This is a genomic window from Janibacter melonis, assembly GCF_003721155.3.
Lineage (GTDB): Bacteria > Actinomycetota > Actinomycetes > Actinomycetales > Dermatophilaceae > Marihabitans > Marihabitans melonis.
Map to the genome: position 1 here is coordinate 2478879 of NZ_CP044548.2, position 56177 is coordinate 2535055.

The following is a 56177-nucleotide window of genomic DNA, read 5'->3' on the forward strand; positions in this document are numbered from 1 at the left end:
TACGAGCGCCACCCCGACGACCCGAGCACCGGGGTCTCCCCCGCGGCCGGCACGGGTGCCGCCGTCGGCGGTGCTGGCGCAGCCGCGTACCAGGCGCCGCCGCCCCAGCCCGGCCCCCAGCACCACCCGCAGAGCGCGGCCCCCGCGCCGCTGCCCCGGGCGCCGCAGCGCTCGGGCGGCGGCCGCACCGCGGGTCTCGTCCTGCTCCTCGTCGGCGCCCTCGTCGCCGGTGCGCTCCTGGCCGTCGCCGGGCTGCGTCTGCTCGGTGACGACGAGCCGAGCAGCACCGCGAGCTCGCCCGCGCCGACCTCCTCGTCCGCGGACGGCGGCCAGCCCTCGTCGTCCAGCTCCAGCAGCAGCTCGAGCAGCAGCTCGAGCAGCTCCTCCTCGCCGACCCGCGCGGGCGTGCTGCCCGAGGGCGCGACCGCGTGCGGCACCGCGAAGCAGGGCCTTCGGGCCGGCACCGCGACCGAGGTGACGTCGTGCCCCTTCGCCGAGGCGGTCCGCGACGCCTACCTCGCCGACACGCCCGGCAGCGACGGCTCGGCCACCCTGCTCGTCAAGAGCCCGGTGACCGACCAGACGTACACGATGCGCTGCTCCGGCGCGACGGTGACGACGTGCACCGGGGGCAACGACGCCTCGGTCGTCCTCTACTAGGCCGCTGGTGAGCCGCGGCGCCCGCCGGGCGCTCGTCCCGGTCGTCGCCGCGCTCGCCCTCGCGGGGTGCACGGCGAGCCCCGTCGACCCCGGGCCGACGACGACCTCCGCCTCACCGAGCCCGACCGCGACGCGGTCCGCGTCGCCCGCCCCCGAGCGGGCGACGCTCGACGCGGCCACCCGGCGTGACCTGCGGGCAGTCATCTCCCGCCACCCCGACGAGCAGGTGAGCCTGGCCGTCGCCCCGGTCGGGGGCTCGGGCGCCCCCGCTGTCATGGGTCGCGACGAGGCCCTGCCCGCCTGGTCGACGATCAAGGTGCCGCTCGCGCTCGCCGCGACCCGCGCGGCCCCGGACGACGGCTCGGTCGAGGCGGACGTCGAGCTCGCCCTCACCGCCTCGGACAACGACGCCGCGCTGCGGCTGTGGCAGGGGCTGGGCTCGCCGAGCCGGGCGCAGCGGGCGGTCGAGGACGTCCTCGCCGACGGCGGCGACCGTCGTACGACGGTCCAGCGCCGCTCGACCGTGGCGGGCTTCTCCCCCTTCGGGCAGACGCGGTGGCGCGCCTCGGACCAGGCGCGCTTCGTCGCCGGCGCGGTCTGCCTGCGCGACGCGGAGACCGTCACCGACCCCATGGGTCGGGTCCTCGACTGGCAGGCGTGGGGCGTCGGCCGGCTCGACGGCTCCCTCGTCAAGGGCGGGTGGGGGCCGACCGACGACGGCTACGTCGCCCGTCAGCTCGGGGTGATGAGGGGTGCGAAGGGGGAGCACGTCGCCGTGACCATGACGATCCGGACGAGCAGCTACGAGCGCGGCAGCGCGCTGGGGGACGAGCTGGCGGAGGTCCTCGAGGAGCACGCGGGGGACCTCCCGGGCGGGCGCTGCGAGAAGGCCTCTCACAGCCGCTGAGGGGGTAGGAGCCATACCGGGAGTCCTCGACGGGGAGTTCTGGCGCTCAGATCGGCCGCCACGGGCGCGCACGTGCGTGCGTTGTCGCGCTCGGGCGGTAGACTGAGGGCACATCATGGACACACGTCGGACGGCGCGCTCACGGCGCGCCGTCGGCATGACGACGAGGAGACCTGTGGCCGAGCAGGACGACACCCCAGGCACCGACGAGATCTTCACCCCCGCGGAGGCAGAGCAGGCCCGCGCCGAGCACGAGGCGGCGGCCGAGGCCGCCCTCGTCGCCGCCGGCGACGACCCCGCCGCGTACGACGCGAGCGCGATCACGGTGCTCGAGGGTCTCGAGGCCGTCCGCAAGCGTCCAGGCATGTACATCGGCAGCACCGGCGAGCGCGGCCTGCACCACCTCGTGTGGGAGATCGTCGACAACTCCGTCGACGAGGCCCTGGCCGGCTACGCCACCTCGATCACCGTCACGCTCATGGCCGACGGCGCCGTCCGGGTCAAGGACGACGGCCGCGGCATCCCCACCGACATGCACGCGGGCGAAGGCGTGAGCGCGGTCGAGCTCGTGCTCACCCAGCTGCACGCCGGCGGCAAGTTCGGCGGCGGCGGGTACAAGGTCTCCGGCGGTCTGCACGGCGTCGGCTCCTCGGTCGTCAACGCGCTGTCGACGCGCCTCGACGTCTGCGTGCGCCAGAAGGGCTACGCCCACCGGATGTCCTTCGACTACGGCGTCGCCACCGCTCCGCTCGAGCGGATGGAGGAGACGCAGGAGACCGGCACGACGATCACCTTCTGGGCCGACGCCGCGATCTTCGACTCCGTCGAGTACGACTACGAGACGATCCGGGCGCGCTTCCAGCAGACCGCCTTCCTCAACAAGGGCCTGACGGTCACCCTCATCGACGAGCGCGTCGAGCGGGACCAGGACGCCGACGAGGACCTCGACGCCGTCGACGCCGACATCACCGAGGTCGAGCACGACGACGACGCCGGTGACGGCGGCCAGGCGACGACGAAGACGGCGCGCACCGTCACCTACCGCTACGAGAACGGTCTCGTCGACTACGTGACCCACCTCGTCGGCAGCAAGAAGGCCGAGCCGGTCATCGACACGATCATCGACATCGAGACCGAGGACACCGAGCGCTCGCTCTCCCTCGAGATCGCGATGCAGTGGACGACCGCCTACAGCGAGTCGGTCCACACCTACGCGAACAACATCAACACCCACGAGGGCGGCACCCACGAGGAGGGCTTCCGTGCGGCGCTGACGAAGATGATCAACGACTTCGCGCGCAAGCAGGGCCTGCTCAAGGACAAGGACGACAACCTCACCGGCGACGACATCCGCGAGGGGCTCACGGCCGTCATCTCGGTCAAGCTCGGCGAGCCGCAGTTCGAGGGCCAGACGAAGACCAAGCTCGGCAACTCCGAGGTCAAGGGCTTCGTCCAGCGCGCGATGACCGACGAGTTCGGCCACTGGCTCGAGGCCAACCCGACCAAGGGCAAGGACATCGTGCGCAAGTCGGTCCAGGCGGCGACCGCCCGGATCGCGGCGCGCAAGGCGCGCGACGCCACCCGCCGCAAGGGCCTGCTCGAGTCCGGCGGCCTGCCCGGCAAGCTCTCGGACTGCCAGAGCAAGGACCCGACGATCTCCGAGGTCTTCATCGTCGAGGGCGACTCGGCCGGCGGCTCGGCGAAGGCGGGTCGCAACCCCGAGAACCAGGCGATCCTGCCCATCCGCGGCAAGATCCTCAACGTCGAGAAGGCCCGCATCGACCGGGTCATGGCCAACACCGAGGTCCAGGCGCTCATCTCCGCCTTCGGCACCGGCATCGGCGAGGACTTCGACATCGCCAAGGCGAGATACCACAAGATCGTCCTCATGGCCGACGCCGACGTCGACGGCATGCACATCCGCACGCTGCTGCTCACGCTGCTCTTCCGCTTCATGAAGCCGCTCATCGAGGCCGGGTACGTCTACCTCGCCCAGCCGCCGCTGTACCGGCTCAAGTGGAGCAACCACGAGCACGAGTTCTCCTTCTCCGACCGTGAGCGCGACGCGATGATCGCCCACGGCCAGAGCCAGGGCTGGCGCCTGCCGAAGGAGAACGGCGTCCAGCGCTACAAGGGTCTGGGCGAGATGAACTACCAGGAGCTGTGGGAGACCACGATGGACCCCGACTCGCGGGTGCTGCTCCAGGTGACCCTCGACGACGCCGCCGCGGCCGACGAGATGTTCTCCGTGCTCATGGGCGAGGACGTCGAGTCCCGCCGCTCCTTCATCCAGAAGAACGCACGTGACGTGCGCTTCCTCGACATCTGACCGGGGCCCGAGCACCCCCCTTCGCCCGAACTTGCGAGCTAGAGGACGACATGACTGACACCCCCGACGGCACCGGCACCGAGGTCACCACCGACCGGATCGACCCGATCGACCTCAACGCGGAGATGCAGCGCAGCTACATCGAGTACGCGATGAGCGTCATCGTCAGCCGTGCGCTGCCCGACGTGCGCGACGGCCTCAAGCCGGTGCACCGCCGCATCGTCTACGCCATGTACGACGGCGGCTACCGCCCCGACCGCGGCTACAACAAGTGCTCGCGCGTCGTCGGCGACGTCATGGGTCAGTACCACCCGCACGGCGACAGCGCGATCTACGACGCCATGGTGCGCCTCGTGCAGGCGTGGTCGCTGCGCTACCCGCTCATCGACGGCCAGGGCAACTTCGGCTCGGCCGGCAACGACGGCGCGGCCGCGCCCCGGTACACCGAGTGCAAGATGGCGCCGATCGCCCTCGAGCTCGTGCGCGACATCGACCAGGACACCGTCGACTTCGTGCCGAACTACGACGGCAAGACGCTGCAGCCCGACGTCCTGCCCTCGCGCTTCCCCAACCTGCTCGTCAACGGCTCGGCCGGCATCGCCGTCGGCATGGCCACGCAGATCCCGCCGCACAACCTGCGCGAGGTCGCCGACGCCGCCCAGTGGATGCTGCAGAACCCCGAGGCCAGCCGCGAGGAGGCCCTCGAGGCGGTGATGAAGCGGATCACCGGTCCGGACTTCCCCACCGGCGCGCTCATCATGGGCACCCGCGGCATCGACGAGGCGTACCGCACCGGTCGCGGCTCGATCATCATGCGCGCGGTCGTCGAGGTCGAGGAGCTGCAGGGGCGCACCTGCCTCGTCGTCTCCGAGCTGCCCTACCAGGTCAACCCCGACACCCTGGCGCTGAAGATCGCCGACCTCGTCAAGGAGGGCCGGGTCCAGGGCATCGCCGACATCCAGGACCACACCTCCGGTCGCTCCGGCCAGCGGCTCGTCATCGTGCTCAAGCGTGACGCGGTCGCGAAGGTCGTGCTCAACAACCTCTACAAGCACACCCAGCTGCAGACGAACTTCGGCGCGAACATGCTCGCCCTCGTCGACGGGGTGCCGCGCACGCTGCCGATCTCGGCCTTCATCCGGCACTGGGTGGAGCACCAGATCGAGGTCATCGTCCGGCGCACGAAGTACCGCCTGGCCAAGGCCGAGGCCGCGATCCACATCCTGCGCGGCCTGCTCAAGGCGCTCGACGCGCTCGACGAGGTCATCGCCCTCATCCGCGCGTCGCGCACCGTCGAGGCGGCCCGTGACGGGCTGATCAACCTGCTCGAGATCGACGAGGAGCAGGCCCGCGCCATCCTCGAGATGCAGCTGCGCCGGCTCGCCGCGCTGGAGCGGCAGAAGATCATCGACGAGCACGACGAGCTCGAGGCCCAGATCCTCGACTACCAGGACATCCTCGCCACGCCCGAGCGGCAGCGCAGCATCGTCTCCGAGGAGCTGCAGGCGATCGTCGACAAGTACGGCGACGACCGGCGCACGCGGATCCTGCCCTACGACGGCGACGTCGCGATGGAGGACCTCATCCCCGAGGAGGACGTCGTCGTGACGATCACCCGCGGCGGCTACGCCAAGCGGGTCAAGGTCAGCGAGTACCGCAGCCAGAAGCGCGGCGGCAAGGGCGTGCGCGGCGCGACGCTGCGCGGCGAGGACGTCGTCGAGCACTTCGGCACGACGACCTCGCACCACTGGCTGCTCTTCTTCACCAACTTCGGTCGGGTCTACCGGGCGAAGGCCTACGAGCTGCCCGAGGCGTCGCGCGACGGCAAGGGCCAGCACGTGGCGAACCTCCTCGCCTTCCAGCCCGAGGAGCAGATCGCGGCCGTCCTGGCGATCAAGGACTACCAGGCGGCGCCCTACCTCGTCCTGGCCACGCGCAACGGCCTGACGAAGAAGACGCGTCTCACCGAGTACGACTCCCCCCGCTCCGGCGGTCTCATCGCGATCAACCTGCGCGACGGCGACGAGCTCGTCACCGCGGGTCTCGCCTCCGCCGCCGACGACCTGCTCCTCGTCTCGCGCAACGCGATGTCGGTGCGCTTCCACGCCACGGACGAGCAGCTGCGCCCGATGGGGCGCGGCACGAGCGGTGTCACGGGCATGAAGTTCCGCGACGGCGACTCGCTGCTGTCGATGCAGGTCATCGAGGAGGGCACCGACCCCGACGTCTTCGTCGTCTTCGAGAACGGCGTCGCCAAGCGCACGCCGGCCTCGGAGTGGACGGCGAAGGGCCGCGGCACCCTCGGTGTCATGGCCGCCAAGTCGGGCAAGGGCGGCCAGCTCGTCGGGGCGCTCACGGTGAGCGAGGACGACGAGGTCATGGTCGTCATGGAGCGCGGCAACATCGTGCGCTCGGCGGTCACCGAGGTCTCCCGCACCGGCCGCAACACCATGGGAGTCTCCTTCGCCACCCCCCGCAAGGGCGACGCGATCGTGGCGGTCGCGCGCAACGTCGACCGGGGTGTCGCAGCAGAGGTGGAGGACGACGCGGTAGCGTCGGATCCTGGACCTGCGTCCGAGGACGGCTCTGAGCCGGTCACGGATGCCACGACTGACAGCGGGGACCAGGCCCCCGGAGGTGACCAGTGAGCGACACGACGGTGATGCAGGCCTCTCGCGGCAGCGAGGGCGCGAAGGGGGCGGGCGCCCCCCGTCCCGCGGCGTCCCGACCCGCTCGAGGCGGTCGTCGGGTCAAGCTCATGGTCTCGCGGGTGGACCCGTGGTCGGCGATGAAGGTCGGCTTCCTCCTCTCCGTGGCCCTGGGCATCGCGATGGTCGTCATGAGCGCCGTGCTGTGGAGCCTGATGTCGGCGATGGGGGTCTTCGACTCGATCAACTCCCTGGCCAGCCAGATCATCGGTGACGGCTCGGGCCAGACCTTCGACATCATGGACTTCCTCGGCTTCGGCCGGGTCGTCTCGCTGTCGGTCGTCGTCGCGGTCGTCGACGTCGTCCTGCTGACCGCCCTGGCCACCCTGGGCGCCTTCCTCTACAACATCGTCGCCAGCCTCGTCGGCGGCCTCCACCTCACCCTCACCGACGACTGAGGGCTGCGACGACCCCAGGGACCCCCGCGTTTTGGCTGCGACGCCAGCCGTGGGGTAACCTCGGGCGTCGCGTCAGCCACGGTGGTTGAGGTGCGAAGGCCCCCAGGGCCTGAGCCTCGAAACCACGCATGCGGTCGCACACGGGCCTATAGCTCAGACGGTTAGAGCGCTTCCCTGATAAGGAAGAGGTCAGAGGTTCAAGTCCTCTTAGGCCCACCCGAATCCCCCCTTCGATGCCCGACCACGGAGCAGCCGATGAAGAAGATCCTCGCCCTCGCTGCCGTCGCCGCAGGAGCCGCGTACGCCCGCCGCAAGATCGAGGCGCAGCGCTCGGAGAAGGACCTCTACGCCGCAGCTGCCGCCGGCGGCCAGCGCGGAGGCACCGCGTCCGCCCCGCCGCGCGACGTGTGGGCCGCGGCCACCGACTCCCGCGCCTGACGGGGTCGCACAACTTCACATCCAGGGGCCATGGCGCAATTGGTAGCGCACCTGCTTTGCAAGCAGGGGGTTAGGGGTTCGAGTCCCCTTGGCTCCACCGCAGGTCATGGCCCTTTCCGCTTCCCAGGAGAGTCCGCCTACAGCGTCCGCAACCCAGAATGTTGCGGCAGTGGCGTCCTCACGACCCTTCTTTGAGCTGGCTCCCGAGCGGCCTGAGCGGCTTCCGAGTCGACGCCGAATACACCTGCGAGTAGGTCTCCGCCGCGCCATTGTCGGCTGATCGGTCCTGGCGGCAAGGGCCCGAGCCGACGCCGACTGAGTAGGTCACTCCTCGGGCCAATCAACCCGATAGTCGAATCCTATCGGGTCCAGATCGGCGTCCTCGGGGTACCAGTACTGGATAGTGTTCTGGCCCACATCCGGGTTGATCTCGCCCTCGTCGTCAAAGATCATGCCGGACCAGACTCCGAGTATGCACTGACCAGGGTGTTCACGCGCCCACGCGACTTCTGCCCGGGTGACGATGACGGATGCACCGCGCGTTGTGGTCCCCTTGGCCTCGAGATACACGACCTCATGCCTCCGTCTAGCGATGGCGTCATAAGGGGCGATGAGGTGGGTGTCTTCGACGTGCCACCCATCTCGAGCGAACATCCACATGAGCCAGCCCTGGGCCGCCATCTCGACCTTGTGCCTCCGCTCGGCATCTAGCATCCGACCCTGAGCACGTGCTCGCGAAGTCCAGCGCCCCGGTTCGATCCAGCTCTCGGCAGCCTCCTCCCATAGGTCCTCTTCGTCGTGAGTCGCCGGTGCGCCACCGTCGAGAATCACCAACGCTTCTGCAAGCGCGCGGAGACCCAGCGCGGTGACGTTGCCTCCGCCCATAGATTCACTTTCACGTGAGTCGTAGCGGGCGTACCAAGGCAGGCCGGCGAGGCGGATAATTTCTTCGGTCGTGTCCGTGCGACTGCGGTAGGCGACGCCCGCTCGCTCTGCGGCCGCCCGAAAGACACGTGCGGGAACCGTACCGCGCTGGATGCCTGTCACGTCGATCAGGGCCAGCCCGAGCATGTTGGTAAGAACGTCCGTAGCGGCTTGCTTTTCAGACGGCACCAGGGCCCTCCTTGCCTCGCGACATAGCTGACCAGCTCAGACTGGACACGTGGCTGTCACTGAAGGTCCCGAGGTCAACGGTGGGCATGGGTCATTTCCTATCATCGATCCTGTCCCGACGGGTTCGTGTTCGGCGAAATCTTGCGACGAGACGGCTCTGCTCGCGAGTCATGAAACTCGTCACGCCCGGAACGCCCACGGGGGCCCAACTGGGCGACTAGGGTTCATGTGCATCGTCATTCGGAAGCAGGGGGTTCCCGTGAGTTCCAACACCCACACGTCGCATGTCTCCCAAGAGTCCCTGCTTCGTCAGGCAGTGCTGAACACCAGTCAGTCGATAGAGTTGCTCCGAGAAGCGGTGTCGAACAGCATTGACGCCGAAGCACGGAATATCGACATCAAGCTCACTAACGCTGGTGGCGAAGTGTGGAACATCGTGATTCAAGACGACGGCAACGGTATGGAAGACCAACACATGATGGCGTTCTTCAACGCCGGGGACTCGGTCAAGGACTTCCCCCAGACCTCGATCGGCGAGAAGGGTCTGGGTTCCAAGACGTCTTTCGTCGCCAAGGAGATTGTCGTAGAGTCGCGGCGCCATACGAATCCGACGGTACTGAAGGTCGGAACAATGACCGACCCGCTAATGCAGCTCGCCGCCGGCAACATGCCTACTTACGCTATCGATACCGACCCGTCGAATTACAGCTCATGCCTGACTTCCAAAGGGACGCGAATCACGCTGACGGGTGTTCACCTAACGAGCTTCAACGGCAAGAAGACCAACGATCCGCAGGAGGTCTCGGATCGAGTCATGCACTACCTACGAAGCATGTGCGCTACGGGAACCGTGAAGAATCGTCATGCCCACAAAGCGCACATCATCACCTCCGTGGCCAACGTTGGGGTCATTCCGATGATCTCCCTGGAGGTGGTGGGCGCGAGCGGAACAGTCACGCGAGGGCCGCTGCCGGGTTCATATCCTATGCCGAATATTGACCTGAGCCCTACTGGTGGGCCTGTTAGCGAAGGAATTTCCCAGAACTCGAAGAGGTTTTGCGACGTTTATGACTTCACGCGAAGTAAGACGATCAGCGTGCAAGGAAAATTGCTGACCGTTCATTACGACGGTACGGTCATAATTGCCGGAGAGAACGTCCGGGCGGATATGCTGCGGCACGAACTGAAGCAAGGGTGGACACAGAAGTCCCAGATGGGTGTCCACCTCTGTAAGGATTTTATCCCTCTCAGGAACGACACATCCTTGTCACGGGAGCTGCTGAATGGTGAATACTACTTCGAGTATAAAGTATTTCTGAACTGCCAGTCTTTCCAGCTAAACGCGGACCGCAATGTTATTACGAATGAAGAGTCCGACGAGATCGCGTGGATTTGGGACGACTTCTCGACAGCAGTGTGGCCGAATATCCAAGCCAAAGCCAACGTGTACAGGGCCATGAAGGATGGCGAAGAAGGTGCGATTGAGGCGGTCAGGAAGACGAAGCAGGCTGCGGCCCTCAAAGCTGGCTACTCGACGAGTCTCGATGTCGTGGTAGCAAAGTCGGGAGCATCTCTCGCCTACGTGAAGCAACCGAAGAAGGAGGCTGACGTCTCGCATCTTCTCGCCATGATGGTGCAGTCGGGCGATTGGAAGACTGAGCTGTCACCCATCGATCGTTTCGGGCAGTACATCGATGCCTCCACGGATGTCCTCGTGGAGGACACGACGGGCAAGGTTTTGCTAGTCGAGGTTGAGACGCTTCTCGCGAACCTTTTCAAGCATCAGCACCCGATGAACTCCTACGACCTGGTCGTGGTGTGGTCTCTGGGCACGATGACCTTGGGTACCAGTCAAAATGCACCTTGGGGGACGAATGGCTCGCAGGTTCCTGTTGCGCTCATTCAGAACGCGTCCGGCGGTTGGGAGCTTAAGTGGGGCACCAATACTCGACCCGTAATAGTGCTCGAAAATATCCTGTAGGTAGGACTGGTGAAGACGCAACGTCGGGGGACTCAGCTTGGAGCAACAGGCGGGCAGACTGGGCCGGGCGTAAGGGTGGGCGCGGATGGGGGACTCGCATGGTTGGGTGGAGCAGGTTGACGCTGCCCGAGCCAGAAACCGAAGCTGACTTTGCAACATTACGAAACCTGGGTCGCACAACTATCGGGAAGTCGTTCTCGCTGCAGTTCGGATCGCACAGTGACATCGGCGCTCCCACTAGAACCATCTGGCAGATCATCAGTGAGGACGCGGACTGTGCTTCCATGGGGAGCGGAGACGAGGAAGAGGTGACCTTGCGACAGAGCCCCGCCGGACGAGTGCAAGTTAAAGCCCGGGTCGTTCGCGAGCGCGGGCGAGTGGCCGAGTTGCGCTTCGAGCGCGTCATGGGAAGAGCCAATCGAGACGCCCACCTGGAGAACCTCCTGACGCTCGACGAGGATGCGGCAGGCCGTCTGATCGAACTGTGCTACGCGCTCAAGGGCATCGATCCCTCCGGCAGCGAGACGCTGAAGCTCGATGATGACCTCCTCGCGGCCGTCATGGCGGACCCCAAGGCGCTGTCTGCTGCCTACGACCGCGATCCTGAGGGCTTCGTGGAGATGATCAAGGCGGATGTCACGGCTACCGACGTGGTCGCCATTGCCGCGCGAAAGGAAGCCCTCAAACGCTTCGAAATTCTCCTCGATGACCCTGACGAGTTCGAGCGTGCGCGGGACGGCGGCGGCCGGGAGGCCGTCTGGCAACGCTTCTTTGAGGGGAATCCCTGGATTCTCGGCGTGGGGTTGTCCGGCCATCTTTTCACGTCCTGGGATGGGCAGAAGCTCGAAAGGGCAGTGGCCGGGTCGACTGTTGCCGACTTCGGCAAGCGTGTCGACGCCATGCTCACAACTAGCGGGGCCGTCCGATCATTGGTGCTGGCTGAGATCAAGTTGCCAGGCGATCCCCTACTCGAACGAGACAGCTACCGCGCCGGTTGCTGGGTGCCATCACGAGAGGTGTCGGGAGGTGTCGCTCAGGCGCATATCACCGCAGAGCGAGCGCGCGATGACCTGGGCACATGGTTGACCGCACGCGACGACGATGGCTTCGACACCGGTGAGGCGGTGTACGCAGGGGTCCCGCGGTCGTACGTGGTAGTCGGGCGCCTGTCGTCTCTGATGCGCGGCGACCAACTACACCGCGACAAGGTGCGGTCGTTCGAGTTGTACAGACGCCACCTCTCCTATCCCGAGGTGCTGACGTATGACGAGGTGCTCGCGCGGGCGCGGTGGACCCTGCATCTCCTCGAGGCAGAAGCTGAGTAAAGACCAGCCGGCTAGACGCAACTGATGAATAAGCCTCCAGGATAATAATGCGCTGGCTCCGCCGGCGTTTCGTCTGCGGGCGGCGATGGTCGGCCGTCGGGCGGTGACGAGTCTTGCCAGCGACCGTGAGGTCGACGCAAGCAAGATGCTGGGCGAGATGGCGAGTGCCGGCGGCTCGTTGGTGGTCCGTGGGCTCGATGACCTGCCCGTCCCGGGCACCTCGCGTCCGCCGGCAGTGGTCGACCTGTGGCTGGTCGACGACGTCGCGGGTGTCGAGGAAGCGACGGGTGTTGACCAGGCTCTGACCCTCGACGTCTCGCCGATGGGCCTGCGACGGCTGAGTCGCCAGAGGATGTGCGCGGTCGTCGCCACCGTCGACTGGCGGCTGACGCAGCGGTGGCGGTGGGAGAGGGAGGCCGACGCTGTCGTGGAGGTCGGCGTTGACGAGGACGGGCGGGCTGTCCTGGGGGATGGCCACGACCCAGTGCGTCTGCCGCCGGGTTTGTAGCGGTCGAGAGTCCATGCCGGCCGTGACGAAGGGGGACGCCCGACGATCATCGGTGGAGGGATCGGCCGGGTGGGAGGACCATGCTGAGCATGCCTGCCGCCCGTCTGCTCGTCGCGCCCGCACTCATCGCGGCCTCGCTCCTTGTCGTTGCTCCACCCGCAGCGTCGGCCGACGGTGTCGACCCCTCGACCGTGCGCGCCACGCAGCTCGACGAGCCCTTCCACTACGACACCGGCGACCACCTCACCGGGTCGCGCGAGGTGCCGACGACGCGTCGCTACGGGTACGGGCGGCCGGTCTTCCTCGTCGGCGACTCGATGGCCGGCCAGCTGGCCGATGGTCTGCGCCGGTCGACCGCGGGCCAGCACCGCGCCCTGCTCCCCCGCACGAAGTCCGGGGGGATCTTCCGACTACCGGCAGGCGACTCCCCTTCGGGCCGTTGGTCTGCGCGGGTGCGCAACCAGATCCGGGCCGAGGCCCGCGACGGGCGACGGCCGATCGTGGTGCTCGCCGGGCGAGGGCTCGGCACGAGCACCCAGATCCGGTCGACCGTGTGGCGGTTGCGAGCCGACGGCGCGACCGTGCACCTCGTCACGGCGTCGCCGCTGCCCGCAGACGTCGCGACGCTCCCTTCGTGCGTCGTCGCGTCGAGCAGCCCGACGACCCGCTGCCGCTTCCGCCTCACCGACGCGGACGCCGGACGGACCGCGACGCTCATCGCCGCCCGGCAGGCCAGCCCGCGCATCTCCGTCCTCGACCTCAAGCCCCTCGCCGCTCGCGGGTCGGGCCCGACCTACTCGCCGGTCCACACGGGGGCCGACGGGCCGGTCCAGATCTACCGCGGCGTCTCCAACCACCTCACCGCCACCTGGTCGCGTGAGATCCTCGCCGGGCGGCTCGCAGCGCTCACCCGCTGACGAGCCCAGCCCGATCGGTCGCGCCGAGCGCCGCGTGCGAGCATCACCCCGTGGACGAGCCCCAGGACGCAGAAGCCACAGAGCCCCTCGACTGGGCGACCTTCGAGCGGGTCGACCTACGGGTCGGCACCATCACGTCGGCCGAGACGAACGCCCGGGCCCGCAAGCCGGCCTACGTCCTCCAGGTCGACCTCGGCCCGCTGGGCACGAAGACCTCCAGCGCGCAGATCACCGAGCTCTACGAGCCCGAGGACCTCGTCGGTCGGCAGGTGCTGTGCGTGGTCAACTTCCCTCCGAAGCGCATCGCGGGGGTCGTGTCCGAGGTCCTCGTGACCGGGGCCCCCGACGCCGAGGGCCGCATCGTCCTCGCGACGACAGCCAGCACAGTGCCCGACGGCAGCCGGCTCGCCTGACCCGCCAGCGAACCTCAGGCCCCGAGGGTCCCTCGGGCCAGCGAGTCGCCGGAGTGCTCCGGCTTGTCGTCGAAGGCTTCGCGCGAGATGTCCACGACCGTGTAGCCCTCGTCGATGAGGTCCTGCGTCACCGTGTAGTCCTGGGGCGAGTCACCGTCGAGGACACCGACCGACACCATCCGCGACCCGTCGGTGTTGAGCAGCCACACCTCGAGGTAGCCGGGCCCCTTGGGCAACGACTGCGGCTGCACACGCAGCTGCAGGCCGTCGCCGGCGCGCACGAGCTCGGCCTGGCCGCGCGCGTCCTTCGCGTCGTCGACCGTGCTGAGCCGGGCCACCTCGGTGACCTCGGGGCTGGGGTCGCCGATGCCGCGCCCGAGGGCGAGGCCGACGACGAGCGCGGCGACGCCGGCGAGCCACGGCACGGTACGTCGCAGGCTGAAGCCCCCGGCGGACCGCTCTGCCGCAGGTGTCGGGCCGTCGCCCGCCCGGTCGGCCGGGGCCGGCACGGCACGGGCCGGCCGCTCCTCGCCGACCACCGTCAGCACGGGCCTGCCCATTTCCGCGGCGATCGCGTCCCACACCCGCTCGTCGGGGTACTGCCAGGCGATCTCGCCCCGGTCGTCGACCGCGCGGGCGAGGGGTCCCCCTTCGCCCGGCACGCGGCCACGCGCCAGGTCGCTCAGCTCGGCGAGGTCGGCCGAGCACTGCGCGCACCCGGCGACGTGCGCGACGACGTCCGGGTCACCCGGCAGACCGTCGCGCACGTCGAAGGCATGGTCGGCCAGGGCCTCCTCGTCCGGGTGGCCATCGGTCCATCGCATGGTCTCAGTCATCGTCTCGCACCTCCTTGAGCACCTGTCGTAGGTGGATCAGCCCTCGTCTGGCATGACTCTTCACGGTCCCGAGCGGCAGGTCGAGCCGGTCGGCGACGTCGCTGTGGCTCAGCCCTTCCATGATCGTCATCCGCAGGATCGGACCCCGCGGGTCGCCCATCGCCTCGAGCTCGGCGATGATCGCGATCTCCAGGGCATGATCTCGCGCCGGTGCGGGACCGATCCGACCCGTCTCGTCGGCGACGGCGCGCAGCCGCCGCGACTCCTGGCCCCGGGCCTGCAGCACGTCGGCGATCTTGTGCCGGGCGATGCCGACGAGCCAGCCGGGCAGGGCGGTGGGGGACGGGCGCAGGTTCTGCGCACCGCGCCACGCGGCGAGGAAGACCTGCTGCGTCACGTCCTCCGCGTCCTGGCGGTCGCCGAGCGCCCGGAGCGCGATCGTGTAGATCAGGTGCGAGTAGTGCTGGTAGGCCGCCTCGATCGCCGACGGCTGCCCCTCGCTCAGCTGCACGGCCATGGCTTCACGCTCCTCGGGAGCGAGGTCCCGGTGCGAAGGCGTGGTCGGTGGCACATCGCCGATCCTATTCACGCCCCGTGGCGGGGTCGGCGATCGCCACGACGTTGTCCTCGTAGTGCCCGGTCTTCGGGTCGAAGGCTCCCCCGCACGTCACGAGGTGCAGCGCGGGCCGTCCGGAGCGGCGGAAGAGGGCGTCGAGGTCGAGCTCGGTCTTGCGGGCGAGCACGACCTCACGCACGCGGTAGGTGGTCGTCCCGGCCGAGGTCCTCACGGTGACGGCATCCCCCTTCGAGAGGGTGTCGAGACGGGCCAACGGCCCGGGTCCGAGCTCCTTGGTGTCGACGTGCGCGGTGATGACCGTCGCGCCGTCCTGCCCGGGGGCGGACCCGAACTTGTACCAGCCCGCCTGCCTCGGGTCCTCGGGGATGCTCATCGCCCCGGTCGTGTCGACGCCGACCGGGCGGACCGGGAGCGTCGCGTCGAGCTCGGGCACGCTCACCGAGGTGGGTGCGGGAGGGGCGGCCGAAGGGGTGGCGGGCGCCGTGGCAACGGCGGTCCGGGGAGCCTTCGCAGCCTTCGTCGAGCCCGGTGAGGGCGACGTCTCGGAGGACGTCGGTGAGGGAGCAGTGCTCGAGGTGCTGCTCGACCCGCCCGTCGCCGACGGCCCCGACAGGGCCGCGTCCACGGTGCCGGCGTCGTCGGCCGACGGGCGGGTGAGGAAGAGCAGGACGGCACCCACGAGGAGCGCGGTGACGGCGGCGAGACCGATCACCTGCCCTCGTGGGTGCCGCGCCCGGGTCATCAGGATCAGGCCTGGACCCGGGACTTGCGGCGACCCGCGAAGAAGACCAGACCGCCGGCCGCGAGTGCGCCCAGGGTGGCCATCGCGTAGCGACCGGTCTCGTCAGCCGCCGCGACCTGACCGCCCGAACCGCTCGGGACCCCGTTGGGGGAGGAGTGCATGCCCGAGATCGACTGGGTGGCCAGCTTGAGGTTCTTGTCCTTCGCGCTGCCCCACGCGTAGACGATGGTGTTGGTGCCCTCACCGAGGTTGAGGTCCGCCGGGCCGATCGCCACGGTGTCCGTGCCCGCGAGGACGACGTCTGCCGAGACCGTGCCGGCCGCGACGTCAGCGCTCTCCTCGTTGGGGTTGGTGAGGTTCGAGAACACGACCTCCTCGTTGGCGCGGACGTCCACCGCGGGGGCGGCGGCCGTGTGGCGCACGGTGAGGCGCGCCTTGCCGGCGTCGATCGCGCTGGTGTCGTTGACGAAGGGGGTGAGCGCCGGCTGGTCGTCGGCGTCGAGGTGGGCGACGACGGTGATGTTCGCACCGGCGGGGACGTCGACGTCGTTGGCCTCGACGATCGCGTCGCCGTCGGCACCGGCGCCCGCGGCGGTCACCTTGAGGTCGTACTGACCCTCGGGCAGGGCCTGCGGGTCGGTGAGGGTGCCGGGCTTGAAGTCGGTGAGCAGGGCGTCGCCGTTGACGTAGACGTCGACGGTGGCGCCGGGCACGGCGTGGAGGATCGAGACGTGCGCGTCGTCGGCGGCGTGTGCCGGCGCGGCGGCGGAGAGCCCGACGAGGGCCATCGCTGCGGTGACTCCCATGGCGCGAGTGGTGGCAGACATTGGATTACCTCTCCTTCGAGTGAGGACGCCTTGTGCGTCCTGTCATCTCGTACTTCCCGCGGAGAGGCGGGGTCGGATGCAGCTGTCCGAGAACTTTTTTGAAGATTTTTCGATCTCAGGTCGCGGACCATGGTTCAGGTGGGAGGGTGCGGACCATGGAAACCGCAGCCATCACCTCGTGGACGCTCATCGAAGAGATCCCCATCCCGCAGGACGTCCTGTCGCTCCTCGTCGAAGGTGAGCAGGCAGTCGCTGCCTACAAGACCTTCCGTGACTCGGCCATCTTCACGACGAAGCGCCTCATCGTCCGGGACGCCCAAGGGCTGAAGGGGAAGAAGGTCGAGGTCTACTCGCTGCCCTACAGCCGCATCGACATGTGGTCCTCTGAGAACGCCGGGGGCATGTTCGACTTCAACTCCGAGCTGGAGATGTGGACGCGTGCAGGACACATCAAGATCAAGCTGGACAAGAAGATCGACATCCGTCGCCTCGACCAGCTGATCGCCTGGGCGGTGCTCGGCGCGAGCTGATTCACGCGGCTCGGTGGTCTCGAGGCTCGCTGGCGCTCGCACCTCGACCAGCGACGGGGCCTTTGGTGGCTGAGGTGTGAAGGCCCGCCAGGGCCTGAGCCTCGAGACCCGGTGAGTCTGGGTGCGGTGGTCTCGAGGCTCGCTGACGCTCGCACCTCGACCAGCGACCGGGCTGGCGCTCGCACCTCGACCACCCCAAGACACGACGAAGGGGTGGTCACGGCTGTTGCCGTGGCCACCCCTTCGTCATGGGTCGTGCTGGGTCAGCAGCCCCGCTTGTCGTCGGGGTTCTGGCCGTCGTCAGCCCAGTCGCGGGCGCTGCTCCAGGCGTCGCCGCCCTCGCCGTTGGTCTGAGCGGTCTCGTCGGGGGAGCCGACGTGGGCCTGGGTGGGGTCGTCGGAGGCGAGCTCGTCGATCTCCTCGTTGGACAGCGGGCGGGTCTCGCCGAGACCGGTGTCGCCCGAGCCCGTGGAGGCCGAGGTGCTCGTGGAGGGAACGCCCTGGTCGTCGACGCCGTCCGGGTGGCCGGTCATCGCGGCGTGGGTCGTGTCGCCCTCACCGAGGACGGGGCCGTCACCGGCGTCGAGCGAGGGGGCCGCGGAGCCCGCGACCGGCACGTCGTCGGTCGAGACGACCTCGTCCGCGACGACCTCGTCGGCGATCGGCGTCTGGCTCGTCGCCGCGGCGCCGTCGGTCACCGGGGCGGCCGGGGTGACGCTTGAGGCGCGCCCGGTGTCGGGGGCCTTGTACGGATCACCGGCGGGCACGGCCCACGGGTCCTTCTTCGGCTTCTGCTGCTTCTTCGCGACGTAGAAGGCGACACCACCGGCGACGAGCGCCAGCAGCAGGACCTTCCAGCTGCGGCCCGAGCGGCGGGTCTCGCCCTTGATCGCGGCGAGCGCGGCGTGGGTGTCGTGGTCGTCCTTGAGCGCGTGGAAGGCCTCGGGAGCGCGCTTGCCCGCCTCGTCCGCGACCGACTTCGTCGTCGCGGCGCCGGTGGCGGCCAGGCCCGTCGCGGTGGCGACGACCTTCGGCAGGACGTCGTCGACGATCGTGTCGCGCAGGTCGTGGGCGCCGTCACCGGCACGCTTGCCGGCCTTCTTCGCGTCCTTGCGCAGCTGCTTGGTGCTCTTCGAGGCGTCCTTGCGCAGCTGCTTGCCGGTCTTCTTCGCGTCCTTGCGGACGTCCTTGCTCGCGTCGGCGGCCTGGGCGCGCAGGTCGGCGCTCTTCGCGCTCGCTGCTGCGCCGAGCCCTGCCGCCCGGTCCGAGCCGGTCTCGGCGCCCTCGGCGACCTTGTCGATGAGGGTGTGGATCTTGGCCACACCCGACTCGGCGCCCTCGTGGGCGGCGACGCGGCCCTTCTCGACCTTGCTCTCCGTGCGGAACACCGGTCCTCCTCGAATGTCGTGGGTGGTGCTTCGTGCGTGGTGCTTGCGACCCATCCTGCCCCGGATCGCCTGGCGATATGCCGTCGGCGTCCAGGGAATCCGGGGCTCTCACCGCACGCACGGGTCGCTGTGCCAAACTCGCCACATGCAGGCGATCCTCCACACCAACCACGGCGACATCACCATCGAGCTCTTCCCGGACATCGCTCCGAAGACCGTCGACAGCTTCGTCGGCCTCGCGAAGGGGACGAAGGAGTACAAGGACGACGCGGGCCGCACCAACCCGACGCCCTTCTACGACGGCCTGGTCTTCCACCGGATCATCTCCGGCTTCATGATCCAGGGCGGCGACCCCCTCGGCGAGGGCTTCGGCGGCCCGGGCTACACCTTCGACGACGAGCCCCACCCCGAGCACACCTTCGACAAGCCCTACCAGCTCGCCATGGCCAACGCCGGCAAGCGCATGGGCAAGGGCACCAACGGCAGCCAGTTCTTCATCACCGTCGCGCCGACGCAGTTCCTCTACGGCAAGCACACGGTCTTCGGCGAGGTCGCCGACGGCCCGAGCCGCGAGGTCGTCGACAAGATCGCCGCGGTCCGTACGGGCGCCAACGACAAGCCGGCCGAGCCGGTCGTCATGGAGTCCGTCGAGATCGTCGACTGACGGCTCTCCCCCTTCGCGCTGCGCATGTCCGAGCAGCCCATCTCCGGGCCCCCGCCGACCTGCCCCCGTCACCCTGACCGGGTCAGCTACGTCCGCTGCCAGCGGTGCGGCAGGCCGGCGTGCTCGGACTGCCAGCGCCCCGCAGCGGTCGGCGTGCAGTGCGTCGACTGCGTGCGCGAGGCCGCCCGCGCCGACCGACCGACGCTCACGCCGCTCGGCGGCCGGGCCTCGCGCAGCGACACCCCCTACCTCACCCGGGTGATCGTCGCGATCTGCGTGCTCGTCTACCTCGGCGAGCTCGCGACCCCGCAGGTCTACGGCGAAGGGGCCCTCGCGGCCTTCCTCGCCGTCGACCAGCCGTGGCGCCTGCTGACCTCGGCCTTCCTGCACTCGCCCTCGCAGATCTTCCACATCGTCTTCAACATGATGGCGCTGTGGTTCGTCGGGCCATACCTCGAGGGCCTGCTCGGGCGCGCCCGCTTCCTCGGGCTCTACCTCGTCTCCGCGCTCGCGGGCTCGGTGACCTACCTGCTCTTCCAGCCGGTCGGCTCCACCCAGGGCGTCGTCGGCGCCTCCGGCGCGGTCTTCGGCCTCTTCGGTGCGCTCGTCGTGCTGCAGCGCCACCTCGGCCGGGACTCCTCGGCGATGGTCGGCACGATCGCCATCAACGCCGTCCTCGGCTTCGTCATCCCCAACGTCGCCTGGCAGGCCCACCTCGGCGGGCTGATTGCCGGCGCCGCCATCGCGGCCGGCTTCGCGCTCGCCCGTCAGCGCCGCGCACCGGCCATCGCGTGGGGCACCCTCGGCGCCGTCGCGGGCCTGACTCTTGCGCTCTTCGTCGTCAAGTACGTCATCCTCGCGCCCGCCGTCGTCATCCCCATCGCCTGACACCGGTGACCGCGGGCCCCCTTCGCCCGTCTTACACGCGTGTCATTCATCCCCAGGTGTGCACAAGCCTGTGGACAAACCCCGATCTCCACACACAGGCCGGGTGGAGTTGTCCACAGGGCTGTGGGTGGCGGGGACGTCGCGACCTGTCGATGAACGCATCTGGCCCCCTCTAGCGCGAATGCTAGAGAGGGCCAGACGAGACGATCGGGCGGTGCGCCAGTCCCAGCTTTCCCGCCCTGGGCGGGAAAGCTCGACCTCGGGAAAGAAATGTTCTTGCCCGAGGTCGAATGTTCCCGCCCTGGGCGGGAAAGCTGAGGCGGCCGGGGCTACTTCCAGCGGGTCGTCATGACGAAGCCCGCCATCATCAGCGCGAAGCCGGCGCCGAGGTTCCACTGGCCCCACGCGGCGACGGGGTACTCCTGCTGGGTGATGTAGAAGGTGACGACCCAGATGAGCCCGAGGATCATCAGGCCGAGCATCACCGGCACGTACCAGCTGGGGTTGCCGATCTTCTGCGCCTTGACCTTCTCGCGCTTGGCCTTGACGGGCTTGTCGGCCTCCGCCTCCGCCTCCGCACGGCGCCGGGGGTCGCCCGAGCGCTTGCCCGCGCTCGTGCTGGTGCTCGCGACCTTCTCGGTCTGCTCGAGCTCGTCCTCGTTCTTCTTCGACGGCGCCACGTCGTCAGTGCTCCTCGTCACGGGGAGGCGCGCGGACGCGCCGGGTCAGTGCCTTAGCGTAGAGGTCTGAGCACCGGTGACGAAGGGAGGTGCCCGCCATGGGGGAGCACGAAGCCCCGAGCCGTCCGCACGGACCGCGTCGTCTGGTGCGCTGGTACCTCGACCACCGGCCCACCCGGTGGTCGGCAGGAGTGCCCGTCATCGCCCTGTGCGCCGGGCTGCTCTTCTCGGTCTCCGGCACGACCGCGCGCGGCGGAGACCTGCGCTCGGAGGTGACGACGCTGCCCGCGCTCATCCGTGAGCGCACCCACGACAACGCCGTGAAGGCCCGGCGCGCCGAGGAGCTGCGCTCGACCGTCACCGCGCTGACGAAGGAGCGCTCGCCGGGCAACCAGGAGATCGACCGGATCAGCCGCGACACGGCCAACGCCGCGCCGAAGGCCGGCTTCGAGGAGGTCCGCGGGCCGTCGGTCTCGGTGAGCCTCGACGACGCGCCGCTGGACGCCGACCAGATCCCCGAGGGCTTCGACGTCGACGACGTCGTCGTGCACCAGCAGGACGTGCAGGGTGTGGTCAACGCGCTGTGGCGCGGCGGGGCCGAGGCGATGATGATCCAGGACCAGCGGATCATCTCCACGAGCGCCGTGCGCTGCGTCGGCAACACCCTCATCCTCCAGGGCCGGGTGTACTCGCCCCCCTTCGTCATCACCGCGATCGGCGACCGCGACGCCCTGCGGGCCTCGCTCGACGAGGACCCGACGGTGAGCATCTACCGCGAGTACGTCGACCAGATCGGTCTGGGCTACGAGGTGACGTCGAGCGAGGAGACGACGCTGCCCGCCTACGCCGGGCAGAGCCAGCTGGCGCACGCCCGGGCCGCGCGCTGATCGCAGGCATACTGCACGTGTGAGCACCGTCCTCGTCGTCGACAACTACGACAGCTTCGTCTTCACCATCGTCGGCTACCTCCAGCAGCTCGGCGCGCAGACGACCGTCGTGCGCAACGACGCCGTGAGCCCCGCCGACGGCGCCGACTTCGACGGCGTGCTCGTCTCGCCGGGGCCCGGCACCCCCGAGCAGGCCGGTGTCTCGATGGCGATGATCGAGGCCTGCGCCGAGCGCGCCCAGCCGATGCTCGGCGTGTGCCTGGGCCACCAGGCGCTCGGCGTCGTGTGCGGCGCCACCGTCGGTCGCGCGCCCGAGCTGCTCCACGGCAAGACGAGCCAGGTCGAGCACGACGGCACCGGTGTCCTCGCCGGGCTGCCCGCGCCCTTCACCGCCACCCGCTACCACTCGCTGACGATCGAGCCCGAGACGATCCCGGACACCCTCGTCCCCAACGGGCGCACCGCGAGCGGCATCGTCATGGCCGCGCACCACCGCGACCTGCCCCTGCACGGTGTGCAGTTCCACCCCGAGTCCGTCCTCACCCAGGGCGGTCACCGCATCCTCGCCAACTGGCTCGAGCTGCTCGGCGACGAGGGCACGGTCGCCCGCTCCGAGGGGCTCAGCCCCCTCGTGCGCGACGCCGAGGGCGTCGCCCGCATGGTCGCCGCGGGCTAGGGCGCACCGACCGTGAGCGCGGGGGTGACGACGCAGCAGGGCAGCGAGAGCGGGCAGGGCGGGGGAGAGGACGCGCGGCCCCGGGTCGGCCCGGTCGACCGCTTCCAGCGCGAGCACCCGGTCCTCGGCATGCCGATCGCCGTCGTCTACAAGTTCTTCGACGACTTCGGCGGCTACCTCGCCGCGCTCATCACCTACTACGGCTTCCTCTCGCTCTTCCCCCTGCTGCTGCTCCTGTCGACCCTGCTCGGCATCGTCCTCGAGGGTCACCCGCAGTGGCAGCAGCGCATCCTCGACTCGGCGCTGTCGGAGTTCCCCATCGTCGGCGACGAGCTGCGCCAGACCGGCACCCTCGGCGGCGGCACGCTCGGCGTCATCATCGGCTCGGTCGCCGCGATCTACGGCGGGCTCGGCGTGGCCCAGGCGCTCCAGTACGCGATGAACACCGCGTGGATGGTCCCGCGCAACTCGCGGCCCAACCCCTTCGTCTCGCGCGCCCGCGGGCTGATGATCATCCTCACCGCGGGGCTGGCGGTCGTCGCGACGAGCGTGCTCACGCAGGTGGCGAACAGGCTCGTCGTCGGCGCCTGGCAGAGCCTGGCGGTCGACCTCGGGTCGGTCGTGCTCAACGCCGGCGTCTTCACCTTCCTCTTCATCATCTCGACGACCCGCGCCCCCACGCCGCGCCAGGTGCTGCCGGGCGCGGTCATCGCCTCGATCCTCTTCCTGCTTCTGCAGAACGTCGGCGTGCTCTACGTCGGCACGGTCGTCAGCCGCGCGAGCAACGTCAGCTCGGTCTTCGCGATCGTCCTCGGCCTGCTGATCTTCATCTACAGCAACGCCGTGGTCATCCTGCTGTGCGTCGAAATCAACGTCGTGCTCGCCGAGCGGCTGTGGCCGCGCGCGCTCCTCACGATCTTCACCGACGACGTCGAGCTCACCGACGCCGACCGCCGCGCCTACCGCGGGCAGGCCCGGGCGCAGCGGCTCAAGGGCTTCGAGAAGATCTCCGTGAGCTTCGAGCGGCCACGCCCCGACGTCCCGGAGGACGACGAAGGGGGAGCCGAGGCTCCCCCTTCGACCGCGTCCTGACCGGCGGGTACGGCTACGGCGTCTGCGCCGTCGTCGAGCGCGGGTTCGGCGTCGACGGGCTGGCCGGGCCACCCGGCGTCTGGTCTCCCTGGTCGCCCTCCTCGCCGTCGCCCGGGTCCGTCGTCTCTTCCGGCGGGCTCGTCGTGCTCGGGTCGCTCGTCTCCGGAGGAGTCGTCTCGGAGGTCGAGGGCGGCGGCGGGGTGACCGTCGTCGTCTCCGTCTTGTCCTGGGGCCCGGCGATCTCGATCTTCACCGTGCGGCCCTGGGCGACCTTCCCGGCGCCCGGGTCCTGACTGAGGATCTGACCGGCCGGCTCGTCGGAGGGCACGGTGACCTCCTCGGTCAGCAGCCCGAGGGCGAAGATCTCGGGTCGTGCGTCGCTGATCGGCTGACCGACGAAGTCGGGGAGCTGGACGTCGCCGCTGGCCACGACGAGGTCCACGGTGCTGCCGGCCTCGACCTGCTCGGACTGCCCGGGGCTCACCGAGATGACGCGGTTCTTCTTCTGCTCGTTGCTGTCCTCGAAGGTGACGTCGCCGACCTCCAGGCCGGCGTCGCGGATCGCCTTCTCGGCGTCCGCGCGGCTCTGACCGACGACCTGGGGGACGGTGGCCTGCTCCGGGCCCTGCGACACGGTGTAGGCGATCGTCGACCCCTCGTCGACCATCTCGCCCTCGGGCACGCTCTGCTCGAAGACCTCGCCCTCGGGGGCCGCGTTGTTGGCCTCGGACCGATCACCGTCGAGACCGAGGTCGGTGAGCTTCGCCTCCGCCGCGTCCTCGTCGAGCCCGACGAGCTGCGGCGCGGCGACCCGGACGACCTCCGGCGGCTGGTTGGAGTCCCAGACGTACCAGCCGAGGGCGGCGACGGGGATGAGGAGCAGGAGCGCCAGCAGCCAGCCCAGGCCACCGCGCCGGCGACGCTCGGGCTCGAGCGGGGTAGGCGGGTCCTGGATCGGGCGGAAGGTCGAGGTGTCACCGAGGTGCTGCGCCGGGGCGGCCGCGGCGAGGGCGACCGTGGGGTCGGCCTCGAGCGCGCCGGCGCCCGCGACGGCCGCGAGGGCACCCTGCGCGAGCTCGCTCACCGGGCGGCCGGCGCGGACGGCGCGCAGGTCGTCGGCCATGTCCGAGGCGTCCTGGTAGCGCTCGTCGCGGTCCTTGGTGAGCGCGGCGGCGACGACGGCGTCGAGATCGCTCGACACCGTGGGCTCGAGCGAGCTCGGCAGCGGGATCGGCGCGTTGACGTGCTGGTAGGTGAGGCTGATCGGCTCGCCGGTGTACGGCGTCGTCCCGGTCATGAGCTCGAAGAGCAGGCAGCCGACGGAGTAGACGTCACTACGGTTGTCGACGGTCTCGCCCCGGGCCTGCTCGGGCGAGACGTACTGCGCCGTGCCGATGACGGCCGCGGTCTGGGTCATCGTCGCCTGGGTGTCGGCGACCGCGCGGGCGATGCCGAAGTCCATGACCTTGACCGTGCCGTCGGCGGTGAGCATGACGTTGCCGGGCTTGATGTCGCGGTGGACGATGCCCATGCGGTGGCTGTAGGACAGCGCGTCGAGGACGCCCTCGCAGATCCGTGCGGCCTCGGCCGGTGCGAGCGGGCCCTGGTCGTTGAGGACCTCGCGCAGGGTCTGGCCCTCGACGAGCTCCATGACGATGTACGGCACGGACAGGCCGGCGCCGCCGGACTCGGTCGTGCGGTCCTCGCCGGAGTCGTAGACCGCGACGATCGAGCGGTGGTTGAGCCCGGCGACCGACTGGGCCTCGCGGCGGAAGCGGTGGAGGAAGGAGGTGTCCCGCGCGTGGTCGCTGCGCAGGATCTTCACCGCCACGGGTCGTCCGAGACGGGTGTCGTAGCCACGGTGGACCTCGGCCATGCCGCCTCGACCGATGAGCTCGCCGAGCTCGTACCGTCCTCCGAGCAGCCGGGGGGTGCTTGTCGTCACGACGTCCTCTCTTCCTGTGCCGCCATTGTGGCCGACACGACGTCTGACCTGGTCAGGGGTCCAGCGCTCACTCGAGCACCGCCTTCATCACCGCAGCGCTGATCGGCCCGGCGACCGAGCCGCCGTACGCCTCGTTGCCCGCCCGGCCGCCGTCCTCGACGACGACCGCGACCGCGACCTTGGGGTTGTCCGCGGGGGCGAAGCCGGTGAACCACGCGTGCGGGGCCGCGCCCTCGGCATGCTCCGCGGTGCCCGTCTTGCCGGCGACGCTCGTGCCGGGGACCGCGGCCTGGGTGCCGGTGCCGCGCTCGACGACGAGCTTCATCATGTCGGTGAGCTCGGTGGCGGTCTCCGGGTCGATCGCCCGCGAGAGCTGCTCGGGCTTGGTGTCGGAGATGACCGACAGGTCGTCGCCCTGCACCCGCTCGACGACGTAGGGCCGCATGACGACCCCGTCGTTGGCGACCGCGGAGCTCATCATCGCGACCTGCAGGGGCGTGACGCGCACGTCGTACTGGCCGATGGCCGACTGCGCCTCCTGCGGCGGGTTGAGCCCGGTGGGGAAGGTCGAGGGCGTGACGTCCATGGGGATCTCGAGCTTGTCGCCGAAGCCGAACTTGCTCGCCTGGTCGCCGACGGTGTCGCCGCCGAGCTCCATGCCCAGCCAGCCGAAGGCGGTGTTGCACGAGTCCTGCATCGCCACGGCGAGGGTGACGCGGTCGTTCGGTCCGCACGCGCCGGGGTGGCTGTTGGGCAGGCCGACGTCGGTCTGGGGCAGGTCGAGGACCGCGGGCCCGGGGATCGACGAGCTCTCGTCGTAGTCGCCGGACTCGATGGCGGCGGCCGCGGTGACGACCTTGAAGACCGACCCGGGCGGGTAGAGGTTGCCGCCGATGGCGCGGTTGACCAGGGGGCGGGAGGAGTCGGCGTTGAGGCTCTCCCACGCCTTGGCCGCCGTGCCCTGCTCGTGGCTGACCAGCGGGGTCGGGCTGTACGTCGGCGAGGAGTACATCGCGAGGATCGCCCCGGTGCGCGGGTCCATGGCGACGACGGCGCCGCGCTGGTCGCCGAGCGCCTCCTTCGCGGCCCGCTGGGCCTGCGGGTCGATGGTCAGCTCGAGCGAGGCCCCCTTCGAGGCCTTGCCGGAGAGGATGTCGGAGACCCGGCCGTAGAAGAGCGTGTCGTCGGTGCCGCTGAGCAGGGAGTTCGCGGCGCCCTCGAGCCCGCCGCCGGCGCCGTACTCGAAGGAGTAGTAGCCGGTGATGTGCGCGTAGGTCTCGGGCGAGGCGTAGACGCGCTGCCACTGCAGCTCGTCGTCGGAGGGCACCGAGCGGGCGATCGGCTGACCGCCGAGGAGGATCTGGCCGCGCTCCTGGCCGTAGTTCTTCAGCGCGGTGCGGCGGTTGTCGGGGCGGTCGTTGATCGCCTCGGCCCCGACGACCTGGAGCCAGGTCGAGGAGACGAGCAGCGCGGTGAAGAGCAGCGCCGCGAGCATCGAGAGGCGTCGGATGGGCTCGTTCATCGGGTGCTCACCACCTCGGTCGGGGCGTCCATCGACGCCGGGTCCAGCTCGGGCTCGGGACGGCGCGCGTGGTCGCTGATGCGCAGGAGGATCGCGGCGAGGGTCCAGTTCGCGAGGAGCGAGGAGCCGCCGTACGCGACGAAGGGGAGGGTGAGACCGGTGAGCGGGATGACCCGGGTGACCCCGCCGACGACGACGAAGACCTGGAGCGCGACGGTGAAGGCCAGACCCGTCGCGAGCAGCTTGCCGAAGCCGTCGCGCAGGCCGATGGCCGAGCGCAGGCCGCGCTCGACGAGGATCGCGTACAGGGCGATGATCGCCATGATCCCGACGAGCCCGAGCTCCTCGCCGAGGCTGTTGAAGATGAAGTCGGTCTCCGGCAGCGGCGTCGACCACGGCCGCCCGCGACCGAGCCCCGTGCCGAGCAGCCCGCCCGCGGAGAGCCCCATGAGACCGCTCACGAGCTGGCCGCACTGGCGGGTGCCCTCCTCGCTGAAGGGGTCGACCCAGCACAGGACGCGCGTCTGCAGGTGGGGGAAGAGGCGGTAGGCGACGAAGGCGCCGAAGGCCGCCAGGCTCAGGCCGATCGCGATCCAGCTGACGCGCTCGGTCGCGACGTAGAGCATCGAGACGAAGAGGCCGAAGAGGAGCAGCGAGGTGCCGAGGTCGGTCTCGAGGACGAGGACGAGGACCGAGGCGACCCAGGCGACGAGGATCGGCCCGAGGTCGCGCCCGCGCGGCAGGGTGAGCCCGAGGACCTTGCGCCCGGCGAGGGCGAGCACGTCGCGGGTCTGCACGAGGTAGCCGGCGAAGAAGACCGCGAAGCAGATCTTCGCGACCTCGGCGGGCTGGAAGGTGAAGGGCCCGATCTTGATCCAGATGTTCGCGCCGTAGACGTCGTGGCCGATGATCGGCAGCAGCGGCAGCAGGAGCAGCACGAGGCCGAGCAGGCCGGCGGTGTAGGTGTAGCGGCGCAGGACGCGGTGGTCGCGCAGGGCGACGAGCACGGTGAGGGCGAGGGCCACGCCGAGCGCCGTCCACTGCAGCTGCTTGAGGGCGTAGCCCTCGCTGAAGTCTCGCCCGGCAGCCAGGTCGAGGCGGTGGATCATCACCAGGCCGATGCCGTTGAGCAGGGTGAGGATCGGCAGCACGAGCGGGTCGGCGTACGACGCGCGCCAGCGCAGCACGACGTGGAAGACGAGCGCGATGGCCGCGAGCATCCCGGTGTGGGCCAGCAGGTCCGGCGGCACGGAGCCGTTGGCCGCCACCTCGACGTTGATGTACGCGAGGACGACGACGCCGATCGCGAGCGCGACGAGCAGCAGCTCGACGTTGCGGCCGCGCTTCGGGGCGATCGTCGTGATCGTCTTCAGCGACCGCACGGCTCGCCCTCGCTGCGCAGCTCGGCGCACCGCTTCGCGGCGACGCGCAGGTCGTCGACCTTCTTCTGGGCATCGCGCTCGGAGTCGACGCTCACGCTCTCCTCGATGCTGCTGCGGTAGAAGTCGGGCAGGTCGGAGAGCATGACGTCGGTCTGCTCGACCGCGGAGGACAGCGGGATCGGACCGAGGTCGGAGGCGATGCCGCGGTAGATCGTCACGCGGCCGTCCTGACCGGCGATGTAGTACTGCTGCTGCGTCCAGGCCCACGCGCCGTAGAGGATCGCGCCGAGGACGAGCGCGACGACGCCGAGCGCGGCGACCCGTCGCAGCCAGCGGCCCCGCCGGGTCGAGCCCTCCTCGGCGAGCTCGAGGTCGGGCTCGGGGGTCTCGGGCCGCACGAGGGCGGCAGCCTTCTCGGCCGGGGTGGTCGGGATGGCGCGCGTCGAGCTCGAGCGCATCGAGGCCGACCCGACGACCTGCGGCTGGGTCGAGGGCGGGGTCCCGTCGGCGCTGTCGACGACGTCGGCGACGATGACGGTGACGTTGTCGGGTGCGCCCGCGCGCAGGGCGAGGGCGACGAGGTCGTCGGCGGTCTCGGCAGGGGTGCGCCCCGAGGAGAGCTGCTCGGCGATGGTGTCGCGGGCGACGAAGCCGGAGAGGCCGTCGGAGCACAGCAGGTAGCGGTCGCCGAGGCGGGCCTCGCGGGCGCCGACGTCCGGGTCGTCGTCCTCGTCTCCGGTGAGGACGCGGGTGACGACCGAGCGCTGGGGGTGGGTCGAGGCCTCCTCCTCGGTGATCCGGCCCTCGTCGATGAGGGTCTGGACGAAGGAGTGGTCCGTCGTGATCTGGGTGACGGTGCCGTCGCGCAGGAGGTAGGCGCGGGAGTCGCCGATGTGGGCGAGGATGAGCTTGTTGCGGGCCCGCATGAGCGCGGTCGTCGTCGTGCCCATGCCCGAGAGCTCCTTGCGCTCCTCGGCGATGCGCGCGATCTCGCGGTTGGCCCGGCGGATGGCCTTGCCGAGCTGGGCGCTCGCCTCGGACGCGCCGAGCGAGTCGTGGTCGAGCTCGACGAGCTCGGTGATCACCGTGGCGCTCGCGATGTCGCCCCCGGCGTGCCCGCCCATGCCGTCGGCGACGACGAGCAGGTGGGGCCCCGCGTAGCCCGAGTCCTGGTTGTCCGAGCGGACCAGCCCGACGTCGGAGCGCGCTGCGTACCTCAGTCCGATGGCCATGCGTCAGCTCCGCAGCTCGAGGCGGGTCTTGCCGATGCGCACGGTCGTGCCGGCCTCGACGGGGACCGCCTCACCGACGCGGAACTCGCCGATGAAGGTGCCGTTCGTGCTGCCTAGGTCCTCGACGTACCAGCCGTCGTCACCGCGGATGATCCGGGCGTGACGCCCCGAGGCGAAGTCGTCGTCGAGGACGAGGGTGCACTCGGGGTTGCGGCCGATGAGCACGCCCTTGTCGCGCAGCGGCAGCGAGGTGCCGGCGAGCGCGCCGCTGGTGATGACGAGGTGGGTCGGGGTGCGGGGGTTGCGGCGCGGCGTGTCGGCCGCCCGCTTCTCCTTGCGCGAGCGCCGGCTCGAGGCCGAGCCCTGCCGCGCGATGACGCGCGTGCCGTAGAGGTCGGAGCGCAGCACGCCCGCGAGGGAGAGGACGAAGGCCCACAGCAGGATGAGCAGGCCGAGGCGCAGCACGGTGACGGTCAGCTCGCTCATGGGGCTCCTCTCGAGATGTCGCGGTCGGACGGGATGGCCGCGGCGCGGGTGGCCGCAGGTGGGCAGGGTAGTCGTCGAACCTCAGCGACGCGCCAGCCGGAAGATCACGCTCGTGCGCCCGACGGTGATGCGGTCGCCGTCGTGGAGGGGGCAGGCGTCGACCTGCTCGCCGTTGACGTACGAGCCGTTGGTGCTGCCGAGGTCGCGCAGGTGGGCGACCTGGTGCGGTCCGTCGTTCGTGACGCGGACCTCGGCGTGGCGGCGTGAGATGCCCGGGTCGTCGAGGACGACGTCGGCGCTCTCGTCGCGGCCGAGCACGGTCATGGCGCTCATGAGCGGGTAGCGCTCGCCGTCGACCTCGAGCCAGGGCAGGTCCTGCACCCGCGGCCGGCGGGCGGCCGCACGAGCGGGCTCCGGGGTGCGGGGCTCGGGGGCGCGAGGCTCGGGAGCGCGAGGCTGAGGGGCCCGCACGGGGGCGGGAGCGGGCGCCGGGGTGGCGGCTGCACCGCGCGCGGAGGTCGGCACCTCCCACTCGTCGTCCTCGACGTCGTCGTCCCACCACTCGTCTGCCGAGGGCGCGGCCTGCGCCGGGGCGGGGGTGGGGGCGGCCGGGACCTGGGCCCGACCCTGCGGCACGGGCGCGGAGTACTCGTCGTAGTCCTCGCCCTCGGTCTCGACGTACTCCTCGCGGTACTCCCGCACCGCCGAGGGGTCCTCGACAAGCTGCCGGGCGGTCGCCGGGCGCACCCGGAAGACACCCGTCTCGAGCTCGTCGTCGGACTCGAAGATCACCTGCAGCGGCCCGCCGGGGCGGTAGCGCTGGGTCTCAGCGTGCTCCTGGGCCGCGGCGATGAGCTCGTCCTCGAGCTCCTCGTCGTACTCGGTGAGCCGGTCGTAGTCACCGGGCGAGAGCTCGATGGTGAAGAGGTTGGGCACCGCGGTGCGGCCGCGCCCGATGAGGGTCGCGCGGTCGTCCATGGCGCGCCGGACGGCGGAGGCCAGCTCGAGGGGCTGGACCTCGGAGCGGAAGGCCTTGGCGAAGACGCCGTTGACCGTGCGCTCGAGCTTGCGCTCCATGCGCTCGAAGAGACTCATGCCGAGGCCCTCCCTTCGTCTGCGTGCGGGCTGGGTGCGTCATCGATCCTAACCACCAGCCTGGGCGCAGCCTGGGACGGGCGAAGGGGGACCACCTCGCGGTGGTCCCCCTTCGTCACCGCTCGCTCACGGCAGCTCGATCGTCCACTCCTCCTTGGGGAAGGTCTTGTCGGAGCCGATGACCTTCGCCGCGAGGCGGGTGTAGACGAACTCGTAGGAGTCCGCGCGGGTGTTGATCTGGAAGGCGAGCCAGCCCGTGGCCTCCTCGCCACGGCTCGGGCCGTCGAAGGGGGTCATGCCCGCGGCCTCGAGCTCGTCGTCGACGATGCTCGTCGAGGAGGAGTCGGTGCCGTCGGCGCGGAGCTTGAAGGGGCCGTTGACGCCGCCGCTGAACTCGTCGCCGGCCTTCGCGTCGATCTCGACGAGGACGATCTCGCCGCCGTCCTCGGCGATGTTGGCGAAGTCCTCCGAGGCGAAGTCGCGCACGATCTTCGTCACCTCGACGGTGTTGCCGAGCTCGGGGTCCTCGACGCTCTCGCCGACCTCGACCTCTTCCATCTCGCCGCCGGCGGCCGAGCCCGACTCGCTCCCGGAGGCCTCGGTCTCGGTGCTCTCGGGGCTCTCCGACTCGGACGCGCTGCTCTCGGACGGCGTGCTCTCGCTCGTGCTGCTCGACGTGCTCGCGGACTGCGTCGTGCCGCTCTCGGACTCGCCACCCCCGCACGCGGTGAGCAGGACGGCGACGGCGGCGGTCGCGGTGACGGTGCGGATCTGCACGGGCTGCCTCTCGGTAGATGGGTGCACCGCCCCCTGCAGCGGTGCACACCGCTGCCAGTGTCGTCGACCCCTCGGCGTCGCAACACCCCACGAAATCGCAGACCTGACACCGGGATTCGCGCTCGGGAGGCGGGCTCCGCGCTTTTCGCGGGGTGACCTGGGGTGATCCGTCGGGGATCATCGACGCGTGACCGACGACAGCCCTGCCCCGAGCCGCCGGTGGTGGTGGCCGGACTCGCTGCCGACGACCCAGGCCGGGGCGCTATGGGGCATCGCCCTGCTCGTCATGGGCGCGCGTGTCGGCACGCTCGTGCAGATGGCGCCGTCCTTCACCTCCGCGCTGCGGGTGGCTCCCGACGAGCGGGCCGCCGCGCTCACGTGGCTGGCTGCTCTCGTCATGACCGTCGCGGTGTGCGTGCGGATGACCGCCACCCGCGGACCGCTGTCGACGGCGTGGACCGCCGTCGACCTCGCCGTCGCCTGCGTGCTGCTCGTCCTCGGGCCGCTCACCGTGCCCGACGACTTCCGCGTCGGGACGTGGGTGGGCTTCCAGCCCGGGTACGCCCTGGGGGTGCTGCTCACCGCGAGCGCCCTGCGCAGCCACGTCCTGTGGCTCGGGGCGATGACCGCGGTCGTCGCCTCCGCCTCGGTGTACATGGCCGACGGCACGCGCACCCACCCGAGCACGGTCCTGGGCAACCTGCTCACCTACATCGCCCTGGGCATCGTCGGGCGTCTGCTCGTCGGCTACAACCTGCGTCTGGCCCAGGACGCCGACCGCGCCCGCGCGCTCGCCGCCGAGCTCGGCCGGCGCGAGGAGGAGCACCGCGCCCGGGTGGCGATCCACAACGGCGCCGCGGTGATGCGCCTGCTCACCGACGACGACGTCGACGACAGCACGCGCGAGCGGCTGCGCCAGCAGGCCCTCGTCGAGTCGCGCCGGATGCGTGCCTACCTCCAGGGGCCGGCGCCCGGTGCGACCCCGGCGCAGGGCGAGGTCGCCCTCGCCGGCCGGGTCCAGGCCGTGTGCGAGCGCTTCGTCGACCTGCGCCTGGAGACCTCGCTCGACCTCGGCGCGCAGGTGCGCCTGGCCGCAGCAGACACCGAGGCGGTCGAGCAGGCGCTCGCGAGCGTGCTGCTCAACGTGCGCCAGCATGCCGGCGCCTCGCTCGTCGTCGTCCACCTCGACTCGGACGAGGCAGACGACGACGCGCACGACGGGCCTGCCCGCGGGGGTGAGGGGACCCCCCTTCGCTGGGTGCTCTCGGTGCACGACGACGGGGTCGGCTTCGACCACGAGGTGACGGACATGGGGGTGGGGCTCGGCGACGTCGTCGTCGGCGAGCTCGCCAGCCGGGGGATCGGGGTCGACATCGACTCCGAGCCCGGGATCGGGACGACGGTGCGCATGGGCACCATGGAGATCGGGGTGGAGCAGGGATGACGCAGGACCAGCCACGGGTGCGCGCGCTCGTCGTCGACGACGCGACGGTGATCCGCGAGTCGATGCCGGCGCTCATGCCGGGGATCGACTTCGTGGGGCAGTACTCGAGGGTCGAGACGCTGCTCGAGGACCGGCCGGTCGCCGACGTCGTCGTGCTTGACCTGCACCTCGTCAACAGCACGCAGCCCTCGGCGCGCCAGGGCGTCGCGGCGGTACGGATGCTCGTCGACGCGGGCTACCGGGTGTGCGTGTACAGCCAGGAGGAGCGCCGCTTCGTGCTCGCGGCGTGCATGGCGGCGGGGGCGACCGGCATCGTCTCGAAGTCGGCGCCCACGGCCGAGGCGCAGGAGGCCTTCGTCGACGCGGCGGCCGGGCGGGTCGTCGTGCCGCAGGCGATCATCGGGCTCATCGAGGTGCTCGTGCGCCGCAAGAGCCTGACGATCCTCTCGCAGCGCCAGCGCCAGGTGCTCGCCGGCCGCGCCCGAGGGCTCACCTACGCCGAGCTGAGCACCCAGCTCTACCTCTCCGAGTCGACCCTGCGCGGGTACTGGCGCGATCTCACGACGAACGTCTCGACCCACCTCCAGCAGACGACCCCCGCGGAGATCGAGCGTGCGCTCGGCCTCGGCCCCGGGGACCTGCTCGAGTTCTGGCCCGAGTCGCCCGCCCGCCCCCGCTGACCCCCTCCGCCACACCCCCCCGATGCGCCGAGCCCCGCTCGTGGTCCGTGAGGGACGGTCGTCGCGGGCCGGCGATGACCGGGGTTCGCGGACGACGAGCGGGGCTCGGCGAAGGGGGAGCGGCGAAGGGGGAGGAGCGCGGCAGGGAGGGGAGGGGGCGAGGGGGGACGGGGACGGCGACGCCCCCTCCACCCGGTCGGGCGAAGGGGGCGTCGGCAGCCGCGCGCTACGGCTTGACCGCGAGCACCGGGCAGGTCGCGTCGAGCAGGACCCGCTGGGCGGTACTGCCCATGAGGAGCTTGCCGACGGGGGAGCGGCGGCGCAGACCGAGGCAGATGAGCGAGGCCTCGAGCTGCTGGGCGACCTGGATGACGGCGTCCGCCGGGTCGTGCAGCTCCGAGGTGCGCACCTCGAGTGAGACGCCCGAGGAGTCGAGCCCCTCGGCCCCGTCGAGCACGGCCCGCAGCGAGTCGGTCGTCGGGTCGAGGTCCGCGGTCGCGGGCACGACGACGACCTCCTCGGAGCGAAGGACGGCCTCGCGGGCGGCTGCCCGCAGCGCGGCGTGCCCCGGTGGGGTGTCCGCGTAGGCGACGACGATGGTCATGAGCGTGTCCTCTCAGGTGGTGGTCAGCCCTGCAGCAGACCGGTCGGCAGGTCCACGGGCAGGATCGAGGGCAGTGCGGCGAGCACGAGGCACAGCACCACTGTGTAGATGATCGCGGTGCGAGGCCGGGCCCGCGCCACGTAGAGCAGGAAGCCGGGCACGAAGAGCGTCACCGCGACGAGGTAGCCGCCGAGCATGACGAGCACGAGGAAGAGCGCCATCGCGCCGAACATCCTCACCGCGATCGTCACGTCGTGGGTCCACCCGGGGCGAGGGGCCGACCCGTCGCGACGCGTGCGCAGCTCGGCCCACACGAGGACCAGCCCCATGATCAGGCCGCCGGCGCTCACGAGCTGGGGCATGAGCCGTGCCTCCGGGGAGAAGGTCTGGCTCACCCCGAGGGCGACCGCGAAGACGACGGTCGTGAGGACGGCGAAGCCCATCGACCACGGCGAGTCCTTGAGCATGCCCTGCTCGGTGTCCTCGTCGTCGTCGTGACGCAGGTCGACCTCGCCGCGGTGGCCGAGGTCGGCCGCCTGGTCGCGGTTGCGACGCGTGCGCTTGACGAGCCCCCACACGAGGGGGCCGACGAGCACGGCGAGGAAGACGAGGACGCCCGGACGGGTCAGCCAGCCGACGCCGTCGTAGAGCGAGTCCGTGAGGTAGTAGTAGCGCTCCATCGGGATCGCGAGGACGAAGCCGATGAGGAAGGGCGCGCGGGGGGTGTCGGTGGCCTTCATCAGCCAGCCGGCCGCGCCGAGCGCGACCATGATCCACAGGTCACCGATCTGGCCACCCTCCTGGAAGGCGCCGAGCAGCATGATGACGAGCAGGCCGGCGCCGAGGACGGCGAAGGGGACCTTCGTCAGCTTGGCCAGACCGGGGGTGGCGAGGAAGCACAAGAAGGCGCCGACGATGCTCGCGATCGCGAAGCACCACACGATGAGGTACATGAGGTTGAGGTGCTCGGTGACGATCGCCGGCCCCGGCTGGATGCCGTAGGTGAGCAGCATGCCGAGGAGCATCGCGGAGGGCACGCCGCCGGGGATGCCGAAGAGCAGCGTCGGGATGAGGTCGCCGGCCTCGACGGAGTTGTTCGCGCTCTCCGGGCCGACGATGCCGCGGGGGTCGCCCTTGCCGAACTTGCGCTTGTCCTTGGCCGTCGCGACGGCCTGGCCGTAGGCGAGCCAGGTGCCGGCGGTCGCGCCGACGCCGGGCAGGACGCCGGCCCAGATGCCGATGAGCGAGCCGCGGATGACCTGGGTCCAGTGGGTGACCCACTCCTTGATGCCCGACATCCAGCCGCCGCCGAGGCTGACCATGTCGCGGTCGACGGTGCGCTGGCCGACGCGCGAGGCGATCTCGGCCAGGCCGAAGATGCCGAGCGCGACCGCGACGAGCGAGAGGCCGTCGCCGAGGAAGAGGCTGCCACCGGTGAAGCGCTCCTCGGCGGTCGTCGGCGAGGTGCCGACGAAGCCGAGCAGCAGGCCGAGCAGACCGGCGAGGAGGCCCTTGACGACGTTGCCGCGCGAGAGGACGGCGGCGAGCGAGACGCCGAGCACCGTGAGCATGAAGAGCTCGGGGCTGGCGAAGGAGAGGACGAGCGGTCGGGCGAGCGGGATGGCCAGGGTGAGGCCGAGCGCGCCGATGAGACCGCCGGCCATCGAGGAGAGGAAGGCGAGCGAGAGCGCCCGCTTCGCCTCGCCCTTGCGGGCCATGGCGTAGCCGTCGAGCATCGTCACGCTCGCGGAGGCCGACCCGGGTGCGCCGAGGAGGACCGCGGAGACGGTGTCGGAGGTGTGGACGACCGCGAGGGCGCCGATGAGCAGGGCGAAGGCCTGCTCGGGCTCCATCCCGAAGGTCACCGGCAGCAGGATCGCGACCGCGCCCGTGCCGCCAAGGCCCGGGATGAGGCCCATGACGAGACCGGCGATGACACCGGCGGCGAGCATGAGGAGCAGGGAGGGCTCGGAGAGGGAGCCCAGGGCTGAGAGTGCAGCGTCGAACATGTCAGGACCTCACTCGACCGTCACGTTGTAGGAGCTCGAGAGCAGCGTGATGACGTGCTCCCGGACGGAGGCGTCGACCGTGTACGCCTCTCGGATGCGGGTCGCCAGGTCGGCGCCCGCGTCGAGCGGGTAGCCGCCGAGCACCTTGTCGGCGGCCTCCTCGAAGTCCTTGTCCTGCGCGAGCGCCTCGGAGGAGGTGCGCATGAGGTCGACGACGGCCTTCGGCGTCTCGGCGGGGACCCAGAGGGCCTTCTGGTAGGTGTACGTCACGCCGAGGACCGTCTTGTAGGCGTCGAGCTTCGGGCCCGAGGGGGCCGAGCCGTGCAGCTCCTCGTAGGCCTCGACGACCGTGGGGGTGTCGGGGAAGTTCGGGTCGCGCACGACCTCGCCGGACTCGTCGAGCTGGCCGAGGCAGAAGAGGACGACGGCCGTCTTCGCCTCCTCCATCGGCTCGACGGCCGAGGCGTAGGTCGACGTCGTCGTGTAGTCGATGTCGATCTCGCCGCGCTGGAGGGCGAGGTTGACCGGCCCGCGACCCTCGAAGCCGAAGGTCGCGTCGACGTCCATCTCGAGCAGGTCGAAGGCGAGCAGCGTCGTGAGGTCGAGCCCGGTGGCGGTGATGCCGCCGAACTTCAGCGGGGTCGGGCGGTCGACGAGGTCGGACAGGCCGCTGACGCCGGCGCCGGTGCGTGCGTAGACGACCGCGCCGGTGCCGTTGGCGAGGATCGGCTGGAGCCTGGTGAAGTCGTAACGGACCGCGGGACGCGTGAGGAGCCACGGGACGACGGTCGTCGCGGTGCTCACGAGGACCTCGGTGCCGTCCGGCGGAGCCGAGCTGACGAAGTGGTTGGTGCCGGTGATCCCTTCGCCGCCGGCCTCGTTGACCGGCGCGAAGCCGGGCACGCCGGGGATCTTGTGGACGAGCTCGGCCCCGACGAAGCGGGCCCAGGTGTCGGTGCCGCCGCCCTCGGCGAGCGGGATGAGGAACTCGACGGTCTCGCCGGCGAAGTCGCCGTCGGCCGTCGAGGCCGGCGGGTTGAGCAGACGGCCGCCCAGCAGGGTGCCGCCGACCCCGGCCACGGCGAAGCCGGCCATGATGGCCAGCGCCGTCCGGCGGTTCGGCGGCGGCGGGTCCTCCGGCCGTGCGGGTGTCACGAGGTTGTCCTGGGTCATGATTCCTCTCCCTTGAGGATGCGGTGCGTGGCGGTGCTCGTGGGCGGGTCGGGCAGGAAGACCACTCCCTGCGCCAGACGGCGGTAGGTGCGGGTCGCGCCCACGACGACCTGCCCGTCGGTCTCGGAGACGTAGGTCGTGACGACGCCCGCGGCGGTGCGCATGACGAGCTGGTCGGCCTGGGTCTCCTCGTCGTCGAGCAGCTGCGCGACGACGGTGCCGGGGTGGCGCGACGCGAGGGTGAGCGCGACGCTGCCGGTGATGGGGATGGCGGGGTGCGCGCGGCCCATCGAGAGCATGAGGACGTCGACGTCGCAGCCCTCCTCGCGCGGTGCGGCGACGAGCGCGAGCTTCGGCACGGCGCGGGCGGCCTCGCCGACGTCGGCGACGAGGCCCATCGCGACCGCGCCCTCGCGCCGGATCGCGTCGAGCCGGCCGAGGAGATCGGGGTCGGCGTCGAGGGCGGCGAGCGAGTCGTGACCGGTGAGACCGACGTCGGCCGCGCGAAGGGCGACCACGGGCGCCCCGGCGTCGACGAGGGTGGCGTCGATGCCCCCTTCGCCGTCGGGGAGCCGGTCGCGCTCGCGACCGGTGGGGAAGAGCCGGCCGGTCGTGCGGCCGGCCGGGTCGAGGAAGCCCATCCGCACGGGCGAGCCGAGGAAGGGCACGCCCGGGATCGCGGTCGTCAGGTCCTCGGTGAGGACGCCTCCGGGAGTGCTCAGCTCCTGGACGATGACCTGGTCGGTGTTCGTGTTGAGCACGCGGACCTCGGTGCTCGGGTCCTGCGCGGCGACCCAGCCCTCGCGCACGGCGAAGGCCGCGACGACCGCCGAGCAGTTGCCGCAGTTGCTGCCCCAGTCGACCGTGGCAGCCTCGATGCCGACCTGAGCGAAGGTGTAGTCGACGTCGACGCCCTCGCGCTGCGAGGCCGAGAGGATGACCGCCTTGCTCGTCGTCGAGGTGCCGCCGCCGACGCCGTCGACCTGGCGCACGTCGGGGCTGCCGTACACCCGCAGGAGCACCTCGTCGACCGACATGCCGGGCACGTCGAGGTCGTCGCGCCGGAAGACCCAGCACTTGCTGGTCCCTCCGCGCATCCACGTCGCCGGGATCTCCATCCGGGCCTCCTCACATCTGATGCGACCGAGCGGTCGCCGCAGACGAGAGTGACGCCGATCTGGCTGAAGGACCAGCGCGAGATCGAGCGTGGGTCTGAAGCATCACTTCAACCGGGGAGGCGAAGGGGGATGGTGTGGGGATGCGGTCTCCTCCCGCTCCGGTCGTGCTCGCCCGGCGTGGTGCGGGCGCCCGCTACGCTGAAGCCCGTGATGGTCGCAGTGCACGAGGCTGAAGTGATGCTTCAGGGTCGGAGGTCGACGTGCTCGACGTGAGTCGTCTGCAGGTCCTCCTGCACGTCATCGAGGAGGGCTCGGTCACCGCGGCGGCCGCCCGGCTGCAGTACTCGCCGTCGGCCGTCTCGCAGCAGCTGCGGCGGCTCGAGCGCGAGGTGGGGCAGCCCCTGCTCACCCGGCACGCGCGCGGCATGGTGCCGACCGAGGCCGGTCAGGTGCTCGCCGGGCACGCCCGCAAAGTGGTGCGCCAGCTCACCGCCGCCGAGGCCGATCTCGCCGAGATCGCCGGTCTGCGCCGGGGGCAGCTGTCGATCGGCACCTTCGCGACCGTGGGCTCGTCCTTCGTCCCGCTCGCGGTGCAGCGCTTCCGCCAGCTCTACCCCTCGATTCGGATGCACATCCACAGCGACCGCGAGCAGGGCCTCATCGACAAGCTCGAGGAGGGCGAGGTCGGGCTCTCGCTGCTGTGGGACTACGAGTGGCGTCGGATCGACCCGAGCCAGGTCGCGCTGACGACGCTCTTCGAGGACCCGACGGTGCTCGTCGTCGCCGCGGACCACCCGCTCGCCGGGGAGCGTTCCGTGCACATGCGCGACCTCGCCGACGAGGGCTGGATCATCCGCTCCGAGCAGCACCCGGTCGTCGAGGTGCTCCACCGCAGCGCGGCGGCCGCGGGCTTCGAGCCGCGGATCTCCTTCGAGGCGAACGACTACCAGGAGGCGCAGGCCATGGTGAGCGTCGGCTTCGGGGTCGCGCTCGCGCCGCGCACCGCGCTGACGAACAAGCACCCCGGGGTGCGCATCGTCTCGCTCGGCGACTCCGCCCCGCCGCGCCGGATCGTCGTCGCCCACCGGCACGACCGGGTCCGCGCCCCTGCCGAGATCGCCTTCCACGAGGTGCTGCTCGACATGGCCCAGGGCTACGAGCCGGACTGAACCCCCCTTCGCCCACCCCCAGATGCGCCGAGCCCCGCTCGTGATCCGTGAGGGCCGGTCGTCGCGGGGCGGCGACGAGCGGGGTTCGCGGACGACGAGCGGGGCTCGGCGAAGGGGGGAGCCGGGGCGAGGGGGCGGGGTTCGGCGAAGGGGGGAGCGGGTCAGCTCACCTTGCGCGGCCACCAGAAGCGGTCGCCGAGCAGGAGGGTGATCGCCGGGACGACGACGGTGCGCACGAGCAGGGTGTCGAGCAGCACGCCGATGCAGATGATGACGCCGATCTGCGCGAGGACGACGAGCGGCAGGACGCCGAGGACGGCGAAGACCGCGGCGAGCAGGATACCCGCGCTCGTGATGACCCCACCGGTGGCGGCCAGCGCGCGCAGCATCCCTTCGCGGGTCCCGTGCTCGCGGGTCTCCTCCTTCGCCCGGGTGACGAGGAAGATGTTGTAGTCGACGCCGAGCGCCACGAGGAAGAGGAAGGCGTAGAGCACGGTGATCTGGTCGAGGGCGCTGAAGCCGAAGACCTTCGTGAAGATCCACCACGAGACGCCGATCGCGGCGAAGTTCGTCGCCATGACCGTCGTGATGAGCACGAGCGGTGCGACGAGGCTGCGCAGCAGGGCGATGAGCGCCACGAGCACGAGACCGAGGATGAGCGGCAGGATGAGCAGCCGGTCACGCTGGGCTCCGTCGCCGACGTCGACCGCCTCGGCGGTCGTCCCGCCGACGTAGGTGTCGGTGAGATCGGCGTCTGCGATGGCCGCACGCAGCGCGACGACCGCGTCCTCGGCCTCCTGGCTGTCGGGCTGACCGGGGAGCACGGCCTGGAGCTCGCTCACGCCGTCGCCGGAGGCCCCGGGACGGACCGACTCGATGCCGTCCACCCCTTCGGCGACCTTCGTGACCTCCGCCGGGTCGGCCCTCGTGACGATGACCGCGGGGTCGGAGGAGCCGGCAGGGAAGGACTCGGCGAGGCGCTCGGCGGCGACGATCGCCTCGGGCTTGTCGAGGAACTGCTCGGACTGCGGCAGGCCGAGGCGCACCGAGAAGACGCCGGCCGACATCACCGCGAGGAGCACGACGGCACCGCCGACGAAGACGGAGGGACGGCGGGCGACCGCGTCGCCGATGCGACGCCACAGCGAGCGGCCGTCGCTGAGGGTCGTCTCGCCGGCGTGGGGGACCTTCGGCCAGAAGACCCAGCGCCCGAAGAGCGAGAGCACCGCGGGCAGCAGGACGAGCGCCGACAGGACGGCGATGACGATGCCGATCGCGCTCGCCAGACCCAGGCCGCGGGTGCCCGGGGTGAGCGAGAGCAGGAGGCAGAGCACGCCGACGACGACCGTCGTCGCGCTCGCGAGGACCGGCTCGAAGGTCTTCGCGAGGGCCTCGGTGAGCGCCTCGCGCCGGTCCTCGGTCACCCGCAGCGCGTCGCGGTAGCGCGACATGAGGAGCAGGGCGTAGTTCGTCCCCGCGCCGAAGACAAGGACCGAGAGGATGCCGGTCGTCGAGTCGTCCCACGTCATCCCGAGACGCTCGAGGACCTGGGTCGCGGCGACCGTCGCCGTGCGGTCGCCGACGCCGATGACGGTCAGCGGGATGATCCACAGGACCGGGCTGCGGTAGGTGAGGATGAGCAGGACGGCGACGATGGAGGCGGTCGAGAGCAGCAGCCGGGTGTCGGCCCCGTCGAAGACCGCGGCGAGGTCGGCGGTGATGCCCGCGGGCCCCGTCACCTCGGCGGTGATGCCGTCCGGGGTGCGCTCGCCGAGGTCGGCGCGCAGGTCGCGCACCGCGTCGCGGATCTTCGGGCTGTCCGTCGTCTCGATCGGCACGAAGGTGATGGCCGCGGTGCCGTCCTCGCTCGGGACGACGGTCGCGTCCTCGCGGAGACCGGCGGCCCTCGCGAGCTCGGGCAGCTCGGCCTTGTCGATCGTGCCCTCGTCGGCGGTGAAGAGGACGAGCGCCTGGGTGCCGTCCTGCTCGGGCAGCTGCTCGCGCAGCTCGGCCGCGGCCGTCGAGTCGTAGCCGCGGGGGAGGGAGTCGGTGGGGGTGGCCTGGCGCTCGCCGGCGCCGAGCGACATGACGAGGCCGATGAGCACGAGGCCGAGGACGATGACGGCCCAGGCGGACCGCTTGCCCGTGATGAGGGCGGCGACGCGATGACGCACCGTAGACTCCTGGTGTCGAAGAAGATTGCTAACTAAGTGAGTTATATCGTGAACGAAGGTACGACGGGGCGAGGTGGTCCGTCCACTTCTAGTCCAGCCCGCTCCCTGCGCACCCTCGTCCAGGTCGCGGCCGGCGTGCCGGGGGCGATGGCGCGTCGTGCCGGCTTCTCCCACAACGAGATGGCGGTCCTCGACCTGCTGAGCGACGCACCGCACGGACCGGCGGAGATCGCGCGCGCCCTCTCGGTGAGCTCGGCGGCCGCCTCGGGCATCGTCGACCGGCTCGTCGCCCGCGGCTACGCCGTGCGCACCCCGCACCCCGAGGACGGGCGGCGCACGCTCGTCGAGATCTCCGACGCCGGTCGCACCGAGATGCTCGGCCACCTGCTGCCGATGCTCGGGCCTCTCCAGGCCCTCGACGACGCGATGACCGACGCCGACCGGGCCGCCGTCCAGCGCTACCTCGACGGCGCGACCCAGGCCATCCGCCGCCTGCTCTGAGCCCTCCGGCCGCCCCCGCGGTGCGACGATCGCCAGATGAGCGAGCACCCCGTCGAGTCGGTCTGGGACTACCCGCGCCCGCCCGCGCTCGTCCCCTTCGCCGGTCTCGTCGAGGTCGACGTCGCCGGTCAGAGCCTGGCCCGCACGACCTCCGCGCTGCGGGTGCTCGAGACGAGCCATCCGCCGACGTACTACCTGCCGCTCGCCGACGTCGACACCTCGCTGCTGCGACCGGTCGACGGCGGGCGCACGATCTGCGAGTTCAAGGGCGTCGCGAGCTACTTCGACGTCGTCGTCGGCGACCGGGTCATCTCACGCGCGGTGTGGACCTACCCCGACCCGACGCCCGCCTTCGCCGACCTGCGGGGCCACGTCTCCCTCATGCCGGGGCTCATGGACGAGTGCCGGGTCGACGGCGAGGTCGTCGTCGCGCAGGAGGGCGACTTCTACGGCGGGTGGGTGACGTCGTGGATCACCGGCCCCTTCAAGGGCGGACCGGGGACTCGCGGGTGGTGATGGCCGGGTGGTGAGGGCTCTCGTCCTGCCGAGCCCGCTGCTCCCGGCGCTCGCCTACGTCGAGCTCGCGGACGCGCTGACGCGGGCGGGCTGGTCGGCCCGGGTGGCTGTGGCGGACCTCGGCGAAGGGGAGGGCGCGGGTGACCTCGTCGAGCGCTGGGCCGGCGAGGTCGGCCTGAGCGACGTGCTCGTCGCCCACAGCAACGCCGGCTACCTCGCCCCGCTCGTGCGCGAGACCGCCGGCCTCGACGTGCCCCTCGTCGCGATGGACGCCGCCCTGCCGCCGGCCGAGGGCCGGTACGCGCTCGCCCCGCCGGCGCTGCGCGACATGCTCACCGCGCTCGCGGACGCCGACGGGCTGCTGCCGCCGTGGACCCGCTGGTGGCCCTCCGGCGCGCTCGACGACGTCGTGCCCGCCGACCGTCTCGCCGAGCTCGACGCCGCCTGCCCGAGGCTGCCCGTCGCGTACGTCGACGAGGTCTTCCAGGCGCCGAAGGGGTGGGCGACGCGGCCGTCGGCGTACCTCGCCTTCGGGCAGACCTACGCTGAGGAGATCGAGGCGGTGCGGTCGTGGGGCTGGCCCGTGCGCGTCCTCGAGGGCGCGCACCTGCACCACCTCCAGGCCCCCGACGAGGTGGCCGCCGCGGTGGTCGCCCTCGCCGCCCCCTTCGTGCCCCCGGGCTGACTCACGCCGGTGCGAGCACGGGCTCGACGACCCGGCCGTCGACCACCGTGACGAGCGCGTCGAGGGCGTTGCGGTGGACGAGGTCGTGCGTGACGAGCAGGGTCGCCGTGCCGCGCTCGTGGGTGAGGCGGGCGACGAGCTCCATGATCTCGGCGCCGCGCTCCTGGTCCAGCGCGCTCGTCGGCTCGTCGACGAGGAGGACCGAGGGGTCGGCGACGAGGGCCCGCGCGATGGCGACGCGCTGACGCTGACCGCCGGAGAGCTGGGCGGGCCGCTTGTGCTGCTGCCCGGCGAGACCGACCTCCTCGAGCAGCTCGTCGGCGCGCTCGCGGACGGCGGCCCGGAGCCGGCGGCCGTCGCCGCCGAGCTCGGCCATGACGAGCAGCTGGTCGCGCGCGGTGAGCGAGGGCAGGAGGTTCGACTGCTGGAAGACGATGCCGATGCGCTCGCGGCGCAGCGCGGTCGCCTCGCGGGGGGTGAGCGCGGCGGCGTCGACGTCGTCGACGAGGACGCGCCCGGAGTCGGGGCGGATGAGGGTGCCCGCGACGGCGAGCAGCGAGGACTTGCCCGAGCCGGACGGCCCGGTGATGCCGGTGACGGCGCCGTCCGGCGCGGCGAGGGTGACGTGGTCGACCGCGGTGACGCGGGCGTCGCCGTCGGGGAAGGTGAGGGTGACGTCGTCGAGGGTGATCATCGGGCGCTCCCGAGGGCGGTGAGGGGGTCGGCGGAGGTGATGGAGCGAAGGGCGACCGCGGCCCCGGCGAGACCGAGCGCGGCCAGGGCGACGGCCGGCAGGGCGGTCGTCAGCGGGCTGAGGAGGAAGGGCAGGGTGCCGCCGGCGAGGAGCCCGAGACCCACGACGAGGGCCATGCCGACCCCGATGCCGAGGGCGAGCACGACGAGGGCCTGGCCGAGGGCGTCGCGCACGAGCGAGGCGGTGGACGCGCCGAGGGCCTTGAGCACGGCGACGTCACCGGCGCGCTGCATCGTCCAGACGGTGAAGAAGGCGCCGACGACGAGGGCCGAGACGCCGAAGAGCATGGCGATCATCAGCCCGAGCGAGCCGACCTCGGAGCGGAAGGTCTCGAGCGCGGTGAGGCTGCGCAGCGGCGTCGCCGCCGATGTGCCGGTGCTCGCGGCCACCGCGTCCCAGTCGGGCGACCCGGTGACGGCGAGGAGGGTCGCCTCGCCCGAGCCGCCGAGGGCGCGGTCGGCGGCCGACCAGGCGTCGGGGGCGAGCGCGACGACGGGGGTGTGGCTGTACCAGCTGTCGCCGCCGACGACGGCGACCCGGTAGGTCCGACCGGCGAGGGTGACGTCATCCCCCTTCGCGACCGAGAGGGCCTCGGCCGCACCCTGCGACAGGCCCACCTCGTCCTCGGTGGGAGGCGCGAGGTCGCTCGTCGCCGACGACGGGGCGTCGTGTGGGATGCCGAGGAGGGCGACGGCGACCGGGCCCGCGGCCGGGCTGCCGGTCGCCCGGCCCTGGGTGACGCCGATGGCCACGACGTCGGTGACGCTCGGGGCGCGGCGCCAGGTGTCGGCGGTGCCGGCGGCGATCGATGACTCGGCGAAGGAGGGCTGCCCGCTCGCGGGCTGCGCGAGGACGAGCCGGTCGCCGGGCAGGCCGAGGACCGCCGATACGTTCTGCGACGCAAGGCCGCCGGTGAGCCCGGCGAGGAATCCGACGAGCACGGTGATGAGCGCGACGACCGCGCTGATGAGGGCGAAGCGACCGCGGGCGAAGCGCAGGTCGCGCCAGGCGACGAACACGAGATCTCCTGTCTGGGTGGGGCCGAGGGGTCTCCCCGGTGTCCTCTCCAGCCTCGCGACGACGACCGCGCGATCCATCGCCGTGAGGACTGGTCTCGCGATCCACCTTTCGGTTGATCCGGGAGGGGCTCGCCCTTCGTAGGCTGAGGTCGTCATGCGGCACAGCTCCCTCACCCCCGTCTTCGTCGGGCTGCGCACCGGGCTGCACGTCCTGCTCGCGGCGCTGCTGGCGCTCGTCGTCGTGCAGGTGCTCACGCGGCACGACAGCACGACGTGGGTCGCGCTGGTGCTCGCCGCGCTCTTCGCGCTCGTCTACGTGCTTGGGGCCCGGATCGCCGCGACGACCGGGACGCGACGGGCCGCGGCGTCGGCGCTGTGGGTGGGGGCGCTGACGCTCGTCTGGGTCGCGCTGCTGTGGCTCGTGCCCGAGGCCGCCTATCTCGTCTTCCCGCTCTTCTTCCTCTACCTCCACGTGCTGCCCGGCGCAGCCGGTCCGGTCGCCGTCGTGCTCGCGACCGGGGTCGCGGTCGTCGCGCTCGGGCTGCACGGCGGCTTCACCGTCGGCGGGGTGATCGGCCCGCTCGTCGGCGCAGGGGTCGCCCTGCTCATCGGGCTGGGCTACCGGGCGCTCGCGCGCGAGGCGGTCGAGCGCGAGGCGCTGCTCGCCGAGCTCGTCGCGACCCGTGACCGGCTCGCGGCGACGCAGCGCGAGCAGGGGGTGCTCGCCGAGCGGTCGCGTCTCGCCCGCGAGATCCACGACACCGTCGCCCAGGGCCTGTCGAGCATCCAGATGCTGCTGCACGCCGCCGAGGCGGCGGACGGGGAGCGGCCGGGGCTCGAGCACATCCGGCTCGCCCGGGCCACCGCCGCGGAGGGCCTGGCCGACACCCGGCGCTTCATCCGCGAGCTCGCCCCGCCGGCGCTCGACGCCGGTCTCGGGCCGGCGCTCGTGCGGCTCGGCGAGCGGTGGGAGCGCGAGGGGATGCAGGTGCACGTGAGCGTGCCGCCGGTCGACCCCGCGCTGAGCATGGACGCCCAGACGGCGCTGCTCCGGGTCGCGCAGGGTGCGCTGGCCAACGTCGCGCAGCACGCCGGGGCGAGCGAGGTGCGGGTGGCGCTCACCGATCTCGGCGGGGGCGCACGGCTCGTGATCGCCGACGACGGGGTCGGCTTCGACCCTGAGATGGTGCGCGAAGGGGGAGGCGCCAGCGACTCCTTCGGGCTGCGGGCCATCGCCGAGCGGGTCGAGCAGCTCGGCGGCGACCTCGTCGTCGACAGCGCCCCGGGCGACGGGACGACGCTCACCGTGACCCTGGAGGCGGCGCCGTGATCCGTGTGGTCATCGCCGACGACCACCCCGTCGTGCGGGCCGGTCTGCGGGCCCTGCTGAGCACGGCCGAGGACGTCGAGGTGGTCGGCGAGGCCGAGACCCCGGGCGCGGCGGTCGAGCTCGCCGGCTCGCTCGTGCCCGATCTCGTGCTCATGGACCTGCAGTTCGGCCAGGAGCTCTCGGGGGCGGACGCGACCCGTCGCATCCGGGCCCTCGACGCCCCGCCGTACGTCCTCGTGCTGACGAACTACGACAGCGACGGCGACATCCTCGGCGCCGTCGAGGCGGGGGCCAGCGGCTATCTGCTCAAGGACGCGCCGCCGCATGAGCTGCTCGCCGGGGTCCGGGCCGCCGCGGCGGGGGAGAGCGCCCTCGCGCCGGCGGTGGCCAGCCGGCTCATGGCACGGATGCGCGCGCCGCGGGTGAGCCTGTCGGCGCGCGAGATCGAGGTGCTCGCGCTCGTCGCCGAGGGAGCGTCGAACGGCGAGATCGCCGGACGCCTCCACATCACCGACGCGACGGTGAAGTCGCACCTCGTGCACGTGTACTCGAAGCTCGGGGTGACCTCGAGGACCGCGGCCGTCTCGGCCGCCCGCTCGCTCGGGATCCTGCGCTGACCCCCTTCGCCCGGTAAGTCGGTGGCCCGGTCGTCGCGCGACGTGGTGGGGTGGCGCCCATGACGTGGACCGCACCCGAGGTCGCCGACGAGCGACCCGACCTGGACATGACCGCCGACGAGCTGCCGGGGCTGCTCGAGTGGCTCGAGATGTACCGCGCGACCGTGCCGCTCAAGGTCGCCGGGCTCACCAGCGAGGAGCTGTGCCGCCAGCCGGTGCCCGGGTCGACCCTCAGCCTGCTCGGCGTCGTGCGGCACCTCATCGAGGTCGAGCGCTACTGGCTCACCGACGTGCTGCTCGGCGAGGACAGCCCCGACATCTACAGCCACCGCGAGGCGCCGGAGGGAGACTTCGAGCTCGGGACGCCGCAGAGCGCGCCCGCCGATCTCGAGCGCTTCGAGGACGAGGTCGCCCAGGCACGTCGTCATCTCACCGGGGTCGGGTCGGCCGATGAGATGGCGAAGGGGCTGCGGCACGGCAAGCCGGTCAACGTGCGGTGGATCCTCGTGCACCTCGTCGAGGAGTACGCGCGGCACCTCGGGCACATGGACATGCTGCGCGGTGCCGTCGACGGGCGTCTCGGGTACTGAGGGGCCCGGGTCGCCGGTCGGCTCCGTCGGACCGGTGGGCCGGGGTGGCCGGGGTGGCCGGTCAGGCGGGGGCGACCTCGGCGTCGGTGGCCGCGTCGGTCTGGGTCGTCGTGCCGAGGCGCTGGGCGGCCCGGTTGCCGCGGCGCCCGGCGGGGATCGTGCCGGTGGCGGCACCGAGACCGACCTCAGCGTCGACGTACATCGTCTCGATGCCGGCCGCGGGCACCGCGTAGGTCTCGTGCCAGATGCCGACCGCGCCGGGCGCGCTGCGGACGGCGCGGTTGAAGGCGCGCCAGGCCGGGACGTGCTCGGCGTCGGGGTTGCTCGCGTAGGCGTAGAGCTCGTCGGTGCTGCGCCAGTACTGGATGACGACAGGACCGCCGGGGCCGATGGCGGGGCGCGAGCCGAGGTAGCCGAGGTGCGGCTCGAGACCCTGCGCCGCGCGGGCCTTGTTGCGCTCGAGCTCGGCGAGCATGCGCGGCATCGCGGCGAAGACGGGGGCGAGCTTGTCGACGCGCCACCACTTCGTCGGGCGCATGCCGATGAGGAAAACGACGACGTCGCCGTCGTGGGCGTGGGTCCTGCGATCGGCCATGACTGCTCCTCAGACGTTGGATAGTGCTGATATCCAGTATTGGGTACTAGTACTATCCAGTGTCAAGAGGGAAGGAGCCCGGCGGTGAAGATCTCCGAGCTGGCGAGCGCGACCGACGTCGGCGTGCCAACGCTGAAGTACTACCTGCGCGAAGGGGTGCTCCACGCGGGCGAGGTGCGCTCGCGCACCCAGGCGAGCTACGACGACAGCCATGTCGAGCGCGTGCGCCTCGTCCGGGCGCTCACCGGGGTGGGCGGTCTGTCGATCGCCGCCGTCCGCCGGGTGCTCGACGTCATCTCGGACCCGGGGGTGGGGCCGACCGACGTCATGGCTGCTGCCGCCGCGTCGCTGTACGAGCCGGAGCCAGAGCCCGAGGTCCCTGAGGTGCGACGAGCGCAGCGAGGAGCCTCGAAGGGCGATGACTCCTCCGCCCGCGAGCTCGTCGACGACCTCGGGTGGCACATCTACCCCGACGACCCCGCCCTCACCGCGCTCGACGAGGCGTGGGCGGCGTGCTCGGACGCGGGCATCGGTCTCGACGCCGACCGAATGCGCCGGTACGCGACCTCGATGCACGGCGTGGCCGAGACCGACGTCTCGAGCGTCCCCGCCGACCCGGCCGGGGCAGTCCGCCAGGTCGTCCTCGGCACGGTCCTCGTCGACCCGGTGCTCCTCTCCCTTCGCCGCCTCGCCCAGCAGGACGTCGCCGTGCGAGCCGGCGCGATCAGCCCGCCGCCGACGGGGTAGCCGCAACCGCTTTGGTCGAAGGGCCGCTGGTAGGGCACAATGGGCGCGCTTGCGACTTCGGTCGTGGGCGCACTCACGCGAGAGTGGCGGAACGGCAGACGCGCTGTCTTCAGGTGGCAGTGTCCTTATGGGCGTGGGGGTTCAAATCCCCCCTCTCGCACCACATGCCGAAGGCCCCGGGACCAGATTGTCCCGGGGCCTTCGTCGTGCCCGGGCCATCTCCGGCTCACTCTGCGGTGTCGGTCAGGCGTCGACCGGGGTCCGGGCCGGCTCAGCAGCGGCGGGGTCCCCCTTCGCTCACCTACGTCCCGCGACAACTCCACGGCGAGACCGCCCACCCCGCTTTGCCCCCGCCTACCCCTCCGTACGTGGGGTGATCGCCCCACCGGCGGCTGGGTAGGCGCGGGTGCAGGTGGCGGCAAGATGGGCGGCATGAGCTCACCTGCGCGCCGCGAGACCGACGGATCGAGCACGGGGGTGCTGCGCCGGGTCGCGCAGGTCGCCCTCGGGGGCGCGATGCTCTTCGCCGGGGCGGGGCACCTCACCTTCGCCCGCCAGGAGTTCCAGGCGCAGGTGCCGCCGTGGGTGCCGCTCGACGTGGACTTCGTCGTGCTGGCGTCCGGGGTCGTCGAGATCGCCTTCGGCGCGGCGCTGCTCGCGACCTGGCGGCAGCCCCACCGAGCCCTCGTCGGCGCCGCGACCGGTCTGCTCTTCGTCGCGGTCTTCCCCGGCAACATCGCCCAGCTCACCGAGCGGCGCGACGCCTTCGGGCTCGACAGCGACGGGGCCCGGGCGGCCCGCCTGCTCTTCCAGCCGCTGCTCGTCGCCTGGGCGCTGTGGGCGACCGACGCGGTCGGGGAGTGGCGCCGGCGAAGGGGGTCAGTCGATGGTTGAGACGCGACGGCTCCTGGTGGTTGAGGTGCGACGAAAGAGCCTCGAAACCACCCGGTGACGTCCCGTCGAGGCTCGCTGGCGCTCGCACCTCAGGGACCGTTCATGGTGGGGGTGCGATGGCCCGCTAGGGCCTGAGCCTCGAAACCACGAGACCGGCGCTACACCGCTGCATCCACGAGCAACCCGCCCTCGATCGACCACCGACGAGTCAGCCCGATCCGCCCGAGGAAGTCCTCGTCGTGGCTCACGACGAGCAGCGCCCCTTCGTAGGCCGACAACGCCTGCACGAGCTGCTCGACGGACTCGACGTCGAGCGAGTTCGTCGGCTCGTCGAGGATGAGCAGCTGCGGTGCGGGGTCGGCGAGCAGGACCCGGGCCAGCGCGAGACGGAAGCGCTCCCCACCGGAGAGCTCGCGCACGTGCTGGTCGCCTCGCGACCCGCGGAAGAGGAAGCGGGCCAGCTGGGCGCGCACCTCGTGCGGTGTACGTGACGGCGCGGCCGCACGGACGGTCTCGACGAGAGTCGCGTCCCCGTCGTCGAAGCGAATCCGTTGCGGCAGCAGCCCGGTCTCGGCGACGCGCTGGACGACCTCGGCGACCGGCGCCGGCGCACTGTCGGGTGGGGAGTCGCCCGTGCCGTGCCGCATGATCGCGCCGATCAGCGTCGACTTGCCGGCGCCGTTGCGCCCGGTGAGCGCGATGCGCTCCGGCCCGCGCACGACCACCTGTGGTCCGTCGGCGGGTTGCAGAGTGAGTACGTCGCGCCTGGCCGGCACCCGCGTCTGCGGCAGGTCGACGCGGATGGTCGCGTCGTCGCGCACCCGGCCCTCCGCCGACTCGAGGGCTGCCTGCGCGCCGGCCTCCCTCCCTTCGTGCAACGCCTTGGACCGGGCGCTCGTGCGCTCCGAGCGTGCGGCGAGGCCTCCGGCGAGGATCTTCGGCATCCCGCCGGCGAGCTGCGACCGGCGCCCGGCCGCCTCGGCTCGTTGACGGCGCTCATGCGCCTCGATGCGCTCCCTTCGCTCCCGCCGGACCTCGGCACGTGCATCCCGCACGTCCTGGACGGCCGCGGTCTGCTCGGCCTCGACCGCCTCGCGGTAGACGGAGTAGGGCCCCTCGAAGGCACGCAGCTCTGAGCCACGGACCTCGGCGATGCGGTCGACCCGCTCGAGGAGCGCGGTGTCGTGACTGACGACGACGAGAGTGCCGCGCCAGGTCGCGACGGCGTCGTGCACGAGTGCGCGGGCGGTCGCGTCGAGGTCGTTCGTCGGCTCGTCGAGGAGGGCGATGTCGGAGCGTCGGAGCCTGATGCCGGCGAGGCCGACGAGCACGGCCTCGCCCCCGGAGAGCGAGGCGACCGGGCGGGTGAGCAGCGAGGCGTCGCCGTGCAGACCGAGGCCGGCGAGGGTGGCGAGTGCCTCGGCCTCAACGTCCCAGCGGTCGCCGACGGTCTCGAAGACCTCCGTCGACACGTCACCGGACTCGATGGCTGCGATGGCGCGCAGGACGGGACCGATCCCGAGGGCGTCGGCCACGGTGCCCGGGCCGAGAGCGAGGTGCTGGGGGAGCACCGCGACGGTCCCGCTGGTGTCGACCCGTCCCGCGGTGGGAGCGAGGTCGCCCGCGAGCAGGCGCAGGAGCGTGGACTTGCCGGCGCCGTTGCGGCCGACGAGGCCGGTGGTGCCGTGACCGAGGGATCCGGTGAGGCCGTCGGGTGGGCCGAAGACGACGGTGCCGTCGGGCCAGACGAGCTGGACATGAGTGAGCGTGATGGCGGGCTGGGCCATGAGAGATCCTGTCGAGCGTCGGGGCGCTGACGGGTGCGTCGACGATGCGTGGTCGTCGGGTCAGCGCGTGGTCGCGGCTCCGCGGATCTCGGTCATCTCAGCTCTTCTGGGTGGCAGGGCGTCGGTGCTGTCACCGCCGACGTCGGTCGCTGTCAGGCTAGCGAAGGGGGAGGACAGCGTCGACGCGATTTCGGCCGGGTCAGCGTCGGGGGAGCTTCACGGCGGTGGCCGCCGCCCAGCCGAGCAGCACGACGGTGACGACGAGCAGGCCGAGGGTGAGCGCCGCGGGGCCGCCTGCGGCCCAGGAGATCGCGGTGAGCGTGCCGAGGGACATCGCGCCGAAGGCGATGCGCACGACGGCCGCGCTCGTGGCGGCCGCCGGGTCGAGCCGAGTCCCGTCCATGACCTCTCGGGTGGCGAGGAAGGCCTTGACCGGCAGCACGACGACGAGCAGCGACATCAGCCCCATGAAGCCGGCGACACCCCACCCACCGAAGAACATGAGCGGCGCCGCGGCGAAGCCCAGCGCATCACGCGGCCAGTAGTAGTGGTCATAGATGCCCTCGCTCGTCGAGGTGATGAGGTCCTGGCCGTACCCGCTCGCGCCGAAGGCGACCCACACGACCGTCGAGACGACGACGCTCGGCAGCGGCGTGAGGATGCAGGCGATGAAGAGCCGCTGCGCGAGCGGGAGGGCCGTCCGGCGCCAGAGCAGCTCGAAGCTCGCCCAGATCGCGACCACCGACGGCGCGGCGAGCGGGAGCTGACCGAGGTGCCGGTCGCCGTACGCATCGCTCAGGCTGTCGTAGCTGCCGTACGCGCTCGCCACGGCGAGCAGCCCGATGAGCCCCCACGTGTAGGGCGAGATCTCGTCGAGCAGCAGCCGACCCGGGGACTGCCGGCCTCGGACCCTGCGCGCGCTGCTCGTCACGGGGCCGAGCATCGCACGGATGTCGTTGCGGGAGCTGACCTCACGTGCACCTGAGGGTCGAAGGTGGGCACATGCCCTTCGCCCTCGACGCCTACCTCGCCCGCACCGGAGCCTCCGCCGAGCCGCCGAGCCTGGCCGCGCTCGGGGCGCTGCAGACGGCGCACGTGCGGACCTTCGCCTTCGACGACGTCGACGTGCTCCTCGGTCAGCATCCGGGGGTGGGTCTCGACGCCATCGCCGAGAAGTTCGTCGACCGCGGGCGCGGCGGCTACTGCTTCGAGCACGCGACGCTCTTCCACGCCGCCGTCATAGCGCTCGGGTACGACGCGCAGCTGCGGCTCGCACGGGTGGGGGACCCGGAGCAGGCCCCGCGCACGCATCTCGCGGTCGTCGTGACGATCGACGGCACGCACTACCTCAGCGACCCGGGCATCGGTGTCCCGCCGCTCGGGCCGATCGAGCTGCGCGACGGTGCACGGCTGGAGGGTGGGATCTGGGAGCACGAGATCCGTCGGGTCGACGAAGGGGGAGCCGGTCCGGCCTGGCAGCTGTGGCGGCAGCGGGCGAAGGGGTGGGAGCTCATGCACTCGACCGACGAGCTGCCAGTGCGTCCCGTCGACGTCGCCATGGGTCACCACTACACGTCGACGCACCCGGCGTCGCACTTCACCCGGACGCTCACGGTTGCGCGGCACCACGTCGACGCCGACGGGCGTCCGATGCACCTGACGCTGACGCTCGACGGGCTGCAGATCCGGCGGGCAGGGGAGGAGACGCAGCTGCGGGAGGTGGCAGACGAGGAGATCCCGGAGGTGTGCGAGGAGATCGGTGCTCACCTCACCGATGACGAAGGGGGACGCCTCATCGAGCGGGTGAGGGAGCTGCGGGCGCAGGGATGAGTCCCGCTGCGCGCCGCGAGATCATCGTCGGTGCTTCTTCAGCACGAGGATCGAGATGGTTCGATCTGTACGCTCTGGAGAATCGACAGCTCAGGGGGCAATGTGCAGAAGGTCGTCGTGGACCAGATCGGACCCGATGGGGAGCTGCTGCTCGACGTCGACCCACGTCTGAGCGAGGAGACGAAAAGTCGTCTACTCCTCGAGGCGTTGCCCGGCGCGGTGACGGACGTGGTGGCCGGGGTCCGGGTCGTGCGGTTTCGCGATCAGGTGATCCTCAAGAAGCAGGTGACTCATCTGGGCAGGCCTTGGCCTGGCTTCAAGAAGCGCATCCAGATCCCCCGTACCTGGTTGGAAGTCGAGCGCCAGGCGTCCGCCAGTGATCTCCAGACGCGGTTCGTCGGCATCTACCACTACTGCGGCGTGACGATCTTCGTCGACTTCGATCCCGCGAGATACCTGCGGCAGAAGGCGAACAACTCTGCGGCCCACGTCGCCACCAATGATCTGCACCAGGCGCAGGTGAATGGCCAGTTCAGGCGGGTCGACCGAAGCGGCAACGTGGTGACCAGCGTCAGGGCCGACTCGCTGCAGCGCTACCTGATCGATGGGTACGACTCTCACCAGCCGAGGCTGGATGTGTTCCGCGCCTTCAGCTCGCACCTCTTCTCAATGGGGCGTATCGACGCGTTGACTGCCGTGAACGCGATGCATGAGGTGCGTTGGCCCGACCGATTCCAGGGGGAGTGGCCTGGGTTCTTCCTCGAGTACGAGTTCGACCGCTTCGTCAGGACGGAGGGCGTCCAAGGCCTTGTCGAGTTCCAGAAGGTCAAGGCCAATGGACGCTACGACTACGACCTTGTCTTCAAGTCGGGCGCCACCGTGGCCTACTACGGAGATCTCAAGGCGTCAGATGTCGTCAAGCAGGAATCGCCAGGAAACGACGCTGAGGACTTCGCTCGGTGCCTGGCGGAGTTCGGGCGGTTCTGGTACGTGGTCTACGAGCACGAAACCGTCCACGCGCGCGACAACGGTGACGTGGCCACGATCGCCTGGAACGAGTGGAGGCGATCGGCGGGACATCTTGCTCGGAAGGGCTACAACCCCCTCTCCTACGCCCGCCGCTTCAAGGAGTCCGTGCGGTTCACCCGGATGTCAGTCCTCGAGGTCAACGACGCGAACGCCGGGGTCGTACTTGGCGAATTTGCCCAGGGTCAGCAACCTGACGGAGCGGCGCGGGCGCTGAAGGTGATGATCAAGAAGAGGAACGTCGACAACTTCTTGATCTACTCCCACACGGTCGACCAGCCTGCGCCCTCGCGGTCCTGACCGCGCTCAGACTGCGACCGGCCGCACCGGCTCCGAGGTGACGACGTCGGCGGCCTGCCGGCCGTTACTGGAGACGGCGTCCCTGGCGGGGTTGTCTTCCGCGTGGAGGACAGACCTCACGAGCTCAGCCGGGAGGTCAGCGGCGTCGCGTTCGACGTGAGACCGCAACACGTGCCAGGCCGCGCCGACTGCAACGCCGTTACCGACCTGCTTGTAGGACGCAGAGTCCCGCTGTTCCCCGAAGGTGAAAGAGCGGGGGAAGCCCTGCAGGCGAGCGGCTTCATGCGGAGTGAGCCGGCGGCGGCGGGGACCGTAGATCGACGTCTGCGTGATGGCGACGAGCGCAGGCAGGTAGGTCGCGGCCTTCGCCCTGATGCCGGACGGGCGGAAGTGCATCACCGTGTCCCACAGGCTGGCGGTGTCCTGCGCCTGCCACTCGAGCTTGCGACGTGAGGCCGGGAAGGCCTTGAACCCGGGGTGGGCCTTGCGCCACTCGTCGACGACCGTCTTGTTGTCGTCGTAGAAGCGGGCGTTCTTGATGAGGATCTGGCTCTTCCACCGCGGTAGGGCCTCGAGCTCGACGGGGTCGAGCGTGCGCTCCGGCACGAAGTGATCCGCCCACAGCGGGAAGCCGGGGAGGCGCGTGCCGGTCCTCGACCAGATGCGCTGAACCAGGTCGTCCCAGGCGTCGA

At 71.1% G+C, this 56177-nt stretch carries 55 protein-coding genes and 3 tRNA genes (2 of these 58 cut by a window edge); 33 read left to right on the forward strand and 25 right to left on the reverse strand.

The window, feature by feature from the left end; translation table 11 throughout:
- The 8 genes from EEW87_RS11825 to EEW87_RS11860 all read left to right on the forward strand — a co-directional run.
- Positions 1-660, forward strand: the 3' portion of a protein-coding gene (locus EEW87_RS11825) for a hypothetical protein (protein ID WP_123093233.1). The gene continues 288 nt to the left of window position 1, outside the view; 660 of the gene's 948 nt are visible here — the last part of the coding sequence; its start codon lies beyond the left edge, outside the window; it ends in the stop codon at positions 658-660.
- Positions 661-667: 7 nt separating this feature from the next.
- The gene (locus EEW87_RS11830) at positions 668-1567 is read left to right on the forward strand and encodes a serine hydrolase (protein WP_123093232.1); all 900 of its coding nucleotides are present in this window, start codon (positions 668-670) and stop codon (positions 1565-1567) included.
- A gap of 115 nt (positions 1568-1682) precedes the next feature.
- Entirely contained in the window at positions 1683-3896 is a 2214-nt protein-coding gene (gene gyrB, locus EEW87_RS11835; RefSeq protein WP_225985092.1) for a DNA topoisomerase (ATP-hydrolyzing) subunit B, read from the forward strand.
- A 50-nt stretch (positions 3897-3946) separates the two neighbouring features.
- Complete coding sequence (gene gyrA, locus EEW87_RS11840; protein WP_123093231.1) at positions 3947-6544, forward strand: DNA gyrase subunit A; 2598 nt, start codon at positions 3947-3949, stop codon at positions 6542-6544.
- Positions 6541-7002, forward strand: coding sequence for a DUF3566 domain-containing protein (locus EEW87_RS11845; RefSeq protein WP_224766930.1), 462 nt, complete (start codon positions 6541-6543; stop codon positions 7000-7002). The genes gyrA and EEW87_RS11845 overlap by 4 nt, the downstream gene beginning before the upstream one ends.
- A gap of 142 nt (positions 7003-7144) precedes the next feature.
- Positions 7145-7218: transfer RNA gene (locus EEW87_RS11850), tRNA-Ile, on the forward strand.
- Between the two features lie 39 nt (positions 7219-7257).
- A complete protein-coding gene (locus tag EEW87_RS11855; protein ID WP_068270957.1) occupies positions 7258-7440 on the forward strand; it encodes a DLW-39 family protein in 183 nt (60 codons plus the stop codon).
- Between the two features lie 24 nt (positions 7441-7464).
- Positions 7465-7537, forward strand: a tRNA-Ala gene (locus EEW87_RS11860).
- Positions 7538-7764: 227 nt separating this feature from the next.
- Here the strand turns inward: EEW87_RS11860 and EEW87_RS11865 are convergent.
- The gene (locus EEW87_RS11865; RefSeq protein WP_123093230.1) at positions 7765-8553 is read right to left on the reverse strand and encodes a protein NO VEIN domain-containing protein; all 789 of its coding nucleotides are present in this window, start codon (positions 8551-8553) and stop codon (positions 7765-7767) included.
- A 259-nt stretch (positions 8554-8812) separates the two neighbouring features.
- Between EEW87_RS11865 and EEW87_RS11870 the strand changes: the two genes are divergently transcribed.
- The 5 genes from EEW87_RS11870 (at position 8813) to EEW87_RS11890 (ending at position 13697) form a co-directional block, all read left to right on the forward strand.
- On the forward strand, positions 8813-10534 hold the full coding sequence (locus EEW87_RS11870; protein ID WP_163562444.1) for an ATP-binding protein: 1722 nt from the start codon (positions 8813-8815) through the stop codon (positions 10532-10534).
- Positions 10535-10650: 116 nt separating this feature from the next.
- The gene (locus EEW87_RS11875; protein ID WP_163562445.1) at positions 10651-11859 is read left to right on the forward strand and encodes a Shedu immune nuclease family protein; all 1209 of its coding nucleotides are present in this window, start codon (positions 10651-10653) and stop codon (positions 11857-11859) included.
- 103 nt (positions 11860-11962) lie between these two features.
- On the forward strand, positions 11963-12367 hold the full coding sequence (locus EEW87_RS11880; protein ID WP_148041617.1) for a hypothetical protein: 405 nt from the start codon (positions 11963-11965) through the stop codon (positions 12365-12367).
- Between the two features lie 89 nt (positions 12368-12456).
- Positions 12457-13284: an SGNH hydrolase domain-containing protein gene (locus tag EEW87_RS11885; protein WP_148041616.1), complete on the forward strand. Its 828-nt coding sequence runs from the start codon at positions 12457-12459 to the stop codon at positions 13282-13284.
- A 50-nt stretch (positions 13285-13334) separates the two neighbouring features.
- Entirely contained in the window at positions 13335-13697 is a 363-nt protein-coding gene (locus EEW87_RS11890) for a tRNA-binding protein (RefSeq protein ID WP_123093225.1), read from the forward strand.
- A 14-nt stretch (positions 13698-13711) separates the two neighbouring features.
- Here the strand turns inward: EEW87_RS11890 and EEW87_RS11895 are convergent, their stop codons facing one another.
- The 4 genes from EEW87_RS11895 to EEW87_RS11910 form a co-directional block, all read right to left on the reverse strand.
- The gene (locus tag EEW87_RS11895) at positions 13712-14533 is read right to left on the reverse strand and encodes an anti-sigma factor (protein ID WP_123093224.1); all 822 of its coding nucleotides are present in this window, start codon (positions 14531-14533) and stop codon (positions 13712-13714) included.
- A complete protein-coding gene (locus EEW87_RS11900; protein WP_123093223.1) occupies positions 14526-15050 on the reverse strand; it encodes an RNA polymerase sigma factor in 525 nt (174 codons plus the stop codon). The genes EEW87_RS11895 and EEW87_RS11900 overlap by 8 nt, the downstream gene beginning before the upstream one ends.
- Positions 15051-15114: 64 nt before the next feature.
- Positions 15115-15822, reverse strand: a complete 708-nt coding sequence (locus tag EEW87_RS11905; RefSeq protein ID WP_163562446.1) for a class F sortase — start codon at positions 15820-15822, stop codon at positions 15115-15117.
- A 35-nt stretch (positions 15823-15857) separates the two neighbouring features.
- On the reverse strand, positions 15858-16658 hold the full coding sequence (locus EEW87_RS11910; RefSeq protein ID WP_123093221.1) for a DUF4397 domain-containing protein: 801 nt from the start codon (positions 16656-16658) through the stop codon (positions 15858-15860).
- A gap of 176 nt (positions 16659-16834) precedes the next feature.
- Here EEW87_RS11910 and EEW87_RS11915 point away from each other — a divergent pair, with 176 nt between their 5' ends.
- Positions 16835-17209 (forward strand): PH domain-containing protein, encoded by a 375-nt coding sequence (locus EEW87_RS11915; RefSeq protein ID WP_123093220.1) that lies wholly within the window; start codon positions 16835-16837, stop codon positions 17207-17209.
- A 263-nt stretch (positions 17210-17472) separates the two neighbouring features.
- Here the strand turns inward: EEW87_RS11915 and EEW87_RS11920 are convergent, their stop codons facing one another.
- Positions 17473-18597, reverse strand: a complete 1125-nt coding sequence (locus EEW87_RS11920) for a hypothetical protein (protein WP_123093219.1) — start codon at positions 18595-18597, stop codon at positions 17473-17475.
- Positions 18598-18742: 145 nt separating this feature from the next.
- Here EEW87_RS11920 and EEW87_RS11925 point away from each other — a divergent pair, with 145 nt between their 5' ends.
- On the forward strand, positions 18743-19261 hold the full coding sequence (locus tag EEW87_RS11925) for a peptidylprolyl isomerase (RefSeq protein ID WP_123093218.1): 519 nt from the start codon (positions 18743-18745) through the stop codon (positions 19259-19261).
- 24 nt (positions 19262-19285) lie between these two features.
- Positions 19286-20149 carry a rhomboid family intramembrane serine protease gene (locus EEW87_RS11930; RefSeq protein WP_123093217.1) on the forward strand — a complete coding sequence of 288 codons (864 nt, stop codon included), beginning with the start codon at positions 19286-19288 and terminating at the stop codon, positions 20147-20149.
- 329 nt (positions 20150-20478) lie between these two features.
- On the opposite strand, the gene EEW87_RS11935 is transcribed toward EEW87_RS11930, so the two are convergent.
- The gene (locus tag EEW87_RS11935; RefSeq protein ID WP_123093216.1) at positions 20479-20829 is read right to left on the reverse strand and encodes a cell division protein CrgA; all 351 of its coding nucleotides are present in this window, start codon (positions 20827-20829) and stop codon (positions 20479-20481) included.
- Between the two features lie 98 nt (positions 20830-20927).
- On the opposite strand from EEW87_RS11935, the gene EEW87_RS11940 reads away from it, so the two are divergent.
- From EEW87_RS11940 to EEW87_RS11950, 3 genes are read left to right on the forward strand one after another with little or no spacing between them, the layout of a single operon-like run.
- Positions 20928-21716, forward strand: coding sequence for a DUF881 domain-containing protein (locus EEW87_RS11940; RefSeq protein WP_123093215.1), 789 nt, complete (start codon positions 20928-20930; stop codon positions 21714-21716).
- 19 nt (positions 21717-21735) lie between these two features.
- On the forward strand, positions 21736-22392 hold the full coding sequence (locus EEW87_RS11945; protein ID WP_123093214.1) for an aminodeoxychorismate/anthranilate synthase component II: 657 nt from the start codon (positions 21736-21738) through the stop codon (positions 22390-22392).
- Between the two features lie 24 nt (positions 22393-22416).
- Positions 22417-23484, forward strand: coding sequence for a YihY/virulence factor BrkB family protein (locus EEW87_RS11950; RefSeq protein WP_240341592.1), 1068 nt, complete (start codon positions 22417-22419; stop codon positions 23482-23484).
- A gap of 13 nt (positions 23485-23497) precedes the next feature.
- On the opposite strand, the gene pknB is transcribed toward EEW87_RS11950, so the two are convergent.
- From pknB to EEW87_RS11985, 7 genes are all read right to left on the reverse strand, one after another.
- The gene (gene pknB, locus EEW87_RS11955) at positions 23498-25429 is read right to left on the reverse strand and encodes a Stk1 family PASTA domain-containing Ser/Thr kinase (RefSeq protein WP_123093213.1); all 1932 of its coding nucleotides are present in this window, start codon (positions 25427-25429) and stop codon (positions 23498-23500) included.
- Between the two features lie 67 nt (positions 25430-25496).
- Complete coding sequence (locus tag EEW87_RS11960; protein ID WP_123093212.1) at positions 25497-26951, reverse strand: peptidoglycan D,D-transpeptidase FtsI family protein; 1455 nt, start codon at positions 26949-26951, stop codon at positions 25497-25499.
- Positions 26948-28324, reverse strand: coding sequence for an FtsW/RodA/SpoVE family cell cycle protein (locus EEW87_RS11965; protein WP_068272308.1), 1377 nt, complete (start codon positions 28322-28324; stop codon positions 26948-26950). The genes EEW87_RS11960 and EEW87_RS11965 overlap by 4 nt, the downstream gene beginning before the upstream one ends.
- Positions 28321-29565 (reverse strand): Stp1/IreP family PP2C-type Ser/Thr phosphatase, encoded by a 1245-nt coding sequence (locus tag EEW87_RS11970; RefSeq protein ID WP_123093211.1) that lies wholly within the window; start codon positions 29563-29565, stop codon positions 28321-28323. The genes EEW87_RS11965 and EEW87_RS11970 overlap by 4 nt, the downstream gene beginning before the upstream one ends.
- 3 nt (positions 29566-29568) lie before the next feature.
- Positions 29569-30051: an FHA domain-containing protein FhaB/FipA gene (locus EEW87_RS11975; RefSeq protein ID WP_123093210.1), complete on the reverse strand. Its 483-nt coding sequence runs from the start codon at positions 30049-30051 to the stop codon at positions 29569-29571.
- An 81-nt stretch (positions 30052-30132) separates the two neighbouring features.
- Positions 30133-31146 (reverse strand): FhaA domain-containing protein, encoded by a 1014-nt coding sequence (locus EEW87_RS11980; protein ID WP_192826142.1) that lies wholly within the window; start codon positions 31144-31146, stop codon positions 30133-30135.
- A gap of 126 nt (positions 31147-31272) precedes the next feature.
- On the reverse strand, positions 31273-31923 hold the full coding sequence (locus tag EEW87_RS11985; RefSeq protein WP_123093209.1) for a hypothetical protein: 651 nt from the start codon (positions 31921-31923) through the stop codon (positions 31273-31275).
- A 187-nt stretch (positions 31924-32110) separates the two neighbouring features.
- Between EEW87_RS11985 and EEW87_RS11990 the strand changes: the two genes are divergently transcribed.
- Together EEW87_RS11990 and EEW87_RS11995 are read left to right on the forward strand one after the other, a co-directional pair.
- Entirely contained in the window at positions 32111-33367 is a 1257-nt protein-coding gene (locus EEW87_RS11990; RefSeq protein WP_205473720.1) for a HAMP domain-containing histidine kinase, read from the forward strand.
- Entirely contained in the window at positions 33364-34047 is a 684-nt protein-coding gene (locus tag EEW87_RS11995; protein WP_068271025.1) for a helix-turn-helix domain-containing protein, read from the forward strand. Before EEW87_RS11990 ends, EEW87_RS11995 begins: the two co-directional genes overlap by 4 nt.
- A gap of 226 nt (positions 34048-34273) precedes the next feature.
- Here the strand turns inward: EEW87_RS11995 and EEW87_RS12000 are convergent, their stop codons facing one another.
- Genes EEW87_RS12000 through EEW87_RS12015 form a run of 4 tightly spaced genes read right to left on the reverse strand, consistent with a single transcriptional unit; the run spans position 34274 to position 38951 of the window.
- Positions 34274-34651: a universal stress protein gene (locus EEW87_RS12000; RefSeq protein ID WP_068271029.1), complete on the reverse strand. Its 378-nt coding sequence runs from the start codon at positions 34649-34651 to the stop codon at positions 34274-34276.
- Positions 34652-34674: 23 nt separating this feature from the next.
- A complete protein-coding gene (locus tag EEW87_RS12005) occupies positions 34675-36660 on the reverse strand; it encodes a tripartite tricarboxylate transporter permease (RefSeq protein WP_123093208.1) in 1986 nt (661 codons plus the stop codon).
- Between the two features lie 9 nt (positions 36661-36669).
- Positions 36670-37833 carry a Bug family tripartite tricarboxylate transporter substrate binding protein gene (locus EEW87_RS12010; protein WP_123093207.1) on the reverse strand — a complete coding sequence of 388 codons (1164 nt, stop codon included), beginning with the start codon at positions 37831-37833 and terminating at the stop codon, positions 36670-36672.
- The gene (locus EEW87_RS12015; protein WP_123093206.1) at positions 37830-38951 is read right to left on the reverse strand and encodes a PrpF domain-containing protein; all 1122 of its coding nucleotides are present in this window, start codon (positions 38949-38951) and stop codon (positions 37830-37832) included. Before EEW87_RS12015 ends, EEW87_RS12010 begins: the two co-directional genes overlap by 4 nt.
- 260 nt (positions 38952-39211) lie before the next feature.
- On the opposite strand from EEW87_RS12015, the gene EEW87_RS12020 reads away from it, so the two are divergent.
- Positions 39212-40120 (forward strand): LysR family transcriptional regulator, encoded by a 909-nt coding sequence (locus EEW87_RS12020; RefSeq protein WP_123093205.1) that lies wholly within the window; start codon positions 39212-39214, stop codon positions 40118-40120.
- A gap of 161 nt (positions 40121-40281) precedes the next feature.
- Here EEW87_RS12020 and EEW87_RS12025 read toward each other — a convergent pair whose 3' ends face one another.
- On the reverse strand, positions 40282-42294 hold the full coding sequence (locus EEW87_RS12025; RefSeq protein ID WP_240341593.1) for an MMPL family transporter: 2013 nt from the start codon (positions 42292-42294) through the stop codon (positions 40282-40284).
- A 147-nt stretch (positions 42295-42441) separates the two neighbouring features.
- Between EEW87_RS12025 and EEW87_RS12030 the strand changes: the two genes are divergently transcribed.
- The 3 genes from EEW87_RS12030 to EEW87_RS12040 are packed head-to-tail and all read left to right on the forward strand — an operon-like array spanning position 42442 to position 43996.
- Positions 42442-42795: a MarR family winged helix-turn-helix transcriptional regulator gene (locus EEW87_RS12030; protein WP_123093204.1), complete on the forward strand. Its 354-nt coding sequence runs from the start codon at positions 42442-42444 to the stop codon at positions 42793-42795.
- 36 nt (positions 42796-42831) lie between these two features.
- Positions 42832-43311, forward strand: a complete 480-nt coding sequence (locus EEW87_RS12035) for a DUF427 domain-containing protein (RefSeq protein ID WP_068271040.1) — start codon at positions 42832-42834, stop codon at positions 43309-43311.
- A gap of 10 nt (positions 43312-43321) precedes the next feature.
- Positions 43322-43996, forward strand: a complete 675-nt coding sequence (locus EEW87_RS12040; RefSeq protein WP_148041615.1) for a Rossmann-fold NAD(P)-binding domain-containing protein — start codon at positions 43322-43324, stop codon at positions 43994-43996.
- A 1-nt stretch (position 43997) separates the two neighbouring features.
- On the opposite strand, the gene EEW87_RS12045 is transcribed toward EEW87_RS12040, so the two are convergent.
- A complete protein-coding gene (locus EEW87_RS12045) occupies positions 43998-44690 on the reverse strand; it encodes an ABC transporter ATP-binding protein (RefSeq protein WP_123093202.1) in 693 nt (230 codons plus the stop codon).
- Positions 44687-45769, reverse strand: coding sequence for an FtsX-like permease family protein (locus EEW87_RS12050; RefSeq protein WP_123093201.1), 1083 nt, complete (start codon positions 45767-45769; stop codon positions 44687-44689). The genes EEW87_RS12045 and EEW87_RS12050 overlap by 4 nt, the downstream gene beginning before the upstream one ends.
- A gap of 154 nt (positions 45770-45923) precedes the next feature.
- Here EEW87_RS12050 and EEW87_RS12055 point away from each other — a divergent pair, with 154 nt between their 5' ends.
- From EEW87_RS12055 to EEW87_RS12065, 3 genes are read left to right on the forward strand one after another with little or no spacing between them, the layout of a single operon-like run.
- The gene (locus EEW87_RS12055; RefSeq protein WP_123093200.1) at positions 45924-47099 is read left to right on the forward strand and encodes a sensor histidine kinase; all 1176 of its coding nucleotides are present in this window, start codon (positions 45924-45926) and stop codon (positions 47097-47099) included.
- Positions 47096-47716 carry a response regulator gene (locus tag EEW87_RS12060; RefSeq protein ID WP_123093199.1) on the forward strand — a complete coding sequence of 207 codons (621 nt, stop codon included), beginning with the start codon at positions 47096-47098 and terminating at the stop codon, positions 47714-47716. Before EEW87_RS12055 ends, EEW87_RS12060 begins: the two co-directional genes overlap by 4 nt.
- Positions 47717-47775: 59 nt before the next feature.
- Entirely contained in the window at positions 47776-48306 is a 531-nt protein-coding gene (locus EEW87_RS12065) for a DinB family protein (protein ID WP_123093198.1), read from the forward strand.
- A 61-nt stretch (positions 48307-48367) separates the two neighbouring features.
- Here the strand turns inward: EEW87_RS12065 and EEW87_RS12070 are convergent, their stop codons facing one another.
- Positions 48368-48901 carry a DUF4188 domain-containing protein gene (locus EEW87_RS12070; RefSeq protein ID WP_123093197.1) on the reverse strand — a complete coding sequence of 178 codons (534 nt, stop codon included), beginning with the start codon at positions 48899-48901 and terminating at the stop codon, positions 48368-48370.
- Between the two features lie 84 nt (positions 48902-48985).
- Between EEW87_RS12070 and EEW87_RS12075 the strand changes: the two genes are divergently transcribed.
- From EEW87_RS12075 to EEW87_RS12085, 3 genes are all read left to right on the forward strand, one after another.
- Positions 48986-49648, forward strand: a complete 663-nt coding sequence (locus EEW87_RS12075) for a MerR family transcriptional regulator (RefSeq protein WP_123093196.1) — start codon at positions 48986-48988, stop codon at positions 49646-49648.
- A gap of 77 nt (positions 49649-49725) precedes the next feature.
- Positions 49726-49811: transfer RNA gene (locus tag EEW87_RS12080), tRNA-Leu, on the forward strand.
- A gap of 269 nt (positions 49812-50080) precedes the next feature.
- Positions 50081-50542, forward strand: coding sequence for a DoxX family protein (locus EEW87_RS12085; RefSeq protein ID WP_123093247.1), 462 nt, complete (start codon positions 50081-50083; stop codon positions 50540-50542).
- A 158-nt stretch (positions 50543-50700) separates the two neighbouring features.
- Here the strand turns inward: EEW87_RS12085 and EEW87_RS12090 are convergent, their stop codons facing one another.
- Together EEW87_RS12090 and EEW87_RS12095 are read right to left on the reverse strand one after the other, a co-directional pair.
- Entirely contained in the window at positions 50701-52329 is a 1629-nt protein-coding gene (locus EEW87_RS12090) for an ABC-F family ATP-binding cassette domain-containing protein (RefSeq protein WP_123093195.1), read from the reverse strand.
- 199 nt (positions 52330-52528) lie between these two features.
- Complete coding sequence (locus tag EEW87_RS12095) at positions 52529-53260, reverse strand: hypothetical protein (protein WP_148041614.1); 732 nt, start codon at positions 53258-53260, stop codon at positions 52529-52531.
- 71 nt (positions 53261-53331) lie between these two features.
- Here EEW87_RS12095 and EEW87_RS12100 point away from each other — a divergent pair, with 71 nt between their 5' ends.
- Positions 53332-54159, forward strand: a complete 828-nt coding sequence (locus tag EEW87_RS12100; protein ID WP_123093193.1) for an arylamine N-acetyltransferase family protein — start codon at positions 53332-53334, stop codon at positions 54157-54159.
- Positions 54160-54276: 117 nt separating this feature from the next.
- Positions 54277-55485: a hypothetical protein gene (locus tag EEW87_RS12105; protein ID WP_240341594.1), complete on the forward strand. Its 1209-nt coding sequence runs from the start codon at positions 54277-54279 to the stop codon at positions 55483-55485.
- 6 nt (positions 55486-55491) lie between these two features.
- On the opposite strand, the gene EEW87_RS12110 is transcribed toward EEW87_RS12105, so the two are convergent.
- A protein-coding gene (locus tag EEW87_RS12110) for a DNA cytosine methyltransferase (protein WP_240341595.1) crosses the window boundary here: on the reverse strand, positions 55492-56177 show its 3' end. The gene runs 793 nt beyond the window's last position; 686 of the gene's 1479 nt are visible here — the last part of the coding sequence; its start codon lies off the right edge, out of view; its stop codon occupies positions 55492-55494.

Excerpts from the sequence above, each read along its gene's own strand:
- gyrB (WP_225985092.1), top strand. The coding sequence starts at position 1,683 with ATGGACACACGTCGGACGGCGCGCTCACGGCGCGCCGTCGGCATGACG.
- gyrA (WP_123093231.1), top strand. The coding sequence starts at position 3,947 with ATGACTGACACCCCCGACGGCACCGGCACCGAGGTCACCACCGACCGG.
- EEW87_RS11855 (WP_068270957.1), top strand. The coding sequence starts at position 7,258 with ATGAAGAAGATCCTCGCCCTCGCTGCCGTCGCCGCAGGAGCCGCGTAC.
- EEW87_RS11885 (WP_148041616.1), top strand. The coding sequence starts at position 12,457 with ATGCCTGCCGCCCGTCTGCTCGTCGCGCCCGCACTCATCGCGGCCTCG.
- EEW87_RS11895 (WP_123093224.1), bottom strand. The coding sequence starts at position 14,533 with ATGACTGAGACCATGCGATGGACCGATGGCCACCCGGACGAGGAGGCC.
- EEW87_RS11900 (WP_123093223.1), bottom strand. The coding sequence starts at position 15,050 with ATGGCCGTGCAGCTGAGCGAGGGGCAGCCGTCGGCGATCGAGGCGGCC.
- EEW87_RS11910 (WP_123093221.1), bottom strand. The coding sequence starts at position 16,658 with ATGGGAGTCACCGCAGCGATGGCCCTCGTCGGGCTCTCCGCCGCCGCG.
- EEW87_RS11915 (WP_123093220.1), top strand. The coding sequence starts at position 16,835 with ATGGAAACCGCAGCCATCACCTCGTGGACGCTCATCGAAGAGATCCCC.
- EEW87_RS11925 (WP_123093218.1), top strand. The coding sequence starts at position 18,743 with ATGCAGGCGATCCTCCACACCAACCACGGCGACATCACCATCGAGCTC.
- EEW87_RS11930 (WP_123093217.1), top strand. The coding sequence starts at position 19,286 with ATGTCCGAGCAGCCCATCTCCGGGCCCCCGCCGACCTGCCCCCGTCAC.
- EEW87_RS11940 (WP_123093215.1), top strand. The coding sequence starts at position 20,928 with ATGGGGGAGCACGAAGCCCCGAGCCGTCCGCACGGACCGCGTCGTCTG.
- EEW87_RS11960 (WP_123093212.1), bottom strand. The coding sequence starts at position 26,951 with ATGAACGAGCCCATCCGACGCCTCTCGATGCTCGCGGCGCTGCTCTTC.
- EEW87_RS11970 (WP_123093211.1), bottom strand. The coding sequence starts at position 29,565 with ATGGCCATCGGACTGAGGTACGCAGCGCGCTCCGACGTCGGGCTGGTC.
- EEW87_RS11975 (WP_123093210.1), bottom strand. The coding sequence starts at position 30,051 with ATGAGCGAGCTGACCGTCACCGTGCTGCGCCTCGGCCTGCTCATCCTG.
- EEW87_RS11980 (WP_192826142.1), bottom strand. The coding sequence starts at position 31,146 with ATGAGTCTCTTCGAGCGCATGGAGCGCAAGCTCGAGCGCACGGTCAAC.
- EEW87_RS11995 (WP_068271025.1), top strand. The coding sequence starts at position 33,364 with ATGACGCAGGACCAGCCACGGGTGCGCGCGCTCGTCGTCGACGACGCG.
- EEW87_RS12000 (WP_068271029.1), bottom strand. The coding sequence starts at position 34,651 with ATGACCATCGTCGTCGCCTACGCGGACACCCCACCGGGGCACGCCGCG.
- EEW87_RS12005 (WP_123093208.1), bottom strand. The coding sequence starts at position 36,660 with ATGTTCGACGCTGCACTCTCAGCCCTGGGCTCCCTCTCCGAGCCCTCC.
- EEW87_RS12010 (WP_123093207.1), bottom strand. The coding sequence starts at position 37,833 with ATGACCCAGGACAACCTCGTGACACCCGCACGGCCGGAGGACCCGCCG.
- EEW87_RS12015 (WP_123093206.1), bottom strand. The coding sequence starts at position 38,951 with ATGGAGATCCCGGCGACGTGGATGCGCGGAGGGACCAGCAAGTGCTGG.
- EEW87_RS12030 (WP_123093204.1), top strand. The coding sequence starts at position 42,442 with ATGGCGCGTCGTGCCGGCTTCTCCCACAACGAGATGGCGGTCCTCGAC.
- EEW87_RS12035 (WP_068271040.1), top strand. The coding sequence starts at position 42,832 with ATGAGCGAGCACCCCGTCGAGTCGGTCTGGGACTACCCGCGCCCGCCC.
- EEW87_RS12045 (WP_123093202.1), bottom strand. The coding sequence starts at position 44,690 with ATGATCACCCTCGACGACGTCACCCTCACCTTCCCCGACGGCGACGCC.
- EEW87_RS12055 (WP_123093200.1), top strand. The coding sequence starts at position 45,924 with ATGCGGCACAGCTCCCTCACCCCCGTCTTCGTCGGGCTGCGCACCGGG.
- EEW87_RS12065 (WP_123093198.1), top strand. The coding sequence starts at position 47,776 with ATGACGTGGACCGCACCCGAGGTCGCCGACGAGCGACCCGACCTGGAC.
- EEW87_RS12070 (WP_123093197.1), bottom strand. The coding sequence starts at position 48,901 with ATGGCCGATCGCAGGACCCACGCCCACGACGGCGACGTCGTCGTTTTC.
- EEW87_RS12085 (WP_123093247.1), top strand. The coding sequence starts at position 50,081 with ATGAGCTCACCTGCGCGCCGCGAGACCGACGGATCGAGCACGGGGGTG.
- EEW87_RS12090 (WP_123093195.1), bottom strand. The coding sequence starts at position 52,329 with ATGGCCCAGCCCGCCATCACGCTCACTCATGTCCAGCTCGTCTGGCCC.
- EEW87_RS12100 (WP_123093193.1), top strand. The coding sequence starts at position 53,332 with ATGCCCTTCGCCCTCGACGCCTACCTCGCCCGCACCGGAGCCTCCGCC.